The sequence below is a fragment of the Sulfurospirillum sp. genome (assembly GCF_036802865.1).
Taxonomy (GTDB): Bacteria; Campylobacterota; Campylobacteria; order Campylobacterales; family Sulfurospirillaceae; genus Sulfurospirillum.
Genome location: NZ_DAIRVK010000004.1, coordinates 113,918 through 171,588 on the forward strand (window position 1 = coordinate 113,918; position 57,671 = coordinate 171,588).

General features: G+C 37.1%; 53 protein-coding genes and 5 tRNA genes (1 of these 58 cut by a window edge). 28 read left to right on the plus strand and 30 right to left on the minus strand.

Going from position 1 to position 57,671, the window contains the following annotated elements; genetic code table 11:
• The 3 genes in view from V7Q04_RS09775 to V7Q04_RS09785 are tightly spaced (at most 47 nt apart) and all read right to left on the minus strand, a layout consistent with a single transcriptional unit that may run on beyond the window.
• On the minus strand, nucleotides 1-809 hold the 5' portion of the coding sequence (locus V7Q04_RS09775; protein WP_333804863.1) for a hypothetical protein. 709 nt of this gene lie to the left of the window's left edge; 809 of the gene's 1,518 nt are visible here — the first part of the coding sequence; the start codon lies at nucleotides 807-809; its stop codon lies beyond the left edge, outside the window.
• Nucleotides 810-856: 47 nt separating this feature from the next.
• Nucleotides 857-1,933, minus strand: coding sequence for a glycoside hydrolase family 3 protein (locus V7Q04_RS09780; protein WP_333805060.1), 1,077 nt, complete (start codon nucleotides 1,931-1,933; stop codon nucleotides 857-859).
• Nucleotides 1,934-1,979: 46 nt separating this feature from the next.
• The gene (locus V7Q04_RS09785) at nucleotides 1,980-2,648 is read right to left on the minus strand and encodes a tRNA-uridine aminocarboxypropyltransferase (RefSeq protein WP_333804864.1); all 669 of its coding nucleotides are present in this window, start codon (nucleotides 2,646-2,648) and stop codon (nucleotides 1,980-1,982) included.
• Nucleotides 2,649-2,827: 179 nt separating this feature from the next.
• Between V7Q04_RS09785 and V7Q04_RS09790 the strand changes: the two genes are divergently transcribed.
• Nucleotides 2,828-3,607 carry a DUF4197 domain-containing protein gene (locus V7Q04_RS09790; protein ID WP_333804865.1) on the plus strand — a complete coding sequence of 260 codons (780 nt, stop codon included), beginning with the start codon at nucleotides 2,828-2,830 and terminating at the stop codon, nucleotides 3,605-3,607.
• A 92-nt stretch (nucleotides 3,608-3,699) separates the two neighbouring features.
• Here V7Q04_RS09790 and V7Q04_RS09795 read toward each other — a convergent pair whose 3' ends face one another.
• The 3 genes from V7Q04_RS09795 to V7Q04_RS09805 all read right to left on the minus strand — a co-directional run bounded on the left by V7Q04_RS09795 (nucleotide 3,700) and on the right by V7Q04_RS09805 (nucleotide 7,730).
• Nucleotides 3,700-4,800 carry a GTP pyrophosphokinase gene (locus V7Q04_RS09795; RefSeq protein ID WP_333804866.1) on the minus strand — a complete coding sequence of 367 codons (1,101 nt, stop codon included), beginning with the start codon at nucleotides 4,798-4,800 and terminating at the stop codon, nucleotides 3,700-3,702.
• Between the two features lie 350 nt (nucleotides 4,801-5,150).
• Nucleotides 5,151-6,137 (minus strand): D-2-hydroxyacid dehydrogenase family protein, encoded by a 987-nt coding sequence (locus V7Q04_RS09800; RefSeq protein WP_333804867.1) that lies wholly within the window; start codon nucleotides 6,135-6,137, stop codon nucleotides 5,151-5,153.
• A gap of 117 nt (nucleotides 6,138-6,254) precedes the next feature.
• Entirely contained in the window at nucleotides 6,255-7,730 is a 1,476-nt protein-coding gene (locus V7Q04_RS09805; protein WP_333804868.1) for a DASS family sodium-coupled anion symporter, read from the minus strand.
• 234 nt (nucleotides 7,731-7,964) lie between these two features.
• On the opposite strand from V7Q04_RS09805, the gene V7Q04_RS09810 reads away from it, so the two are divergent.
• From V7Q04_RS09810 to V7Q04_RS09825, 4 genes are all read left to right on the plus strand, one after another.
• Entirely contained in the window at nucleotides 7,965-8,258 is a 294-nt protein-coding gene (locus V7Q04_RS09810) for a putative quinol monooxygenase (protein WP_333804869.1), read from the plus strand.
• A gap of 8 nt (nucleotides 8,259-8,266) precedes the next feature.
• On the plus strand, nucleotides 8,267-9,022 hold the full coding sequence (locus tag V7Q04_RS09815) for a nitroreductase family protein (protein WP_333804871.1): 756 nt from the start codon (nucleotides 8,267-8,269) through the stop codon (nucleotides 9,020-9,022).
• 405 nt (nucleotides 9,023-9,427) lie between these two features.
• Nucleotides 9,428-10,213: a hypothetical protein gene (locus V7Q04_RS09820; protein WP_333804872.1), complete on the plus strand. Its 786-nt coding sequence runs from the start codon at nucleotides 9,428-9,430 to the stop codon at nucleotides 10,211-10,213.
• A 64-nt stretch (nucleotides 10,214-10,277) separates the two neighbouring features.
• Nucleotides 10,278-12,392 carry a Tex family protein gene (locus V7Q04_RS09825; protein WP_333804873.1) on the plus strand — a complete coding sequence of 705 codons (2,115 nt, stop codon included), beginning with the start codon at nucleotides 10,278-10,280 and terminating at the stop codon, nucleotides 12,390-12,392.
• Nucleotides 12,393-12,432: 40 nt separating this feature from the next.
• Here V7Q04_RS09825 and V7Q04_RS09830 read toward each other — a convergent pair whose 3' ends face one another.
• The gene (locus V7Q04_RS09830) at nucleotides 12,433-13,284 is read right to left on the minus strand and encodes a nickel/cobalt efflux transporter (RefSeq protein ID WP_333804874.1); all 852 of its coding nucleotides are present in this window, start codon (nucleotides 13,282-13,284) and stop codon (nucleotides 12,433-12,435) included.
• Nucleotides 13,285-13,435: 151 nt separating this feature from the next.
• On the opposite strand from V7Q04_RS09830, the gene V7Q04_RS09835 reads away from it, so the two are divergent.
• On the plus strand, nucleotides 13,436-13,654 hold the full coding sequence (locus V7Q04_RS09835; protein ID WP_333804876.1) for an SHOCT domain-containing protein: 219 nt from the start codon (nucleotides 13,436-13,438) through the stop codon (nucleotides 13,652-13,654).
• Nucleotides 13,655-13,671: 17 nt separating this feature from the next.
• Here V7Q04_RS09835 and V7Q04_RS09840 read toward each other — a convergent pair whose 3' ends face one another.
• Entirely contained in the window at nucleotides 13,672-14,931 is a 1,260-nt protein-coding gene (locus V7Q04_RS09840) for a coiled-coil domain-containing protein (protein ID WP_333804878.1), read from the minus strand.
• A gap of 63 nt (nucleotides 14,932-14,994) precedes the next feature.
• A complete protein-coding gene (locus tag V7Q04_RS09845; protein WP_333804880.1) occupies nucleotides 14,995-15,915 on the minus strand; it encodes a phosphoglycerate dehydrogenase in 921 nt (306 codons plus the stop codon).
• Between the two features lie 145 nt (nucleotides 15,916-16,060).
• Here V7Q04_RS09845 and V7Q04_RS09850 point away from each other — a divergent pair, with 145 nt between their 5' ends.
• Nucleotides 16,061-16,495 carry a hypothetical protein gene (locus V7Q04_RS09850; RefSeq protein WP_333804882.1) on the plus strand — a complete coding sequence of 145 codons (435 nt, stop codon included), beginning with the start codon at nucleotides 16,061-16,063 and terminating at the stop codon, nucleotides 16,493-16,495.
• A 32-nt stretch (nucleotides 16,496-16,527) separates the two neighbouring features.
• Here the strand turns inward: V7Q04_RS09850 and V7Q04_RS09855 are convergent, their stop codons facing one another.
• From V7Q04_RS09855 to V7Q04_RS09870, 4 genes are all read right to left on the minus strand, one after another.
• Nucleotides 16,528-16,905 (minus strand): DUF779 domain-containing protein, encoded by a 378-nt coding sequence (locus V7Q04_RS09855; protein WP_333804883.1) that lies wholly within the window; start codon nucleotides 16,903-16,905, stop codon nucleotides 16,528-16,530.
• Between the two features lie 149 nt (nucleotides 16,906-17,054).
• The gene (locus tag V7Q04_RS09860) at nucleotides 17,055-18,551 is read right to left on the minus strand and encodes an aldehyde dehydrogenase family protein (RefSeq protein ID WP_333804884.1); all 1,497 of its coding nucleotides are present in this window, start codon (nucleotides 18,549-18,551) and stop codon (nucleotides 17,055-17,057) included.
• Between the two features lie 127 nt (nucleotides 18,552-18,678).
• Nucleotides 18,679-19,164: a nucleoside 2-deoxyribosyltransferase gene (locus V7Q04_RS09865; RefSeq protein WP_333804885.1), complete on the minus strand. Its 486-nt coding sequence runs from the start codon at nucleotides 19,162-19,164 to the stop codon at nucleotides 18,679-18,681.
• 67 nt (nucleotides 19,165-19,231) lie between these two features.
• The gene (locus tag V7Q04_RS09870; protein WP_333804886.1) at nucleotides 19,232-20,131 is read right to left on the minus strand and encodes a LysR family transcriptional regulator; all 900 of its coding nucleotides are present in this window, start codon (nucleotides 20,129-20,131) and stop codon (nucleotides 19,232-19,234) included.
• 182 nt (nucleotides 20,132-20,313) lie between these two features.
• Here V7Q04_RS09870 and sdhA point away from each other — a divergent pair, with 182 nt between their 5' ends.
• The 8 genes from sdhA to V7Q04_RS09910 all read left to right on the plus strand — a co-directional run bounded on the left by sdhA (nucleotide 20,314) and on the right by V7Q04_RS09910 (nucleotide 31,519).
• The gene (gene sdhA, locus V7Q04_RS09875; RefSeq protein ID WP_333804887.1) at nucleotides 20,314-22,164 is read left to right on the plus strand and encodes an 8-methylmenaquinol:fumarate reductase flavoprotein subunit; all 1,851 of its coding nucleotides are present in this window, start codon (nucleotides 20,314-20,316) and stop codon (nucleotides 22,162-22,164) included.
• Nucleotides 22,164-23,123: an 8-methylmenaquinol:fumarate reductase iron-sulfur subunit gene (gene sdhB, locus V7Q04_RS09880; protein WP_333804888.1), complete on the plus strand. Its 960-nt coding sequence runs from the start codon at nucleotides 22,164-22,166 to the stop codon at nucleotides 23,121-23,123. The genes sdhA and sdhB overlap by 1 nt, the downstream gene beginning before the upstream one ends.
• Before the next feature lie 3 nt (nucleotides 23,124-23,126).
• Complete coding sequence (gene sdhE, locus V7Q04_RS09885; protein WP_333804889.1) at nucleotides 23,127-23,981, plus strand: 8-methylmenaquinol:fumarate reductase membrane anchor subunit; 855 nt, start codon at nucleotides 23,127-23,129, stop codon at nucleotides 23,979-23,981.
• A 91-nt stretch (nucleotides 23,982-24,072) separates the two neighbouring features.
• Entirely contained in the window at nucleotides 24,073-25,440 is a 1,368-nt protein-coding gene (locus tag V7Q04_RS09890) for an OprD family outer membrane porin (RefSeq protein WP_333804890.1), read from the plus strand.
• 62 nt (nucleotides 25,441-25,502) lie between these two features.
• The gene (locus V7Q04_RS09895) at nucleotides 25,503-26,366 is read left to right on the plus strand and encodes a substrate-binding domain-containing protein (protein ID WP_333804891.1); all 864 of its coding nucleotides are present in this window, start codon (nucleotides 25,503-25,505) and stop codon (nucleotides 26,364-26,366) included.
• 141 nt (nucleotides 26,367-26,507) lie between these two features.
• Nucleotides 26,508-28,121, plus strand: a complete 1,614-nt coding sequence (locus tag V7Q04_RS09900; RefSeq protein ID WP_333804892.1) for a methyl-accepting chemotaxis protein — start codon at nucleotides 26,508-26,510, stop codon at nucleotides 28,119-28,121.
• 10 nt (nucleotides 28,122-28,131) lie between these two features.
• Nucleotides 28,132-28,857 carry a sulfite exporter TauE/SafE family protein gene (locus V7Q04_RS09905; RefSeq protein WP_333804894.1) on the plus strand — a complete coding sequence of 242 codons (726 nt, stop codon included), beginning with the start codon at nucleotides 28,132-28,134 and terminating at the stop codon, nucleotides 28,855-28,857.
• A 160-nt stretch (nucleotides 28,858-29,017) separates the two neighbouring features.
• On the plus strand, nucleotides 29,018-31,519 hold the full coding sequence (locus V7Q04_RS09910) for an efflux RND transporter permease subunit (protein ID WP_333804895.1): 2,502 nt from the start codon (nucleotides 29,018-29,020) through the stop codon (nucleotides 31,517-31,519).
• A gap of 164 nt (nucleotides 31,520-31,683) precedes the next feature.
• Here V7Q04_RS09910 and V7Q04_RS09915 read toward each other — a convergent pair.
• The 9 genes from V7Q04_RS09915 to V7Q04_RS09955 form a co-directional block, all read right to left on the minus strand.
• A tRNA-Leu gene (locus V7Q04_RS09915) sits at nucleotides 31,684-31,768 on the minus strand.
• Between the two features lie 47 nt (nucleotides 31,769-31,815).
• Nucleotides 31,816-31,892: transfer RNA gene (locus V7Q04_RS09920), tRNA-Arg, on the minus strand.
• Between the two features lie 18 nt (nucleotides 31,893-31,910).
• Nucleotides 31,911-31,987, minus strand: a tRNA-Arg gene (locus V7Q04_RS09925).
• A gap of 23 nt (nucleotides 31,988-32,010) precedes the next feature.
• Nucleotides 32,011-32,087 (minus strand) — tRNA-His (locus tag V7Q04_RS09930).
• Nucleotides 32,088-32,109: 22 nt separating this feature from the next.
• Nucleotides 32,110-32,187, minus strand: a tRNA-Pro gene (locus tag V7Q04_RS09935).
• A gap of 79 nt (nucleotides 32,188-32,266) precedes the next feature.
• Entirely contained in the window at nucleotides 32,267-33,058 is a 792-nt protein-coding gene (locus V7Q04_RS09940; RefSeq protein ID WP_333804896.1) for a thiazole synthase, read from the minus strand.
• Between the two features lies 1 nt (nucleotide 33,059).
• Complete coding sequence (purN, locus tag V7Q04_RS09945; protein WP_333804897.1) at nucleotides 33,060-33,638, minus strand: phosphoribosylglycinamide formyltransferase; 579 nt, start codon at nucleotides 33,636-33,638, stop codon at nucleotides 33,060-33,062.
• A complete protein-coding gene (locus tag V7Q04_RS09950; protein ID WP_333804899.1) occupies nucleotides 33,629-35,026 on the minus strand; it encodes an NAD(P)H-hydrate dehydratase in 1,398 nt (465 codons plus the stop codon). The genes purN and V7Q04_RS09950 overlap by 10 nt, the downstream gene beginning before the upstream one ends.
• 9 nt (nucleotides 35,027-35,035) lie before the next feature.
• Nucleotides 35,036-35,704: an ATP-binding protein gene (locus V7Q04_RS09955; protein ID WP_333804900.1), complete on the minus strand. Its 669-nt coding sequence runs from the start codon at nucleotides 35,702-35,704 to the stop codon at nucleotides 35,036-35,038.
• A 119-nt stretch (nucleotides 35,705-35,823) separates the two neighbouring features.
• On the opposite strand from V7Q04_RS09955, the gene V7Q04_RS09960 reads away from it, so the two are divergent.
• From V7Q04_RS09960 to V7Q04_RS09980, 5 genes are read left to right on the plus strand one after another with little or no spacing between them, the layout of a single operon-like run.
• Nucleotides 35,824-36,537, plus strand: coding sequence for a heteromeric transposase endonuclease subunit TnsA (locus V7Q04_RS09960; RefSeq protein WP_333804901.1), 714 nt, complete (start codon nucleotides 35,824-35,826; stop codon nucleotides 36,535-36,537).
• Nucleotides 36,530-38,419 carry a Mu transposase C-terminal domain-containing protein gene (locus tag V7Q04_RS09965; protein WP_333804902.1) on the plus strand — a complete coding sequence of 630 codons (1,890 nt, stop codon included), beginning with the start codon at nucleotides 36,530-36,532 and terminating at the stop codon, nucleotides 38,417-38,419. Before V7Q04_RS09960 ends, V7Q04_RS09965 begins: the two co-directional genes overlap by 8 nt.
• A gap of 13 nt (nucleotides 38,420-38,432) precedes the next feature.
• Nucleotides 38,433-39,353, plus strand: coding sequence for a TniB family NTP-binding protein (locus V7Q04_RS09970; protein ID WP_333804903.1), 921 nt, complete (start codon nucleotides 38,433-38,435; stop codon nucleotides 39,351-39,353).
• On the plus strand, nucleotides 39,340-40,416 hold the full coding sequence (locus tag V7Q04_RS09975; RefSeq protein ID WP_333804904.1) for a TniQ family protein: 1,077 nt from the start codon (nucleotides 39,340-39,342) through the stop codon (nucleotides 40,414-40,416). The genes V7Q04_RS09970 and V7Q04_RS09975 overlap by 14 nt, the downstream gene beginning before the upstream one ends.
• Entirely contained in the window at nucleotides 40,394-41,854 is a 1,461-nt protein-coding gene (locus V7Q04_RS09980; RefSeq protein WP_333804906.1) for a hypothetical protein, read from the plus strand. Before V7Q04_RS09975 ends, V7Q04_RS09980 begins: the two co-directional genes overlap by 23 nt.
• Nucleotides 41,855-41,927: 73 nt before the next feature.
• Here the strand turns inward: V7Q04_RS09980 and V7Q04_RS09985 are convergent, their stop codons facing one another.
• From V7Q04_RS09985 to V7Q04_RS09995, 3 genes are all read right to left on the minus strand, one after another.
• The gene (locus tag V7Q04_RS09985) at nucleotides 41,928-43,466 is read right to left on the minus strand and encodes a GNAT family N-acetyltransferase (protein WP_333804907.1); all 1,539 of its coding nucleotides are present in this window, start codon (nucleotides 43,464-43,466) and stop codon (nucleotides 41,928-41,930) included.
• Nucleotides 43,467-43,591: 125 nt separating this feature from the next.
• Nucleotides 43,592-44,206, minus strand: coding sequence for a hypothetical protein (locus V7Q04_RS09990; protein ID WP_333804908.1), 615 nt, complete (start codon nucleotides 44,204-44,206; stop codon nucleotides 43,592-43,594).
• Nucleotides 44,194-47,178, minus strand: coding sequence for an HsdM family class I SAM-dependent methyltransferase (locus tag V7Q04_RS09995; protein ID WP_333804909.1), 2,985 nt, complete (start codon nucleotides 47,176-47,178; stop codon nucleotides 44,194-44,196). Before V7Q04_RS09995 ends, V7Q04_RS09990 begins: the two co-directional genes overlap by 13 nt.
• Before the next feature lie 131 nt (nucleotides 47,179-47,309).
• On the opposite strand from V7Q04_RS09995, the gene V7Q04_RS10000 reads away from it, so the two are divergent.
• Nucleotides 47,310-47,546 carry a hypothetical protein gene (locus V7Q04_RS10000; RefSeq protein ID WP_333804910.1) on the plus strand — a complete coding sequence of 79 codons (237 nt, stop codon included), beginning with the start codon at nucleotides 47,310-47,312 and terminating at the stop codon, nucleotides 47,544-47,546.
• Between the two features lie 459 nt (nucleotides 47,547-48,005).
• On the opposite strand, the gene V7Q04_RS10005 is transcribed toward V7Q04_RS10000, so the two are convergent.
• The 5 genes from V7Q04_RS10005 to V7Q04_RS10025 all read right to left on the minus strand — a co-directional run bounded on the left by V7Q04_RS10005 (nucleotide 48,006) and on the right by V7Q04_RS10025 (nucleotide 50,724).
• Nucleotides 48,006-48,188: a DUF3606 domain-containing protein gene (locus V7Q04_RS10005; protein ID WP_333804911.1), complete on the minus strand. Its 183-nt coding sequence runs from the start codon at nucleotides 48,186-48,188 to the stop codon at nucleotides 48,006-48,008.
• A gap of 76 nt (nucleotides 48,189-48,264) precedes the next feature.
• Entirely contained in the window at nucleotides 48,265-49,197 is a 933-nt protein-coding gene (locus tag V7Q04_RS10010; protein WP_333804912.1) for a WYL domain-containing protein, read from the minus strand.
• Between the two features lie 57 nt (nucleotides 49,198-49,254).
• Nucleotides 49,255-49,518, minus strand: coding sequence for a hypothetical protein (locus V7Q04_RS10015; protein WP_333804913.1), 264 nt, complete (start codon nucleotides 49,516-49,518; stop codon nucleotides 49,255-49,257).
• Nucleotides 49,519-49,531: 13 nt separating this feature from the next.
• Nucleotides 49,532-50,281: a DNA/RNA non-specific endonuclease gene (locus V7Q04_RS10020; RefSeq protein ID WP_333804914.1), complete on the minus strand. Its 750-nt coding sequence runs from the start codon at nucleotides 50,279-50,281 to the stop codon at nucleotides 49,532-49,534.
• 152 nt (nucleotides 50,282-50,433) lie between these two features.
• Nucleotides 50,434-50,724: a hypothetical protein gene (locus V7Q04_RS10025; protein ID WP_333804915.1), complete on the minus strand. Its 291-nt coding sequence runs from the start codon at nucleotides 50,722-50,724 to the stop codon at nucleotides 50,434-50,436.
• 233 nt (nucleotides 50,725-50,957) lie between these two features.
• Here V7Q04_RS10025 and V7Q04_RS10030 point away from each other — a divergent pair, with 233 nt between their 5' ends.
• The 7 genes from V7Q04_RS10030 (at nucleotide 50,958) to V7Q04_RS10060 (ending at nucleotide 57,647) form a co-directional block, all read left to right on the plus strand.
• Nucleotides 50,958-51,305, plus strand: a complete 348-nt coding sequence (locus V7Q04_RS10030; protein ID WP_333804916.1) for a MarR family winged helix-turn-helix transcriptional regulator — start codon at nucleotides 50,958-50,960, stop codon at nucleotides 51,303-51,305.
• A gap of 187 nt (nucleotides 51,306-51,492) precedes the next feature.
• Nucleotides 51,493-51,690 carry an ACGX-repeat peptide gene (acgA, locus tag V7Q04_RS10035; protein ID WP_333804917.1) on the plus strand — a complete coding sequence of 66 codons (198 nt, stop codon included), beginning with the start codon at nucleotides 51,493-51,495 and terminating at the stop codon, nucleotides 51,688-51,690.
• A 58-nt stretch (nucleotides 51,691-51,748) separates the two neighbouring features.
• The gene (gene folP, locus V7Q04_RS10040) at nucleotides 51,749-52,582 is read left to right on the plus strand and encodes a dihydropteroate synthase (RefSeq protein WP_333804918.1); all 834 of its coding nucleotides are present in this window, start codon (nucleotides 51,749-51,751) and stop codon (nucleotides 52,580-52,582) included.
• Between the two features lie 18 nt (nucleotides 52,583-52,600).
• Nucleotides 52,601-53,629, plus strand: a complete 1,029-nt coding sequence (gene acgM / locus V7Q04_RS10045) for a radical SAM/SPASM domain protein, ACGX system (protein WP_333804919.1) — start codon at nucleotides 52,601-52,603, stop codon at nucleotides 53,627-53,629.
• A 10-nt stretch (nucleotides 53,630-53,639) separates the two neighbouring features.
• Nucleotides 53,640-54,626 (plus strand): zinc-binding dehydrogenase, encoded by a 987-nt coding sequence (locus V7Q04_RS10050; protein ID WP_333804920.1) that lies wholly within the window; start codon nucleotides 53,640-53,642, stop codon nucleotides 54,624-54,626.
• A 32-nt stretch (nucleotides 54,627-54,658) separates the two neighbouring features.
• Nucleotides 54,659-56,284, plus strand: a complete 1,626-nt coding sequence (locus V7Q04_RS10055; protein WP_333804921.1) for a carboxylesterase/lipase family protein — start codon at nucleotides 54,659-54,661, stop codon at nucleotides 56,282-56,284.
• A gap of 19 nt (nucleotides 56,285-56,303) precedes the next feature.
• The gene (locus tag V7Q04_RS10060; RefSeq protein WP_333804922.1) at nucleotides 56,304-57,647 is read left to right on the plus strand and encodes an alkyl/aryl-sulfatase; all 1,344 of its coding nucleotides are present in this window, start codon (nucleotides 56,304-56,306) and stop codon (nucleotides 57,645-57,647) included.
• Nucleotides 57,648-57,671 lie beyond the last annotated feature (24 nt).

The window sequence follows — 57,671 nt, forward strand, 5'->3', positions numbered from 1 at the left end:
GTAAAGTTTGCATCATCGATACCTTGGTGTAAGCTATTTAATGAATTTACAAACATTTGTACTTTTGTATTAAAGGCTTTGGCGTTGTTTTTGGTATAAATAAAGATGATTTCATCTAATACTTTGTTGAGGTCTTCTGATTTGGGATTGTTGCGAAGTCTGTCATTGTACGATTTGATCTGATTGGCATTGAAATACGTTGTACAGTCGACGCCCACACGAGAAAGCATTGTTTCAACGTACATAACGTTTTCATCGATAGCACGCTGTTTGATAATCTTGAGACCTTCTTGCATCTTTTCTTTGTCTCCAGAAATGGGTCCAAAGTAACCAAAGGTATTGAAGAAGTTGCTATCGGGAGGAAGTTGCTCATGGAAGTGATTGTCATAGTCTTTGTCTGACCATAGTGTGAGGAGTTTGCGGTAATTTTTATCATCCACTCTCAGCGCATCGACAGTAATGACATTGTTGTCTCCACTATTTTTAGTTTGGACGATTTTAAAAGTATTGGTGTCTATAAACCAGCCTCTTGCTTTGACCCAGTCGAGGTATGTTTCAACGTAAAGTGAGCCTGTATAGTGGTGATGCAGATCGCCACCTTTGGGCATTTGGGTGAAAAAGAGGTTGAGCATTGCCACATTTGGCTTTCCATCTTTAAACATACGCTCATAAAAAACAGATGTCACGTTCATGTCGTTGGGGGTGATAACCTGATCGTGTGATGAGGTGACCGAAGGTGTTGTTGGAGTAGTACAGCCCGAAAAAAAGCTCAGAAGAATGATAAAGGCTAAATTCCCAAAATAGCGCATGGTAGCTCCTTATAAGTGAAGATTTTATAACTAAATTTGGATGAAGGCTATCGGTTTAATTTTTCGATTCGTTCATTTGCTTGGGTAATACGCTCAAATGAAATGGTACCATTTTTTACTTGTTCAAGGATGGTTTCTACGATCTCATCGGTTTTGGTGGTTGAGAGCTGATTGCCAAAGAGTAGCATGTCAATGCCCGAATTAATCGCAAGCGTGACCGCATCTTTGAGGCTATAGTACTTTGCAATTGCTTCCATCTGCAAATCATCGCTGATTAACACACCCGTGTAGTGCATTTTTTCACGCAAGAGTTGGGTGTTAATTGCATACGAGAGTGTTGCGGGGTAGGCTTTGTCCAGTTTTGCATTGTAAACATGGGCAGACATTATCATCTTAATCGTGTTCGAGGCAATGAGCTTTTCATAAGGAGCTAACTCTTTTTCACTCCACGTATGGGTTACATCAACAAATCCTAGATGCGAATCATTCAGAGATGAGCCGTGCCCTGGAAAATGCTTTAGTACGCTGATAACGCCGTTTTGAGAGAGTGCTTCTATAAACACTTGGGCGTATTGGGTGACTGTTTCGCTTTCGTTTCCATAAGAGCGCTCCAGCCCAACGATGACTTTATTGTCAGGGTTTACTGCCAAGTCTACCACAGGTCCAAAGTCGCAGTTGATGCCATTTTCTTTGAGCATTCGTCCCATTTGGCTGTAAACGTTGTAAGCATTTTCAAGTGATGTTTTGGAAAGTGCGGTAGCAGAAGGTGTCTCTGCAAAACCGTAGCTTGGTTTAAGCCGTGCTACTTTACCACCCTCTTGGTCGATGGAGATAAGCAAAGGTTTTTTGGAGTAGCGTTTAAGTTGCTTTGTGAGTTCTTGTAGCCCCGCAGGCGAGCTGATGTTTTTGATGCGATTTCGCTCTTTGTAGAAGCGATCAAATAAAATAACACCACCGAGTTCATAAGTTTGTAGCTCTTTAACGATGGTACTTTGCGAATCAATCGTCGCATCATCAAAGCCGACAACGAGCATTCGTCCTATCATTTTTTTTAGAACAGCATCTTCGGGCATTGCCTGAAGGGGAAGCATACAGAGTAAAAGAAGCATAAAAAATTGAACCATGTTACGCACGCATACCCTTTGTGGTTTTTAGAAAATTATAGCGAAGTTAGTGTTTTTTGGGTTTAAATCTGACCGCTTGATGCAGAGGGTTCTCAATGCAGGTGAGTTGATACGCTATCATCGCATGAAACGGTGTAAGAAATGCTTCTAGTTTGGCGTGTTCTATCGTCTCTATCTGCCATTTTGTAAGCAACTCTAAAACGGTGAGCGTGGACTCGATGGTCGAGAGACAATACTCTAGTGGTTGCTCTTTGATCTTGAACTCCGAACGCTTTGTGGCGTCAAAACTGATATGAGAAAGAGTGTGCAAGTTCTTACTCTCACGCATCATTTTCAACGAACACGCCCATGTCGAGTCAATGAGAAAAATCGCCATCGGTTTTTTAACTTCTAAAACATTTTCACCCCGTGGATGGTGATGGCTGAGGTTGATGGCATGTTTTGAAGGGTAGAGAACAAAACTCTCATGTGTCGCGATAATCTCGTTGATGCGCGCACACTCACTAAAGTCAATACCCATAAAAAGCTCAGAATTAGGAAGTGAAAGATGGGTAAGATGTCCTGTACCATTTTTGGTCTTTTTAAACTCTTTGGGGTGCATCAAGACGATAAATTTGGTCTGGGTGTCTATGGGACGAATATGGCTACACATACACGAACTTTTGGGTCTATGACACTTATAACATTTCGCTCTATCACCGTAAATCGTCTGCATTGTTCACCTTAAAATAATGGGGGATTATACTAAAATATCATGCCTTGTGGTCTATTTAAGTCCAACTCTTATAAAATGAAAGCGTAATACAGCGTCAACAAAAAGGGCAGTTTGTGTAAAATTGCTTTTACATGTAAGAATGTGTTATGACCCAAAAAATTTATAAGGAAGTGGCGTAAATGATTAAAAAGAGTCTTATTTTCCTCCTACCTCTCATGCTATGTGCAAGTGTTTTGCACGACACCATCAATACTGCAACGAGCGTAACTTCAGGAATACAGCAAGTGAATGCTGAAAATGGGATACCCCCAATCAATATTTTGGCAAGAGCAAAAGAATCACTCAGTCTTGGCGTGAATCAAGCTGTTTTAGTGCTGGGAAAAGAAGAAGGGTTTTTGAACAATCGTGCTTCTCGAATTCAACTTCCCTCATCGTTAAAGACAGTTGCAACCGTGGTTGAAAATCTTGGTGGGAAATCGTATGTGGATGATTTTGTTAAAACAATGAACGCCGCTGCGACAAAAGCTATTCCAAAAACAGCTTCCATCTTAAATGACACCATCGCTTCGATGAGCATTGAAGAGGCTCAGGCTATCGCTAGTGGAAAAGAGACGACTACGGCAGATTATTTGAAAAGCAAATCTGGCACAAAACTGCTTGGGGCAATTACGCCTATCGTTAACGAAAGCATCAAGGAAAATTATGTGATGCGTTTATGTCAAAGTCTCAAATCATTTGTTGACAGAATAGTAGCTTTTATGACCGACAATGCTCTGGTGAAACAATTTCCAGCAATTGCTAAATTTTTTGGAATAGATAATGTAGCGCCGAGTAAAAATGAAAATCTGGATGAATACATAGCACAGAAAACACTGGATGGGCTCTTCAGTATCATTGCAGAAAAAGAAAAAGCTTTACGAAGTAATCCGCTAGGCATTGGAAATAAAATTACGCAATAGCCATTGTAAGAGAAACTATTTTGGTAAGAGAAGATAAGTATTTTTTATTCTCTCTTGCCAAATAGTCTTGTATTAATTCAAGTAGCTAAAACTTAGTGACGTGTAATTTCTTTGTAAATTTTCACCGCCAATGCTACCGCTTCTTCTTTTTCGTGAGCAGGAAGACTTGGGAAAAAAGCGCTTAACCCTTCTTTATGGTTGGTCTCAAAAAACTCGATCATCAAAGCGTAACCGATGATGAAACCATCTTTTTGCTCGAAATTTTCACGAAACCGTTTCAGCAATTTACCCCTAGCATGTACCCATTTGATAAGAAATTTTTTGATAAGTTCTTTATGTTTTTGAAGAGAGTTTTGAATCTCTAGTATTTCTTTAAACGTGGTAAATGTGTTGATAATGTTCAATAAAAGGCTAATATTCGCCGCTTGCATCTGCTCTGAAAAGGCAATAGATGTGAGTTCTAATTTTTCGATAATGTAGGCTTCTATCTCATCCAAATCGCTTGATTGTTCGATGAAAAGTTTGAGGCTTTCGGCGTTGATGTCGATGTTTTCAAACCCTTGTTTGGAGATGTTTTCAACGTAGTTATGAATGTCAAGTTTGAGCCTGCTAAATTCATCGTCGGCAATTTCAAGAATGCTGGCAATGCGTGAGAATTTTCTACGGAACTCCCTAGGAACGGCGATGTTGGACTTGTAGCCTATGTCGTGTTCTATCTCTGCCCATGCGTGTTGGAGAATGGTTCGCACTTGGATTTCAAATTTGAGATTTTTGTAGTTTTTATACTCTCTGAGCTGCGCTCTTTCATCGTTGATGGAGCAGATGATGTGGTAAGAGAGGTAACCAAAGCGGTCAGGGTCTAGAATTTTCTTTTTGTCGATGGAGTTTATTTCGTCTATTTTGAACTCTTTAAAGATAAGATTGACAATTTTTTCAACATCGATTTCAAAATAGCTGATAATGCGACAACCCACAATATCGGTGATCTCGTCTAAGTTTTGGTACTTGTTTTTACCGTCTATTTTTTTCGATAAACTGTTTTTTTCTTTGACTCGGTTTTCAATGGAGTGGTACGAGATTTTCTCTTGGTCAAGTAGTTCTTTGAGTAAGATGTCCATTTTGTCGCTAAAGCTTTCATACTGCTTGAGCTCTTTTTCAAACTCGGCGATGAGATGATGTTTGTTGTTTTCCATACTAAATCCTTTCCAAATGCCTTAGCGCAAGTGATACATAGAATTATTTTATAGTATGCGAGCTTAATATCGTAAGCGACGAAAGATAAAATAGTCTGATCGAAACTTTTCCCTTAGGACAAAGAACACCACCACCTTTATCTTTTCTCTCTTTAAGCTCAACTCCTATACAATTAAAGTGTATCAACCAACTTCACAAAGGAGAGAGCATGGCAAAAGGTAAAGATGTTAAAAAAGAAGTTAAAAAGAAACCTGAGAAGTCTTTAAAAGAGAAGCGTGAAGAGAAAAAAGCGAAAAAAGCTTAGTCTATCAATCTATCTTAAAGAGGGTGAGCTTGACTCACCCTTCCTCTATTTTAAAATACCCACTGAAAATTTATTGACCTCATTTTGAGGGTTTCCTTGCGCAAATGCTACGATGTTTTCAAATGCCATTTTAAAATAGTTTTCGTAGTTTGTATGTTCCACATAGCCTAGATGAGGTGTACATAAAGCGTTGGGCAACGATAAAAGAGGCTCATCTGCCAACATGGCAGGCTCTTTCTCAAAGACATCAACGGCAGCACGTTTGTTAGGGTTTTGTGCAAGCGTTCTATAAAGTGCTTCTTGTTCAATGAGTTCTGAGCGGCTGATGTTGACAAACAGTGAATGAGGTTTCATGGCATCGAGGTCTGCTTGGGTGACACAGCGCTTGGTTGCGTCGGTGAGTTTTAAATGCACGGAGAGAATGTCTGAAGTGGCAAAAAATTCTGCTTTAGTATTGGCTACTTCAAAACCGTCCTCTTTGGCTTTTAGCCTCGATGGCTCACTGCCCCAAACGAGAATGTTCATACCAAACACTTTGCCAAATTGCGCGATGCGCTGACCGATGTTGCCATAACCCCAAATCCCCAGTGTGAGACCATTCAGTGCTCGACCCAGTCCTAGTGTGCCTGAATTTTGCCATGCGTCATGACTAAGATGCGTCGCATAAGGCACAATGTTGCGTGACGCCGCCAAAATCAATGCCCAACAAAGCTCGGAAGGCGCAATGGGAGAGCCTACGCCATCACACACCAAAATGCGATGTTGGGTGCACGCATCAAGGTCGATGTGGTTGCCAGCTTTCGCTGTTTGCGCGATGATTTTTAAATGAGGGAGTTGTGCTAAAAGCTCCTTCGTGATGGGCGTTCGTTCACGAATCAGCACCAATGCTTCCGCCTCGCCAATCTTGGAAGCCAGTTCCTGCGTGTTGGCATACGAGGTGGTTAAAACACGAACATCATGTTCGTTCAAAAGCGAAAAGCACGCAAGGTTACGTACTACATCTTGATAGTCATCGAGAATCACAATTTTCACAGGAACTCCTTTACGGGGTAAGGCTTAAATACGGCATTATAACAAAGTGGGTGGTGTTTGCATGTAAAGCGTTGAAAGGAGAGACTGGCTTTGAGTCCAGTCTCGTTACGTTGAAGGTTATCCTGTGATGTATGGGTAAATAAATTTAATCCACGGAAGACCAATGAGCAAAAAGACGCCCAAATAAATAGCACCAAAAATGGCCCCGAGTCTCCAAAACTCTGGTCCTGTGACGTATCCGCTGGCAAACCAAACGGGGCTGTGACCTGTTCCATACGGGGTTAAAACACCCATGATACCCATAGGGAGCAGTAACATCAACATCGTTTGAGAAGGGTCGGTGTTGGGAATAGAAATGGCTAAAACCGTAAAAAGACCTACCATTGCCGTAACGTATGCGGTTCCTGATGCAAAGAAATAACGAAGCACACTAAACGCAACGATAAGTCCAAGTACAGCCATAAAAGGGGTTAAGCCATGCAAATAGCTTCCTGTTGCTTTGGCAATCCACTCCAAAAAGCCGACGTTTTTAAGACCTGCTGCCATCGTGACGAGGGTTGCAAACCATGTCAAAACATTCCATGCAGGTTTATTTCCTAAAAAGTCATTCCATGCGATGATTTTTGCCGCGATCATCAAAACAATGACAATCAACGCGGTAGTCGTAGCATTGATACCAAAAAAATCACTGCCTATCCACAAAACCAAAGCAAGTACAGAAATAGAAAGCATAAAAAGCTCCCCTCTGCTGATTTTACCTAGTTTTGCTAACTCCTCGCCTGCCCATTTTGAAATAATGGGTGAGCCTTTAATCTCAGGTGGATAAATCCACAATGCCAAAATCGGAGTGATGGCAAACAGCACAAGACCCACAGGTGCAAACGCAAGGAACCACCCCATCCAACTCACCGAATGCGCACCTGCTTTTGAGGCTAGTTCAAGTGCCAGAGGGTTTGGCGCTTGACCCGTTAAAAAGATGGAACTCGAAACGCAGGTGGTGGCAAGCGAAACCCAAACAAGGTACGCACCAATTTTACGAGCATCTTTTTCAGGGTAGCTCTCAAACATAGGGGGAATACTTGTCACAATCGGGTAAATAGTTCCGCCACTGCGTGCGGCGTTACTCGGTATAAAAGGCGCTAAAACAAGATCGGCTAAGGCGATAGCGTAACCAAGTCCTAGGGTCGATGTGCCAAGTTTATTGACCAATAAAAAAGCGATTCGTTTACCAAGCCCACTGTTGTGGTAGCCAATACCTATCATGAAAGCCGCAAAGATAAGCCATACAACAGAATTGGAAAAACCACTTAATCCCCAATCAACAGCAGCCGCTGACTTAATAACGGCTCCATCTTTACCAGAACCCACAGGTCCTACTTTAAATAAAACGGCTAAAACAACCGCGATTATACCAATAAGTGCAGGCGGAATAGGCTCTAAAATAAGACCTACGACAAGCCCCGCAAAAATGCTGGTATAAAGCCATGCATTAGCACTGAGCCCCTCTGGAATAGGACACATAAAAACCAAGAGCCCTATAACAACAGGTGCTAAAAGCTTTACATAATAGGTGTAATTACTGCTGGCTTCCATTTAAAACCTCCTTAAGTTAATTTATTAATTGACCAAACCGAATCAAGTGTAGCACAATAACGACGAAATATGTCAAAAAAATGTCATTGTGAGGGGATACTATTTCATGCAGTAACATATCGATAGGAAGCATAAAAAAGTACAAAGGTACTATTACATTATAAAATTACAGTAAGGGTATTTTAAGTGCATTACTTTTATACTTCATTTATAATTTAAAAATAAAGAGAGCAGATGAAAAAAATTGTTTTAATCGCCAATGTTGTTTTAAAAGATGGGAAAAATGAAGGTGTACTAGAAGCACTTAAAGCGTTGCATAAAGCAACCCACCAAGAAGACGAAGGCTGTTTGCAGTACGATCTTCACACAGACAGAGAAAAAGAAAATGTTTATACTTTCATCGAGACATGGGAAAGCGAAGCACTTTTGGCTGAACATATGGAAAAAGCCCATTTTAAGGCATTTCAAACAGCGCTTGAAGGTAAAGTTGAGAGTATGTCACTTCAAAGATTAGAGAAGATTTTATAGGAGAAATTATGGAAAATCTAACAATCAAGCAACTGCAAAACCGAAAATCCATCCGTCAATTTACGGGAGAGCCTATCAGTGAAGCAGACTTGGAGCTCATCTTTCAAACAGCACAACGTGCACCAACGTCTATCAATGGTCAACAAATAAGCCTTATCTACACACGCGATAAGGAAAAATTAAAACAGATAGCCCATATGTGCAATGAACAAGCGCACATTGCCACGGCGGAGGTTTTTGTGGGGATCGTCATCGACTTCAACCGCACCAGTGCGATTGTGGAGAGCGTGGGGCGAAACCACATCATCGAGCAGAGTGCGGAGGGTATCATGGTGGGCGCTGTGGATGCGGGCATTATGCTTATGCAACTCCAAGCGGCTGCCGAAGCGCTCGGTTATGGCACAACAGCCATCGGTGCGGTACGTGGAAAATCCGATGAGATGGTGAAGTTTTTCAACCTTGCCCCTAAGACCTTTTTAGCCGTAGGATGCACCATCGGTGTACCCACTGAAAAAGCCAAAACTGCCCCTTTAAAACCACGCATCGCGCTGGATACGTTTGTGATGCAAGACACATACGACAGTGACAAAGTACGTAAGGGAGCATTGGCGTATGAAGAGACACTTAAAACGTTTCGTGACACAACAGGAAGTGGTTCGATGCCGACGTACGCCGAGATTACATCCAATTACTATGCCGATATTTACTACCGAAAAACAGGCAAGACGTTAGTGGCACAAGGGTTCGCGTTTAAGGACGAATAAGCACTCCATTAACGTATCGATGCCAAATCTATGAAAATGAAATACTAGTCAACGCTTCTAAAACTGGACTGATGCTACATTTTAGAAGTGTTGAAGGATGTTAGAAAAAGAGTGAAGACCAAAACACTCAGCAAAAACTCTCCTACTATCTTGGCGAAAATACCTTGCTAGACCGCTTCACCCTTCTTGGCTGGGATCCCTTTATTAACATAGAATACGGAAGCTCCGCCTATCAAGAAAGCACACTCAACCAACGCTTTGAAATCTACAAAACCCAAACAGGCTTTGTGGTACGAAGAGTTCCTTTAGTGCAGGGTACAAATACAATGCAGAAATGATTTTTTAGTTTGCAAGGCTTGGGATGAAGTATAATTAGCTTTACATGTAAAAGTTGAGAGAGTATAAATGGATAAAGAGACTTTAGAAATTATAAAAGCTATACAAGAAAAGCGCAAGAAAGAGTTAGATACCGATATCTCGATTTATGAAAATTTTAATGCAATGTATTTTTTTGATAATGCAAGATTACGTAAAATTATAGAGAGTACTGATGGTGCAAAAATAAATTTTAAATTACAAGATATTGAATTTATAATTGAAAGACTAGATAAAACTATCTTTAAATTTGAAACTATTGGAACGCAATACCTCGAAATTCAAGATGAATGTCTTGTGGATGATTTTACGGAGTATTGTTATTTATATAGTTCTTATGTTTCAACAATAGTTGATATTTATAGATATCTAGAACAGAATTATCAAATCCAAAATAATAATCTCAGAGAAAAAATTTTTGGTGATGATGGTTTGGGTGAGCATAATATCATTCATCAAGTAATTCGCAATAGTTCTTTGCACGGAAAGCTTTACAAACCTTCATGGTCTATTCATTATACTTTTGAACCTCATACAAAAAAGATAACAATTATCTTATCAAAAGATTCAATATTGACTAACCGTAATTGTAATCAAAAAGGTAAGATCTATTTAGAAAGATATAGTGATGATATCGATATTATAGAAATTTTCAAATCTTACTTAGAAAAAGTTAAAATGCTTTTTGAAATATATAAAAAAATAGTTTATCAACAATATGAAAATGAATTATCTATATATCAACAATATGAAAACCAACTCAATGAATTACATCAAAAAATAAAAAATAGTTTAGAAAATAGAGCTGTGAAATAGTTTATTTTCCGCTAAAATACCTCTCCACAAATCTTTACATGTAAAACCTAGGAAAGCAGAAAATATGAACCCACTTATTCTCATTTTAGTCCAAAAAACAGGCATTGCCAAAGAAAATATCATTAACATTTTAAAGCTTTTAGAAGAGGGTTCGACCATTCCTTTTATCGCGCGGTATCGTAAAGAGATGACGGGTGGGGCGAGTGATGAACAACTTCGTGAGTTCGATACTATTTATGCTTATGCCAAAAAATTGCATGAGCGTAAAGAGGAAGTTTTACGGCTGATTGCTGAAAAAGTTGTATTGAATGATGAGGTGAAAAAAGCGGTTGAAAAGGCGCAAACACTGCAAGAGTTGGAAGACATTTACAGACCCTACAAAGAGAAGAAAAATACCCGTGCGGCATTGGCTATTGCAGCGGGATTAAGTCCGTTGGCTGATGTTTTAGAGCGTGCGGAGTTAGAGCTTGATGCATTTGAAAAAAAGGCACAGAGTTTTGTGAATGAGAAGATTGGAAGTGTGAAAGAGGCGATTGCTGGGGCGCAAGACATCATCGCAGAGCGTTACAGTGATGACGCAAAAGAGCGTGAATATTGGAGAGCGCAGTTACATGACTACGCTTCATTTGAGATCAAAGCTTCTAAAACACTCAAAGCGGATGGACTCTACGCCAAACTAGCAGGCAAAGCGGAAAAAATAGCGCACATCCCCTCTCATCGCTACTTGGCAATGATGCGTGGTGTGAGTGAAAAAGAGTTGAGCGTCAAGATTTCGTATGAGATAGAACGTGTGCAGACTGCCATTGAGCGTTACCGCATTTCGCGTAATGCCAAAAGCTCCAAAAGCTACCTTTTAGAGGCCTATTTGGATGGATTTAAACGTCTCCTCTTTCCTTCATTGGAGCGAGAGATTCACGCCATCATCAAAGAAAAAGCCGACACACAAGCGATTGCGACATTTGGAAAAAATCTTTCGCAACTTCTCAACACACCACCCGTTACCAAGCGTGTTATTTTAGGTGTTGACCCTGCGTATCGCACGGGGTGCAAGCTGGCTGTTGTGGATGAGCATGGCACCTATATGACCCATGCGGTCATCTACCCCACACCACCGCAAAGTGACTATGAAAGCTCAGCGAAAGTTATTAAAGTATTTGCACAAAAGTACCATATCACCGCCGTAGCAATAGGCAATGGTACGGGTTCGCGTGAGAGCCAAGAGTTTTTCGCGCGTCTCAACCGTGATGAGGGGCTAAATCTTTCCTACACCGTGGTTTCCGAAGCGGGAGCATCAATCTACTCAGCGTCTAAAATCGCCACTGAAGAGTACCCTAACTTAGACGTCACGATAAGAGGTGCTATCTCCATCGCACAACGTCTGCGTGACCCGATGGCAGCACTCGTAAAAATCGACCCAAAATCCTTGGGTATCGGTCAGTATCAGCACGATGTAGATCAAAAACAATTAGAGAAAAAGTTGCATGAAGTCATTGAAGATTTGGTTAACCGCATCGGCGTTGACCCCAACAGTGCTTCGGTTTCACTGCTCTCCTATGTGGCGGGTGTTGGCTCAAAGCTTGCTAAAGCCATCGTTGAGCACCGTGAGAGCCAAGGAGCGTTTAAAAGCAAGAGTGAGCTTTTAAAGGTCAAAGGGTTGGGTGCGAAAGCTTACGAGCAGTGTGCAGGTTTTTTCCGTATTCGTGAGGGTAAGAGTCTCCTCGATAACACAGGCGTTCACCCTGAGAGTTATGCTATCGCGCAAGTGCTTTTGAACCGCTCTGACTTGGCGACATTCACAAAAGAGCAAATCATAGAAGAAGCCCTAAAATTGGGCATTGGCGAAGTAACGCTTCAAGATATCATCGCCGAGCTTTTAAAGCCAGGGTTTGACCCAAGGGAGACATTGCCACCGATTGCATTTCGCTCTGATCTCACGGACATTAGTGAATTAAGCGAGGGGTCTATCGTCTCAGGTGTGGTGCGAAACATTGCCGATTTTGGGGCATTTGTGGATATTGGGCTTAAAAATGATGGACTTATTCACATCTCACAGATGAGCGACAAACGCATCGCGCATCCGTTGGAAGTGTTGAGCATTAACCAACAGTTAACACGTATTCGCGTTCTTGAAGTGGACAAAGAAAAAGGTAAAGTAAGTTTAAGTCTCAAAGAGGTGTAAATCTTTACATGTAAGGATTTTCCTTACATGTAAAAATCACTTAGAGAAGATGATGTAGCCCCTGATAGCCGATATACAAGCCAACGAGCAAAATAAGTCCACCTGAAAAATAGGGCGCCTTCTTAGCAATTTCCCCAAAGCCATTCCATTTTTTTGAGAGATGGCGCATACTCAAAGCTGCAATCACACCTGATGCCACCAAGGTCAGTGCTAACCCAACGCTAAAAGCAAACACAAGTACAACACCAAGTGTAAATTGTTTGAGTTGTAAACAGATGAGCAGTACCGTAATCGACGCAGGGCAGGGGATAAGCCCACCTGTTAGTCCAAAAAGTAAGATCTGTGTGTTGGTGACCTCTTTGTTTGAAAAACGCTTTTTAATGTCTTTGGCATGTGCGAGTTCATGCGCATCATTGCAACTTCCAAGCTCTTCAAAGATGATCTCTTCTTTGCTGTGGTGATGCTCGTGATGATGGTGGTCATCGTGATCGTGATCATGACTATGTTCATGCGAATGATGATCGTCATGAGTGCTAAAGCAGGCGCGTTCATTTTGCCGTGTTTGCCAAAGTGTCCACAGCGCGATACCGACCATAATACACCCCGAAACAACTTCAAGATAAGGCTCCACCGCTTCGGTTGCAAAGCGAGAACCAAAACTCATACCCAAAAGTGCGATAGCCCAAACCACCGCTGTATGGGAGAGTGTCGCTGCAAGTCCAAGCATAATGGACTGTTTCACTGTTCCTTTAATCGCGATGATGAACGCCGCCATCATTGTTTTGGAGTGCCCTGGTTCTAGTCCGTGCAGTGCGCCAAGAAGAATCGCACTGGGAAGAAAAAGCCACGCGTTGCCCGAACTGCTTTGAATGATTGAGGCGATGTCAGTCATGGGTAATAACCATTGGATGTTTGTGCGAAAAATGTTGAAGCATAAAAATTTCCTATCGTGCGAATAACGCTATTTTAGCGAATTTCTTTCAATTAACACATTGTTCACACAAAAGGACTACAATAGTAAAACCTGATTCAAAGGAGTCAAAATGTATGTACATGAATGGATGGGGCATGGGTTTTTTATGCCGTGGATGATTGTATTTCCGATGATGATTTTAGTGCTCTTTATGATAATGAAAGGTGGTAAATCGTCTTGCCATCATCATGAGAAAGAAGATGAAGCACTAGAAATCGCGCGCAAGCGTTTTGCACGCGGTGAGATCGACGAAGAGACTTTTGAGAAGATCAAGCAAAAGCTCTCTTAGAACGCTTAACGTAGTTTTTATCTTTGTGAGAGGGTTTTAGCCAATGCTCGCTGAATCCTCTCATACTGTGCATCAATAGGATGCCCATGTGATTCAAGCGTTGTGAGTGAATTTTGGGCTTCAATAAATTTCTTTTCCCACGTATTGATCTCTTTTTGTTTGTTTGAAAGTGCGAGTTCTAACTCTTTACTCAACTTATGCAGTTTAGCTTTTTGCTTGACAAGCGAGTCTTCTTTTCTAAAAAGTTGTGCGATCAAACTTTTACGATCAAACAGTTTTTCTTCACCATTTTCTAAAAACTTCACCTCTTTTGCTTCGGTGTACTGAAGTCTATCGATCGTTTGATGGATCTGATCTAACTTTTCGTCCGTTTCGTCAAACTCGGTGTTCTCTTTTTGAAGGTGTTTACTCACCTCTTTGTACTCATTTTTGTAGGTATCGAGTTTCTTTTTAATGGAGATAAGATCGTTGCGTTTATCGTACAGTGTTTGTTTGGACTTTTTATGTTGGATCATTGTAGAGCGAATGGTTGTCATGTTCCATGCACGGTTACTTTCATCCAAAATAGGGTTTGGTTTGTAACGATTTCCTTTAGCGTCGATGGTCTCATGGATACCAAAATGGCTGAGAAAGTCGATGGCTTTTTTCTCTTGGTTTGAGAAATGGAAGAGGATAACTTCGGCAATGTAGAGCATCATCTTTTCAAACATTTCACGTAGTAAAAAGTGACTTAGCCCTCGTATCTCTTGCAAATCTTCTAATTCACTGCTTTCAATAACAACGGTATCTGCGATGTTGACTAAGACGGGAATAAAAAGAGAGCGAAACTCTGAGGGGTTTATTTTTTTAATGCTTAGTGTACTTTCTTCCGCAAAGCTAAGAAGTTCTAACATACGCTCTTTGTATTCGTTGTTTGGGAAAAATTGTTTTTTGTATGCTTCGAGTTTCTCTTTAGGAACACCACATGCCCTGCGATCGGTACTGTTTTCAGGTGCGTTGACTTGGAAAAAAAGTTTCGCATAGATGACACCATTGGTGTATAAAAAGAGGTCATGGCTTGTAAGAGAGAGTTTTTGTGCAAGTTTTTCGTGCAATAAATCTTTGTAAGAGTGGTATTTTTTTGGTAATTTACAACCATGTAAGGTGGTAAGTAATTCTCCAATATCTTCTTCTTCAAAACGGTATAAAACATCCAGATACAAATACTCATCTGGATTAAAATTGATTAAAAAATTTTCAATAATTTTTTCAGTATGGCTAAATGATAACTCTTCCATCGGGTTCCTATCAACGCAAAATCGATGTCATTCTATCTAAAAAAAATAAGAATTTAATAACAGCTAATGTATAAAAAATGCTTTCAGATGATCAATACAACTATACCCCATGGCCAAAATACTCTCCTTAGAGTTTCCCCCAAGATGCGGTGTGCAGACTAAATTGGGTAGATCAATGAGTTCCCAGTCTTGTGGAGGCTCTACCAAAAAGGCTTCAAGCCCCGCTCCTGCAATTTCGCCTGTTTTAAGAGCCACTTTGAGGGCTTCTTCATCGATGATTCCACCGCGTGCTGTGTTGATGATAAACGCACTTTTTTTCATCACTTTAAATTCATGGGTTGAAAAGAGATTTTCACTCTCAGGCGTAAGCGGTAAGTGAATAGAGATGATGTCAGCTTCTTCGATAATACGTTCTTTGCTTGTATATGTAATGCTGTATTTTAGGGCTTCTTGTTCATCTTGTGTGCGATTGTAGACCAAAATGTTGCAGTGAAAAGGTGCCAAAAGTTCTACCACACGTTTAGCAATATTGCCAAAGCCAAAAAGACCAATGGTTTTACCCTTAAGTTCACTTCCTCCGTTGACTTTCCATATATGTTGTTTTAAAAGTGTGGTTGCAACGTGCAGATTTCGGCTAAGGGAGAGCATGAAACTTAAGGTGATTTCGGCAACCGAGTTGCTGTTCGTTCCCCCCGTCCAACCGAGTTCTACGCCTCGTTTTTTCATTGCTTCAAGGTCTAAATTATCCAGTCCAACGCCATAGCGTGAGAGGATTTTAAGCTTTGGACATGCCCTTAAAATTTCGTCATCTATCTTTTCACGCCCCACAATCGCGCCATCAACATCTTGCAAAAAAGCGATCAAATCTGCTTTGGTTTTGAGGGTATTATCGGCATTATGTTTTACCTCTGAAAATGTTGAAGTAAGCGTTTGCATAAGCTCTGTTGAGCGTGAGAAAAGTGGTGTAATGACGGCGATTTTCATAGATTTTCCTTGTGAGCTGTAACGAATTTGATGTAAAAAAGTATAGCATTCTTTCTTCAATCTTTGCTTATCACATTGACTTATTTTTATTAAAACTCTGTTTACTTAGAAAAGCTAGAATAATAATTATCAACAAAGGAATTCTATGAAAAAACTTTTACTAGCAGCTATACTTCTTTTACCCTTCGGACTGTTTGCCGACACCCTCAAAGAAGGCGTATCTATTCAAGCGCCCATCATTAAAGATCAGTTTGAAAAAAATGTGAATATCACACCTCAAACAAAGCAGATTATTATTGCTTTCACAAAATCTCAAGGTGATGTTATGAAGGCTTTTATTGAGGCTAATCCAAATTATTTGAGCGAAAATAATGCGCTCTATTTTATGGACGCTACATCGGTTCCGAGTATGGTAATGAGTATGTTCATGATGCCAAAGTTCAAAAAATACACTTACAGCATAGGGCTTTTGGAGAATGAGAAAGATGTGGCATATTTTCCTAAAAAAGAGGATCGTATGACGGTTATTACGCTCGATAATCTAAGTGTCACTGCCATCTCGTTTCAAGAAAAACTTTAGCTTTTAGACAACCAACGCTTTGAAGGCGTTGGTTATTTCTGGTCTTTTGGTAAGCTATTGTATTCTGCATCGCTAAAGATGCGTGATTTTGTTATAAACTGATATCCCAAATCGATTTCCAACGAAAATGAGTTTCCAAAAGCGGCTTTCTCTTCCTTCACATCTAAAATAATTTGAGAGTACCGAAAGTATTCAAATTGGTCTTTGTCGATGTAAAATTCACAGCCACCGACATCACCCATTTTTATGTTGCGTGAGGGTACATGAAAATCACTTTTTGCGTAACACATGGGAGCTGTTCCATCGCAACAACCACCGCTTTGGTTAAAAACAAGTTCACCATTTTCTTTTTTAAGTTTTACGATAACAGCGAGGGCTTCAGAGGTTGCTATCAGTCGTTTGACTTCCATAATGACTCCTTTCAAACGTGCATGGTAGCAAGACCATGCACGCTGTTGTAGTTAAAAGCACCAAAGGTGCGTGGGCTTTCCGTCTAGGATTACCCAGGGTTAAGGTACATTTTCAGAGCTTTGCTTTGAAAACGTACCTAAGAAATCAATTAAAAGAATCCTAATTTATTTTTATTGTAAGACGTCAAGATATTTTTGGTGTGTCTATAAGCGTTAAGCATCATCATGTGTGTCTCACGACCGATACCTGATTTTTTATAACCGCCAAAAGAGGCATGCGATGGGTAGAGATGGTAGCAGTTGACCCACACACGTCCCGCTTCAATGCCCCGTGACATGCTATGGAGTTGATGTGCGTCTCTTGACCACACACCAGATCCTAAACCATAAATGGTGTCATTGGCGATGGCAAGTGCTTCGGCTTCATCTTTAAAGGTTGTTACACAAAGGACGGGTCCAAAAATCTCTTCTTGGAAAATACGCATTTTATTGTGACCTTTGAAGATCGTTGGTTGAATGTAATTGCCTTTTGGGAAAGTTTTGTTTTTGTACTCTTCCCCACCAATGAGGCACTCTGCACCTTCTGCTTTACCAATTTTAATATAATCTAAGATTTTCTCTTTTTGATTTACCGAAGCTTGCGCTCCCATTTTAGTCGTAGGATCCAGAGGGTTTTCTTGCGTGATCGCTTTAACGCGCTCTAAAACACGTTTCATAAACGGCTCGTAGATGGACTCTTGGATGAGCGCACGAGAAGGGCATGTGCAGACTTCACCACTGTTAAAGGCAAACAACACAAGTCCTTCGATTGCTTTGTCAAAAAATTCATCGTCTTTGTCCATGATAGACTCAAAGAAAACGTTAGGCGATTTACCACCGAGTTCGAGTGTAGAAGGGATGATGTTTTCTGTGGCGTACTGCATGATGAGTTGACCCGTAGTCGTTTCACCTGTAAAGCCCACTTTTTTGATGTCAGGATGGGTTGAGAGGTGTTTACCGATTTTTCCACCTGCACCGTTAATGATGTTCACAACGCCTTTTGGTAACACATCTTGGATGGTCTCCATCAAAAGTAAGATAGACATAGGTGTTGCACTGGCTGGTTTTAAAACAACGCAGTTACCAGCAGCGATGGCTGGAGCGATTTTCCATGCCGCCATTAAAAGTGGGAAGTTCCACGGAATGATTTGTGCGACCACACCCAAAGGCTCGTGAATCTCTTGTGAAATCGTATTTTCATCAAGGTCTGCTACGGTTCCTGCTTCTGCACGAATGACGGAAGCAAAATATCTAAAATGGTCAATAACCAAAGGAACATCGGCATTTAACGTTTCGCGAACGGCTTTACCATTGTCCAGAGTTTCTGCAATCGCAAGTGCTTCTAAATTGGCTTCGATTTTATCGGCAATTTTGTTCAGGAGTGTGCTTCTTTCAATGACGGTAGAATGTTTATAGGTTTCAAATGCTTTTACAGCAGCAGCAACCGCTGCATCAACATCAGCTGTGGATGAACGAGGAATTTTGGTTAAAAGTTCACCGTCCACGGGGGAAAGATTGTCAAAATATTCACCACTTAAAGGTGGAACCCATTCACCGCCAATAAAGTTTTCATAACGAGGTTTATACGTAGGTCTTGAATATGCCATTTTTGCACCTTTCTAAATAGAGTTATTAAGATAAAAATTATCTCTTTACAACTCTATTGCAGAAAGCTTTAACAACAAAGACAATATGTGTACTAACAATTTTTTTTATAATTTTTTAAATATCGTATTAACTATTGATTTGAAGGTGTTTTAGACAGGCTTCAAAGCTCGAAGCAACTACTGTATGGGCAAACATCAGATTGTGTGTCAGTCCAAAATCTTCAATATCCATTCCCTCTGCGTCATAATTTGAATCACCCAAATTGAGAATGTCTTGTGTTTTTTCTTTGAGGGTTCGAAGATCGATTGAGTAAGCTACAACTTTTTTACCTAATCCTTGTGCATAGCCCACTTCCCAAACCGTACCGCTATCAGGCTCGGGTCCTCTAAAAGGAGAAAGATTGGCAATGACGATGTCGCAGGTGCGTATCATTGCTTGATTGGCAAAGCGAATTGTTTCTGCAATCTCTTTGAGATTGGAACCTGAAATAGTATTGTCCAGTGGAAAAAGCCCTTCATAGCCATATGTTTTACACAGATGCTTATGTGCATTGCCTATTTCATGGGCATTAGGTAAAAAGACTTCAGGACCAGCAAGATAGATTGTTTGCATAAATGATTTCCTTGAAAATAAACGATACAGTTTTCACATTGTAACATAGAACAGGTGTCAAAAATTTTTATAGATTTTTTGCGATAGATAAAAATTCTTGTGCGATTTTTGACAAACGCTTCTCTTTTTTATAGGCTAAAACTACGGTTCGAGAAAGCAGTGGTTCATCAATGCTAAAAAGCATGAGTTTGTCTGCTTTATCTTCTTTGATGAATTGTGGTAACGTAAAACATGCCCCAATGCCCGAAGCAACGATTGAATTTGCTATGTCAAATGTTTCGGTTTCACAAAAAATATTAGGCTCAAATCCTGCTTTTTTAAAGATTTGGTTGAATATTGGTCGGCTTCGTTGTGAAGCTTTTGGCAAGATGAATTTTTCATTTTTGAGCTCACTGAGTGAAAGTGTAGGGTATCCTTTAGCTCTTTTTTTCACCTTTTGTGCAAGAGGATGTGTGATCGGTAAAGCAAGTAAAGCTTGCTCTTCGGTGATAACTTTATAACTCAATTCATCCGAATGAAGCGGTAATATAAGGGTTGCTATATCGACATCTCCATCCAAAAGCATTTTTTCCAGATTGAGGGTAGAAAAGACTTGCGTGACTTTAATATCTGCATTGGGAAATTTTTTATAAAACTTCGACAAGGCATCGGGAATAAAATGATAACCCGTTTGCGAAAACCCCAGTCGTAATTTTCCATTTTCAAAGCCTGTTACATCACGCATTTGTACATTAAGATCATTATAAAGTTCGATGATAGCGTTGGCTTTTGAGAGATAAATCTCTCCCGCATGTGTGAGACTAATAGGCGTTGTACTACGATCAAACAGTGGCACACCAATGTGTTTTTCCAAAATATTAATACTCTGACTTAAAGATGGTTGCGCAATTTTAAGCTTTTGTGCAGCCTTCGTAAAGCTTTTTAATTTTGCGACCATCACAACACATTCTATTTGCTTAAAACTCATTTTAAACCCCTTCTATATGGTATTTTATAGTATTTGTAGTCATAGTAAAAAACCTATGAACTCATGTGTAAAATCGACTTTGACTTATCGGTAAAAGTGTATTAGTATTTTGCTGTCATTAAATTTAAAATGTATTTTGAAAATATAATTTTAAATTTATAAAACTATCGAGAGGAAATTTTATGACTGAACAGTTTACTCGCAGAGAATTTCTGCAATCAGCCTGTATTACGATGGGTGCGTTGGCGGTGAGTACAACGGGTGTTGAAACAGCTTTTGCTGCAACGTCTCCTTCCATGCCCAATACTTCAGGCATGCCATCGTGTGATGTTTTGATTATTGGTTCAGGTGCTGCAGGACTTCGTGCAGCGGTTGCCGCACGTAAAAAGAACCCAAATCTAAGTGTTGTTGTTGTCAGTAAAGTGATGCCAACGAGAAGTGCTACAACGATGGCAGAGGGTGGCATTAACGGTGTTATTGATTTTAGCGAAGGCGATTCATTTGAGCTTCACGCTAAAGATACCGTTAAAGGTGGTGACTTCTTAGTCGATCAAGATACCGCTATGAAATTTGCGACCTATGCAGGTGCTGCTATTCATGAGCTTGATTATATCGGTATGCCTTTTTCACGCGATAGCAAAGGCAATGTTGATAAGCGTTACGCGGGTGGTGCTACAAAAATTCGCTGTAACTTTGCAGAAGACAAAACAGGACACATTCTTACCCATACCTGTTTGGATGATGCCCTAAAACACGGTGTTAAGTTTTTGATGGATCACCATATGCTTGATCTTAGCATTGAAAATGGTCACTGCGAGGGTGTTGTGCTTCGTAACATTCGTACCGGAGACATTGCTCCCGTTCGTGCAAAATCTGTCGTTTTAGCAACGGGAGGTTACACACGTGTGTTTTGGAATAGAACATCAACCCCTTACATTGCGACAGGTGATGGTGCAGCAGCAGCCCTTCGTGCAGGTTTAACGTTCAAAGACCCAGAGATGCTTCAGTTCCACCCAACCGGTGTTTGTCACGGCGGTACGCTTATTACCGAAGCGGCGCGTGGTGAAGGCGGAATTTTGCTGAACAACCAAGGTGAGCGTTTTATGAAACGTTATGTTCCTAACAAAATGGAACTAGCACCTCGTGATATCGTTGCACGTTCGATTGAAACCGAAATTCGTGAAGGTCGTGGTTATGGGCATGATATGGAAGCGTATGTTTTACTTGATGTAACGCATTTAGGCAAAGAAAAAATTATGAAAAACTTGCCACAAATTCGCCATATCGGTCTTTTGTTTGAGAACATGGATCTCGTTGAAAAACCAATCGCAATTCGACCAACAGCACACTACTCTATGGGCGGTATTCATGTTACAAGCCTTGATACGATGGCTACTCCAGCTCCAGGTCTTTTTGCCGCGGGTGAGGCAGCATGTGTCTCCATCCATGGTGCAAACCGTTTGGGTGGTAACTCATTATGCGATGCAACCGTGACAGGAAAAATCGCAGGTATCAATGCCGCTGAGTATGCAGCCAAAGCTGACTTTGGTGCAGGAAAACGTCTTAATGATTTAACGTTCAAATGGACAAGCCACTTTAAAGAAATTACGGGTTCAGGCAAAGGCAATGTCAATGAGATGTATGCCCTTCGTGAAGAGCTTGGCGCTGCTAACTGGTATAACATGGGTATCTTTAGAACAGAGTCTAAATTACTTGCTCTTGCTGACAAACATGCAGAATTCCAAGCACGTTACGACGCGATTCGTATTCCAAACACAAATCCAGTATTTAACACAGCTTACACAGAGTACGTTGAACTTGGTAACTTACTTCTTGCATCACGTGCCGCACTAATGGGTGCAACAGCGCGTAAGGAGTCACGTGGTTCACACTTTAGAGAAGATTACCTCAAACGTGACGATGAGAACTTCTTAAAACACTCTATGGTCACCATGGATGAGAGCGGTAAAATGCATTTAGCCTGGAAAGATGTTGTTGTTGGGCAGTTTAAAATTGAAGAGAGGAAATACTAATGAAATTTATCATTGATCGCTTTGATGGCAAAAAAAATTATCAACAAACCTATACGGTAGAAAAAAAGGATATAGAAGCATTGACCTTGTTAGGGACGTTGCTTTTTATTAAACAACATCTTGATTTGTCGCTTAACTTCACAGCATCATGCCGTATGGCGATTTGTGGTGCTTGTGGTGTTCGTGTGAATGGGCACTCCTACCTTGGTTGCGATACTAAAATGACAGAACTTTTTGAAGTCTACAAAGATGCCGATACATTTCGTATCTCTCCATTGGCAAACTATACGGTTATTTCTGATCTTGCGGTGGATTGGGAGCCTGCTATTGAAAATCTCCGTAAAATTAAACCGGGTTTGGTCGCAAAAGAGACATTCTCAGAAAAAGCGGGATGTGTTCAAAATCAAGAAGAGTACGATCGCATTGTGAAGCAATGGGATTGTGTTCTGTGTGGTTGTTGTGCGTCTGAGTGTAATAAACTTTCTGCGGATAGAAGTGATTACATGGAGCCGTTTGTTTATACTCAAGCGTGGAGAGTCGCGAATGACTCACGTTCAAAAGATCCAATGATTCACGTTAAACCTGCCGTTGCCAATGGCTTATGGAACTGTGTTCACTGCCATGAGTGTAGTAATCGCTGTCCAAAACATATTAGCTCAGCGGATGACATTGCGGGACTTCGTGCTCTTGCTATGAAAAAAGGCTTGAACTCAGGTGTAGGTCCAGCACACGCAAAATCATTCTACACAGACTTGGTCGAAGACTCTGGTCGCCTCAATGAAATTCGTTTGGCACTTCGAACTGAAGGTGTGAGTACAGCACTTCGTGCGGGTACAGCCATTACCTTAATGCGAGCAGGCAAAATGAATCCACTTGAAATTTTTGGTGGTCATGAGATAGAAGGCCATAAAGATTTAGTCAAAATGATTGAAGCAGCTAAAGCTGCACACAAGGAGTAACGTATGCAAAAAGAATTCGCTTTTTTCCCCGGATGCGTGCTTACTCAAGCCGCTATCGAAGCTAAAATGTCTATTGAAGCCATTGCCCCAATTTTGGGCATTAAACTTAAAGAGATCAAGGGATGGAGTTGCTGTGGTGCTTCTCAGGCACAAGATGTTGATCCTCTTGCAACCTTAGTCGCCAATGCTAGAAATCTAGCGCTTGCAGAGCAGATGAAATTGCCAATGCTGACAACATGCAGTACTTGTTTACTCATGTTAACCCGTGCCAAAAAACAACTGGAAAATGGTCAAAAAGAGCAGATCAATACATTCCTTGCTAAAGGTAATATGAACTACAAAGGCACCAGCGAAGTCACAAGCCTTCTGTGGTTGCTTGCTCAAAATGCTGAAGAGATTAAAGCAAAAGTGAAAAAACCACTCTCTAATCTTAAAGTGGCTGTTTTTTACGGTTGCCACAGTGTAAGACCTGAAAAAGATCTTGGTTTTGAAAGCTCAGTGAATCCAACAAGCTTTGAAACGGTTGTAAAAGCTTTAGGTGCTGAGGTTGTACCTTTTACAAAGCGCCTTGATTGTTGTGGTTTCCACGCTGTTTATCCAGCGGAGAAGTCAGTTATGAAAATGACCAGTGGCATTGTCAACAGTGCGGCTGAGTCAAAAGCGGACTGTGTGGTAACGCCTTGTCCTCTTTGCCAAATGCAATTAGACATCTACCAAGATGACGCACAAGATACAACCAAATCAAAAGCACGCGTTCCTGTTCTTCACCTCTCTCAATTGGTAGGTTTAGCACTGGGTGTTCCTGCTAAACAACTTGGTCTTGATTACAACGTCATTGATGCGAGTAAATTCGCGTAAGAGCCTCTTTTTATCTACTCCTCTCTTTTCAGGGAGGAGAGCCTTTCTTTTTAAAAATTATGTCTTGGTAAACATCTTAAAGGAAACAATAATGAAATTAGCTAATCTTAGCTTAGCAGCTATCTTAGTGGCGGGTTTTACATCGAGTGCTTTTGCGGCAGAGACACTTGCGGATGCATTTGAAAATGGCAAGGTAAGCGGTGAGCTTAGAGCGTGGTATTTTGATAAAGATACAGAGAAATTTTCAACTCAAACAGTGAGTGGCTATAAGCTTCCAACGGGTGTTGTAAGTGATACTGCAAAGTCGGGTGATATCCTAAATACGGTAGCAATTTTAAATTATGTCACTGATAAATTCTATGGATTTAACCTTGGTACAACGATGGTAGCGAGTGCTGCACCGTTTTCTGGCGATACAGGTAAAACAGCGTATCAAGATGATATGTATGGTTCAGGTAGCGTACTTTCAGAAGCGTATTTGGGCTACACTCTTGGAAAAACCAATGCAAAAATTGGTCGTCAATATATCTCTACACCGGTTGTGAATGGTAGTGGCTCACGCATCGTGAAAGAGTCCTTTGAAGGTGCAACTGTTACCAATACTGATATTCCAAATACAACCGTTATGGCAGGGTTTATTGATAAATTTCAAGGAAGAACAAGCTTTGGAATGGGTTCAACCGCTGGAGATGCACCAACATTTGAAAAACGTGCTATTTTCTTAGGTATGAGTGCAAGTACTACTTATGAATTTGACAATGCTTATACCGCGGCTATCATCAATAAATCGATTCCAAACCTCATGTTAACAGGTCAATATGCATCCGCAAATGATGTCAACTCTGGAACAAATATCAAAGATGTTGATATGTACTACACAGAGGCAAATTATATTCTTCCTCTGAATGGCTTTAAATTGGGCTTTGATTTGAATTATCGTGGTTCAAACACTGATTTGAAAATGACTAAAGACAAAGTTACCACATCATTTGATGGTACACAAACTGCTGGACGTATCTCTATCAGTGAGTTGGCAGGATTTGGCTTAGCCTTTACTGCAGCAACAACCAGTAAAGATGATGCTGTTATTTCAGGTATCGGTAATGGAACATCAAGCTACACCGCAACACTCGTAAAAGCAAGTAGCCCATCTTTACGTGCCAATACTGATTCTTACCGTGTTGATTTTACCTATGATTTTTCAAAATTGGGTGTTACAGGGATTAAAAGTATTTTACAATATGCTGAAGCCAATCAAAACAGAGTGGGAGCAAATCCAACAAGTGAGGATTATACTTCATACGCTGCAGGTATTAGTTATGATGTTCCAATGCTTAAAGGCTTAAGTTTGGAACTCCAATACGAAAAACAAGAGATAGAAACAACACGTTACTCAAACAATACCAAATTTACAGCAGATTTGGATGAGTTACGATTTAAAGCAAATTACAAGTTCTAGTCTAGGATTTATAAGGATTGATGTTATAGAAAATCATCTATAAAACGCTCAAAGGCTTGCGTATGAAAGAAAGATGCGTTAACGCTCTTTCTTTTTCAAGCCTTTCTAACCTTGGGAGTAAAACCATGTTAAAGTTCTTTTCTAAAGTTACATCGGTTACATTTATATCCCTTTTATTGGTATTAGGGGTAAATGCCGCAACCATTGAAGTGATTAGTTCGGGTGCTTTTTATGCCACTATGAATGACTTAAAGCCTGTATTTGAAGAAAAAACAGGACATAAAGTTCATCTCTCTTCGGGTTCCTCTATGGGGGCTTCTGCGACTTCTATTCCAAATCGTCTTAAAAACGGTGAAACGTTCGATCTTATCATCCTTGCAAGCAATCAACTGGATAAAATGATTGCCGATGATTTTGCGATTCAGGGCAGTAGGGTAGACCTTGTTCATTCATCCATTGGTATGATGGTTAGAAAGGGGCAACCCAAACCAGATATTAGTACACAAGCTGGATTTGACAAAGTTTTATTGGACGCAAAATCAATTGGTTATTCTGCTAGTGCTAGTGGAACTCACCTGAGTGAAAACGTATTTCCGCATTTTGGCGAAGACGTTAAAGCTAAATCAAAACTGATTGTGGGTGATCGTGTTGCCACATGGGTTGGACGTGGTGATCTGGAAATTGGCTTTCAACAAGTGAGTGAGATAGTCCCTTTTACAGGTGAAAATGGTAGTGTTGATTTGGTAGGACCCATCCCTGCTCCGTACCAAAAAGTCACTATTTTCTCTGTCGGTGTCGCAAAAGGAAGCAAAGAGCCAGCCGCCGCACAAGAGCTGGTCACCTTTCTGACATCGAAAGAAAATTATGCTCGTTTGATAGCACAAGGTCTTGTTCCAGCGGCAACCGCACTGAATAGTACCAAATAAGATGAGTAGACAAACTCAAATCGTGACAGGTAAGGAAACAAATATACTCTTTACCTGTCACCAATACGCATCAAAAAGATCTAATTTAGAGTAAAATAAAAGGGCATATCTGGCAAGAAACACCCTTATAAAGGATTTTTTATGACACTTTCTAAGCAACTGTTGATTATGTTATTTTCAGCCGTCATTGGGGCATCTGTTATTTATGGGATTAGTCTTATAAAGATGGATCAAATCTATGCTACAACGACAACGTGTCAAAAAAATACTTTGCCAAGTCTTTTAGTACTTGACGATATGCAACGAGGATTTTACAGAATCAGACTTTTGCTGTGGGAACACATCGGAACAGAGGTTCGAAATCAAGAAGAAATCAAAATCTTGGACGATAGGTACCGCACGTATCGTGGTCAATTTGAAGCTAATTTAAAACATTATGCTGTTTTTGTTGCGGATGCTAAAGAAAAAGAAATTTATGAAAAAGAGCAACACTTGTATGCCATTTATATTGCAATGGCAGATACTGTGCTGCAAATGTCTCGCGAAGACAAAAAAGCAGAAGCAAAAGAGTTCATGCTCAAAAATCGCAAGATGTCACGAAATCTAACCGATACCGTGGATGAACATCTCAACTACAATAAAAAACTCTCAGAAAATAATGCCCTTATAGCACAAGATACCAAGCAAACAGCGAGTATTGAGATGACCATTATTATTCTTTTGGTTATTTTCTTAACTGTTATACTGAGCTATCTTATTAAAAACAACATTATGCAAGGCGTACACCTCGTACGAGATAGTATAGGGAATTTTGTGAAAAACAAAGAACTAAATTTCCGTATCAACTACGAAAAATCCAATGAAATCAAAGAGATGGTAGATAGCTTTAATGAACTTATTGTGACACTAGAACATACCATCGGTGATGCAAAAAACTCATCCAATGAGAATGCTTCGGTTTCCCATGAGCTCAGTACCACCAGTATGCAAATAGGACGTAATGCAGAACAAAGCTCAACCATCGTTGCTAATACCATTCAAGAGATAGAAACCATTAAAACCTTTGTCCAAGAAACAGCAACACTCTCAGAAAGTATGAAACAAAGTATTGCAACAGCAGGTAGCAGACTGGATAATGCTAAAAATGAAGTTATAGCCCTTCGTGGTGAAATGGATGAAGCAAGCCAATCAGAAACTGCCCTTGCTCAAAAACTGGAACAAATGAGTCATGATGCAGAACAAGTGAAACATGTTCTCACGGTTATCTCTGAAATTGCAGATCAAACCAACCTTCTTGCTCTTAATGCCGCTATTGAAGCAGCACGTGCAGGTGAACATGGTCGTGGTTTTGCTGTTGTTGCTGATGAAGTACGACAACTGGCTGAACGAACACAAAAAAGTCTTACAGAGATTAATGCAACGATTAATGTCATTGTTCAAGCAATCGTTGATTCTTCTGAACAGATGGGAAGAAATGCAAAAAACATTCAAAGACTCTCTACCGTTTCCAGTGGTGTTGAAACAACCATCCTCGGAACAACACAAGTCATGCAAGAGAGTGTTTCAGCTGTTACAACCAGTGTTGAAAACTCAAAGAAAATTTCAAACGATACTGATAAAATTGTTGATATGGTAGGTAATATCAATACCCTAACTTCTCAAAATGCTAGAAGTGTTGAAGAAATCGCTGCGGCGGCTGATCATCTCTCTCGTTTGGCTGAAAACCTTAACAACAAGCTTAATCAGTTTAGATAGATAAAAAAACATGGATGCACTCATTTTAGGCTGTATTAGTTTTTGCACATCAACGATTGCGGGCATCTTTGGCGTAGGTGGAGGATTATTGTTAATAGCCATTCTTCCATCTTTTTTGCCTATTAATGCACTCATCCCGATACATGGGCTCAATCAAGTAACCAGTAATTTATCACGAGCGTATTTTGGGTACAAAGACATACAATACAGTGTCATACCAAAGTTTTTCGTTGGTTCATTACTTGGTGCTGGGCTCTTTATGTATCTCTTAAAAATTATCTCAATCCAATATATTCCTCTGTGTGTGGGTATCTATATTTTGTTGTCCTTATGGTCACAAACTTTCAATGACAAAATAAAAAAATATGAAAATTACTATCTAATCGGTTTTTTGCAGACAGGTGTTTCCACCATTGTTGGGACAACTGGTCCTTTGACGATGACTAAATTGCTTAAAGAATTTAAAGATAAAGACAAAGTTATCGCAACATCTGCCCTTCTTATGAGTATGACTCATATTTTTAAAATCATTGTTTTTAGCTATTTTGGATTTGTTTTTTATGATTATTTTGATGTGATCGTCATTATGATTTTAGGCTCCATTTTTGGCTCTTATGTTGGTAAAAAACTAAGAAATAAAATTGATGGTCAAAAATTAATTTATATATTGAAAATTTTACTTTCTACTTTAGCGCTCAAAAGCATTGTCAGTACTGGGCGATTATTTATATCATAGTAGAATGGCTTAGCGTATAACTCTCCTACTTCACTCAGTACAATTGCTCGTAAGCTAAATTAAGCTATTATGTTCCTTAAAAATGCCCTTCTGCGTGTACTTTTAGAGTTTATAATCAGCTCAAATACAAACAAATTCAGAGGCAAATAGGAAAACTTTAGTGGAAAAATATGTTCAAATGTATTCAGATTTTATAACCAAAAACTACAGAGCCGTTTTATCGTATTTATTTGTATTGACTGTAGTGTTTGGCTACTTTGCTGTGCATCTCAATGTCGATGCCTCCGCAGAAACATTATTGCTTGAAAATGACAAAGATTTAAAGTTAACCAGAGAGATTCATAAGCGATACACAAGCTCAGACTACCTCGTCATAGCGTTTTCTCCTAATGACGCGATGCTCTCCGATAAGACACTTAATGCACTCAAAAGCCTCAAAGAAGCTCTTTTAAAAATTGAGGGCGTGGAGAGTGTTGTCAGTATTCTTGATGTTCCACTGCTTGAAAGTCCACCACGATCTATCAAAGAGATTATAGGCGATACACGAACACTCGAAAGTAAAGATATAGATAAAGAGATGGTGCAACAAGAGTTAACGACAAGCCCACTTTACAAAGACAATCTTGTGAGCTCTGACTTTAAAACAACGTCAATTTTGATCAATCTTAAAGAGGATGTGGAGTACAAGGAGTTTCTCAAAGCACGTAATGCACTTCTTGATAAAAAACAAGCAGGTCAACTGACAAAAGAGGAAGAGCTTCAACTTGAAAAAATAAAAAAAGAGTTTAAAGCTTATCGCGCTACTTCAAAAGATGAGTCACATATTTTGATTAATGAGATCAGAAAAACCATTGATGCACACCAAGAAGCAGGTCAGCTGTTTTTAGGCGGTGTGTTGATGGTTGCAGATGATATGATTAGCTTTGTTAAAAGTGACATCAAGACATATGGTACATCGGTAATACTCATTATGACCTTTGTTCTTTGGCTGATTTTTAGGCAGATACGTTATGTCATGATTCCCATAACTGTTGCATTTTCTGCGGTGATGATTACAGCGGGCATATACGCACTTTTTGGTTTTGAAGTGACGGTCATTTCATCAAACTTTGTCTCCATGCAACTCATTATGGCTATATCTCTATCAATACATCTGGTGTCAAACTACAGAGAAAATTACATCAATAATCCTGATTTAACCCAAAATGAGCTCATAAGCCTGACGATGAAAAAAATGGTTTTGCCTATGTCCTTTGTTGTGTTAAGCTCGGTGGCTGCTTATATGTCATTGATTAGCAGTGGCATACTTCCTGTCATAAACTTTGGATGGATGATGGCGGTAGCATCGTGTATATCGTTTCTTTTCGCTATTACATTCTCGCCTGCAATTTTGATGGCATTAAAGAAAAAAAATCCCGTACAGACCTATGATAAATTTACAAAAATAACGTTAACATTTGCAAACATCACAAAAGAGTACCCAAAAACAATCTATCTTGTTTCACTGGGCGTTGTTATATTCAGCATTATCGGTACAACACAGTTGGTGGTTGAAAACAGTGTCATTAATTACTTCAAAGAGAAAACAGAAATTTACCAAGGTATGAAAAAAATAGATGAGAAGCTTGGGGGAACAACTCCGCTTGAAGTGGTCGTGAGATTTCCAAAGCAAGAGAGTACGGAAGAAAGCTCAACCTCTAACGCATTGGATAGTTTTGAAAAAGAGTTTAATGAAGCAAAAAATGAGTCACAATACTGGTTTACAGACCAAAAGATGGATAAAATCCTTGAAATTCAAAAATACTTAGAAAGCATTCATGGTGCTGGCAATGTCTCATCGCTTGCAACGCTTTTAAGGGTTGGAGAGATCGTTAAAAAAGGGCAGAGATTTGACAACTTTGAGTTAGGTGTTCTTTATAACCAACTGCCTGAAAAATACAAAAATATGCTTTTAAACTCGTTTATCAATATGGAAAATAACGAAGCACGATTTGTTATAAGAATCAAAGACTCTTCAAAAGATCTCAGACGCGAAGGTTTGATTAACACCATAAGAACAGGATTGGAAAAAGAGGTTGGGCTGAAAGAGGGCGAGTTTGATATTGTCGGTATGATGGTTTTATACAACAATATGCTCCAATCACTCTATAAAACGCAAATTTTAACCGTTGGTGAAACGGTAGCCATCGTTGGTTTGATGTTCTTATTTTTATTTAGATCCCTAAAAGTAGGGCTTATCGCTATTGTTGTCAATATCATTCCTATAGGCATTGTCTTTGGTATTATGGGTGTTTTCAAAATACCGCTAGACATTATGAATATTACCATTGCCGCCATTGCTTTTGATATGGCACTAAACAATACGGTCTATTATTACTTGCGATTTAGGCATGAAATTAAGAAAGATGGCGACTATGTTGCCACTATGTATAGAACGCATGGAAGTGTCGGTAATCCGATGTACTACTGTTCAGGAGTGTCCGTCATAGGCTTTATTGTTTTGGTCACCTCAAATTTCATCCCAACACTTGTCTTTGGACTCTTGACCGTTGTGACGATCTTCGTAGCTATTATCGCAGATCTTTTGCTTTCACCATTGTTACTCATAACATTTAAAGCTTTTGGCAAACCGGTTATTCACAAGAACACTGAGGAAAAATAAAAAAATTAATTCTAAAATAGTGATAGGCTAGTTTGATAATAGACAATTTATTTAAGAGTGCCTATCTCTTTTATCTTCCACATTTTAAATTTTTTAATATAGTAGAAATGTAATATTTACAATCGTTTGGAAAGAAAGTACGATGAAGGAAGTTTTAAAAAAAGTGGTGCGGATAAAGAGACTCGAACTCCCATGCCTCTCGGCACCAGATCCTAAGTCTGGCGTGTCTACCAATTTCACCATATCCGCACACAACAGTAGTAAATTTTGCGAAGCTGAGGCTCCGTCTTAAAAGGTGGTACGCCCTACACGATTCGAACGTGTGACCTACGCCTTAGAAGGGCGTTGCTCTATCCAGCTGAGCTAAGAGCGCATCTTCTCGGTTTTAAGGTGGTGCGCTCGAAAGGAGTCGAACCTACAACCTACGGATCCGAAGTCCGTTGCTCTATCCAATTGAGCTACGAGCGCATAAAACTTGCTCTTTGGTCTAATGGGGTGAGTGATGGGGATCGAACCCACGACCCTCAGAACCACAACCTGATGCTCTAACCGACTGAGCTACACCCACCATCATTTTAAAAATTATAACATGGTCGGGGCGAAAGGATTCGAACCTTCGACCCCCTGGTCCCAAACCAGGTGCGCTGACCAGACTGCGCTACGCCCCGACATTTAAAAAAACCTAAGTTGGTCTTTTTAAGGCTGAAATTCTATCTAAAATACAGCCTTTTGTCAAGGAAAAGTTTTTTAGGCTTTTGGATTGAACTCTATAAGCCCTTCTGTTGGAGAACTAGCTGTTGCAAAAGGCTTTTTAGCAATGCGTCCAGCTAGGAAGCTCGAACGTCCTGCTAGGACAGCGTGTTTCATTGCTTCTGCCATTAAAATCGGGTTTTTAGCTTGTGCAATGGCAGTGTTTGTTAAAACACCATCTGCACCAATTTCCATAGCAATTGCTGCATCGCTTGCACAGCCAATGCCTGCATCAACAATCACTGGGATGCTAACGGCTTCTTTGATGAAGAGAACATTGTAACGGTTTTGGATGCCAAGCCCACTGCCGATAGGTGATGCTAAAGGCATAACAGCAGCACTCCCCGCATTTTCGAGTCGTTTTGCCATGATAGGATCGTCATTGGTATAGGTCATGATCGTAAAGCCATCACGGGCTAGAACTTCACATGCTTTGAGTGTTTCCATTACGTCTGGGTAGAGTGTTTTTGCTGTATCTCCAATGACTTCAAGTTTGATGAGATCAAGTCCTGTTGCTTCTCTGACCATTCTAAAAAGAGTGATGGCATCTTCTGCCGTGGTACATCCAGCAGAGTTTGGAAGTAGTTTAATGTCAGTACCTTTGAAGTAGTCCATGAGATTTTCTTCGTTGGGATTGGTGATGTTGACACGACGAACAGCCACCGTAATTAGTTTTGAACCACTAGCAATTGTTGCATCTTTCGTGGTCTGAAAGTCAGGGTATTTGCCACTTCCTACGATTAAACGGCTTGCAAATTCAATATTGCCGACTTTGAGAATGTCGTTCATTTTAATTCCTATTGAGTAAATTTTTAACGGTTTCGGGAAGGAGTTCATGCTCTAGTGCGTGGATTTTTTCTTCAAAATCTTCTAAACGCATCCCTTCATTTTTTTCAAAATAGCGTTGTGCGATGATTTCACCGCCATCGAGCTCTTCACTAACGTAATGCACGCTGATGCCAGCAACTTTCATGGGTGAATCAAAACTCTCCTTTATAGCATTGCCGCCCTTAAAAAGGGGTAGGAGTGAAGGATGTAAATTGATCGCTTTAACCTGCTTTGTGAAATAAGGCGTGAGAAAACGCATAAATCCTGCGAGTACAGTAAGCTCAGCACCACTCTTTTGAATTGCCTCTACAAGGGCTTTATCAAAGGCTTCACGGCTTGTGTAGAGCGTATGATCGATAATGATAGGCTCTATGCCATAATTTCGGGATCTTTCGATTCCTGCCGCATTGGGACGGTTGCAAATAGTGGTTGCAACTTCAATTTTACAGTGTTCAAAGACTTGGTTGTGAAGTGTTGCAAGAAGTTTTTCAAGATTGCTTCCTTCACCACTGAATAAAATAGCAATTTTTTTTATAACCATTTAAGACCTTTACAAATATCAATCGGGGTGAATGCAAAATTATTATATTTAAATTTCTTTGCAACTAAAGTGTGGGCTAATGAAGCGCTAATCGCAGCATCTTTGAGGGTATACCCTTGGGCAATCAGTGCTCCTATCATGCCAGCCAATACATCGCCACTGCCACCTTTTGCCAAAGCTTGCGTTCCATAGGTGTTAATGAAAAGCTCTCCATTGTATGCGATAATGGAGTTGGCTCCTTTGAGAACGAGTACAACGTGAGGGAATGCGAGACTAAAGCGTTTGGCGTACTGAAAGCGGTTTTCTTGAATCTTTTCAATGCTGATTTTTTCGTGGCATGTAAGCTCTAAAATGGAGCTAAACTCTTTGGGGTGCGGTGTTAAAACCAGAGGTTTCTGAGACGCAATAAGTTCTATGATGAGTGGATGATGTGATAAGGATGCATCAATGACCAATGGTAGGGCATTAGAGAGCAGAAGTGTACGAATCATCGCTTCATCAAAGGGTACTTCCAAGCCCATACCTGCGACAATAACGTTGGCATTTTTAGGAAGAGTGAGGCTGTTCATAAGATAAACAGGTAATTTTTTAGATTTTTCACCCACTAGTGTGACGAGTCCTGCTCCAAAATGAAAAGCTCCCATGCCAGCAAGTTGTGCGGCACCTTCTTTGCAACCTTGAACAATGGCAACATGCCCAAAAGAGCCTTTATTTGCATTTTTCTTTTCTCTTAGGGGAAGCTTGAGATCGCTCTTGCGCAGGAGAAAGACGGAAGTCATAGTTTCATAGTGTTTGCGCGCAATACCAAGGTTTCCTACTTTGATTTTTCCTACAGCGTCTTTAACGTTATCATTCAAAAGGCACAGTTTTAAAGCGCCCATTGCAATGGTTTCATCTGCTTGAAAAATCGATGAACTCAGACGAAGATCATTGAGAATTCCACTGGGAATATCGCAAGCGATTTTAAAGCCTTTTTTAGCGTTAAGTGCTTCAATTAGCGCACAGTTTTGCTCATCCAAAGGACGGTTCAGTCCTGCCCCAAATAGAGCATCTACGTAAATGTCAGCATTTATAAGCGCATCAACGATAGGAACACCAATTTTTTTGGCACGCTCAAGCTGAAGTTTAGCAAGATTTGATTTGAGCTCAAACGGGAAATAGATGCTCACATTAAATGTCCCATGAAGCAATCTTGCCGCTACAACACCATCCGCACCATTGTTCCCTGTACCGCAGACGAAGAGCGCACTCTTTGTAGGTGTAAGCTTTTTTTTAACGGCACGAGCGAGTGCAATTCCCGCATGTTCCATTAAAATTTCAGGGGTAAGTCCAAAAGTAGTATAACAACGCTCATCCAAACTGTTTGTCTCTTCATAGACATAATGCATCGGTTTCTCCTAACGCTTGCGGAAGCTAAGGGCTTCTAAAAGGTACTCTTGGGTGATTATATCACTTTGTGCCAGATCGGCAATTGTGCGCGCGATACGGAGTATTTTATGAATGCTTCGTTGGCTGAGTCCAAAGCGGCTTTGTGCCATTTCTAAGCTCTCCTTCGCCTGTGAATCAAGCGTGCAAAAATGCATCGTATTGTGCTCATCCAGTTTGCCATTGAGTTCGTTTTGCCCACGTTTCTTTTGCATAATAAATGCGTGTAAGACGTGATCAAACATCGCTTTGGAGTCTAAACCTTGCTCTTTAGAGCTCTCTTCACTCATTTGCACGTAAAGATCGATACGGTCCATGATAGGCTCAGAAATACGGTTTTTATAACGGCTTATCTCTACTTCGGAACAGCGACACTCATGGGTTTGACTGAAAAGATTGCCACAAGGACAAGGATTTTGTGCGGCAGCAAAAAGAAATTTGGTCGCATAACTGACTTTTGTATTGACACGTGAAATGAGGACACGATGGTCTTCCAAAGGTTCTCTAAGACTTTCTAAAACAGCTTTAGAAAAGTTGGGAAATTCATCAAAAAATAGGATACCATTATGTGCCAATGCAATTTCACCTGCACGACTTTGGTTACTACCCCTGTCAATTCCAGTTAAAGATGCTACAGACAAGAGAATCCTAGGTGGTTTAAGCATGATTTTTCTAACAATAAATAATACATATTGCAATAAAACATGCTACAACCTTTCAATTTTACAGTAAACTATTATACAATATTCAAGGTGATAGAATGAAGATATCAATGAAAAATAGGAAAATTGGTTACACTTATGGCAGTGTTTCTGGTAATTTTTCATTTAGACAAGAGAAGAGTATTGCGTTTGAATCCCTACTTGAAAAAGATTTACTCACGTTATTAGAGTACAATCAAAAAGTTCTTGATGTCGTTGAACAGCCAGTGACTTTAGAATATACCAATAATAATGGTAGAGAAGCCTCATATACTCCTGATTTCCTTGTCTATTTTAAGACAAAAATTGGAGGCAGTATATTTTCGCCTTATGATAAACCTCTACTTATTGAGGTAAAACCACATGATATCCTCCGTAAAAAATTTAATGAACTACGACCAAAATTTAAAATCGCAATGAAGTATGCTATAGAAAATGGATTTATCTTTAAAATATACGATGAGAGAAGAATTCGTGGTGTATATTTTCAAAATATTTCTTTTATTGAAAGATATAAAACACTTCAGTATGATCCCGATGAAGAAAAGCGAATTTTAAGCCATTTAGAAAAATTAGGTCAAACCACAATTGATCATGTGCTTGCATATTTATATGTGTCCCAAACACAAAGAGGTATAGCGATTGGTCAGATTTGGAACATACTTGCAAATCATAAAATTGCGTGTGATATGCATATCCCTTTAACTCAGAATTCAACTATTTGGATCAATGGTGATGATAGATTTGATGAAGAAGGAGATTCCCTTGAGTGAAAAAAATGACAATGCTCATCAGCTTGATAGGCGATCCGTTCAATACAATATTAATGATTATGTTGAGTATGAAGATGAAGCGTATCGAATAACACAGCCATTAGATTTTTACGAGGTAGTTGGAGTTAATGTTCATACAAAGATTGCTCGAAGACTTCTTATTAAAAATTTAAAGCCTATATCAGTGCAAAATACTACTGATAATAGCTATATCAAGCGAGATTTAGAAGAAATCACAGATAAAGATTGGCTGGAAGCTCAAAAACGCTTTCAAGCGATTATTCCATTACTTCAAGGTACCTCACGTGCTGAAATTGAAAAACATGCAGAAGAATTAGGTATTCACTATACAACGCTTTATCGCTGGCATCGATGTTATCTTTCAACAGGTACGATTACAGGAATACTTTCACATAAAAAAGGTCGCAAGGCTGGAGAAATTAAAATCCCAAGTCGAGTTGAAGCTATTATCCAAGAGATGATTGATAAATATTATCTTACAAAGCAAAGGCTCTCTATTCCTTTTGTCATCCAAAAAGTCTTTTTCCAGTGTCAGCAAGAAAATTTAGTGTTTCCAAGTGCAAATACAATCCGTAATCGTATTGCTAGCGTGTCTGAGTATTATCGTTTGAAACGACAAGGTGAAGCTTCTTTAGCAAAAGATAAATATGATCCAAAACCCAATCATTTTAATGCAGATTATCCACTACAGATTGTCCAAATGGATCATACAAAAATGGATATTACAGTAGTTGATGAAGAAACTAGAAAGTCTATTGGTAGACCTTGGGTGACATTAGCAATTGATATTTACAGTCGTATGATCGTGGGTTATTATTTGAGTTTGGATGCTCCAAGTGCAACATCTTTAGCTATTTGTATGACAAATGTTGCTATGCCAAAAGATGACTTACTTCTTAGATTGGATATTAATGCAGAATGGCCTGTCTGGGGTAAAATGCAAACTTTACATGCAGATAACGGTCCTGATTTTAAATCAGATGCATTAAGAAAAGGCTGTTTAGCTCATGGAATACACACTAATTTTAGACCAATTCCGAAAAAGGAGTATGGTGGTCATATTGAGCGTTTGATGGGAACTGTTATGAAAGAGGTACACTCTCTTCCAGGCACAACTTTTTCGAATATTAAAGAACGGCAGTCTTATGATTCTGATGGTAATGCAACAATGACATTTTTAGAGCTTGAAAAATGGCTTGTTACATTTATTACAAAAGTTTACAATAGGCGAAGGCATTCTACTTTAGGGATATCTCCAGAGTTAAAATGGCAAGAAGGAATTTTTGGAAATGCAACTAAACAAGGAACAGGTTATCCTCCAAAGCCTTCCGATCCACAAAGCTTTTTAATTGATTTTTTACCTAGCTATAGCAGAACGATTCAACGAAATGGAGTCAATATTGATGGTTTAAACTATTACGATCATGCCTTGCGCCCCTTTATTAATGCCATAGATCCTGATACAAAAAAGAAAAAGCAATTCACTTTTAAGCGAGATATTAGAGATATGGGGCAAGTGTGGTTTTATGACGATATGACACAAACATATTATAAAATTAAACTCGCTAATGGTGAGATACCACCAATGAGTGCTTCTGAATACAAAGAAGTGCGTAAAGTGATTGGTAAAAAGAATGCTGCATCTATCTCAGATCATGAGATTATTGAAGCCAGAGAGGAATTACATAGGCAAGCCTTAGCTGCTTCTAGTAAAAGTAAAAAAGTAAGGCGAGAGCTAGAAAAAGCCAAAATTCATAAGGCTCGCCCAGAACTTGCTTCATCAAAAGAAATCAAAATTGATTCAAAGAAAATAGAGATTGACGACTCTTTGTGGGATGATGATATCCCTGTCTTTAATTAAACGAGGTAATCCCATGAATACTATACTATATCCTCACTTGCATCCAGACTTTAGACAGTATATGGAAGTTAATGATGAGGCACGAATTGCTAGTTTAGATGAAAATATTTGGATAAATTACCCTAAAAGTGATGAAATTATTCAATTACTTATACAGGCACTCAATCGCGCACATAAAAAGCCTAGAGTTCAAGGGCTCCTTATTATTGGTGAATCTAATATAGGGAAAACATCTATTATTCATCAGTTTCGTTCAATGTATGAAGATGGAGTATTTGTGGATTCGCAAGAAATGACTAAAGCATCAAAGCCGGTCATTTATGCTTTAATGAAGAGCTCTGAAGAAAAAGATCTCTATATTGCCATTCTTGAGAAATTTTTCACTTCGTTTAGGCCAACAGACCCATTAGCAAAATTGAGGCATCAAGCAATTGCGCTTATGCGAGAATGTCATGTGAAGATGTTGATATTAGATGAAATTCATAATTTGCTTAGAGGTACTGCAACAAAACAAAGAATTATGATGGATGCTATTAAAAACCTTAGCAATGAGCTTATGATACCGATTGTTGGCGTTGGAACAAAAGATGCTGCGCTTATTTTAGCATCAGAACCTCAAAATATAAGTCGCTTTGATCTTGTGAGAGTAGATAAATGGGATTTGGATAAGAACTTTAGAGGTATGCTTATGGCATTTGAAAAAAGGTTACCACTTAAAAAGCCTTCTGCTCTTGATAAAAAAGAGAAAGCAACACGCCTATATAATATTTCTAGGGGTAATCTAGGTGATTTGCATCGATTACTGATTGAATGCACACGCTATGCAATTCAACATGGCATTGAAGAGATTACAGAAGAGATTATTGAAAAGCATAAGTGGGTTAAGCCAACGGATACTAGATCAGCAAGGGAGATACTTTTTGCTTCCGATTAATGTTAAACCTTTAGAGGATGAATTATTAAGCTCATGGTTAATTAGAACAGCTATTGCTAATAAAACCGATCCTCTAGGATTTAGCGGAGGAATATGGGAGGATATGTATCGCTTTTGGACAAGAGATTGTGATAGATTCTTCCCGCAAGAAAAAGCAGCTCCTCTTTCCAAATATACAGGATTATCGTATCTTGAACTTCAAAAACTTACACTTGAGCCCATTATCAAAGCAATCACACATCAACAAAAACTCAATCCAAAAATTGCTTGGACATGGATAATCCCAACAGGACAACGTAATAGAACCCGTATCAATGGGTTGCATTTTTGTTCGCATTGTTTGGATGACCCTCCTATATATTTCAAAAAGCAGTGGCGTTTATCTTGGAACGTTGCTTGCCCTAAGCATGGAATACTTCTACAACTGCATTGCCCCAAGTGTTATACTGTTTTTTCACCACACCTTATTACTTATACCAATACTGATTTTACCAAATGTCAAAAATGTGGATTTGATTTAAGACGAGCCCCAATTGTAAAAGCTACTAATGATGTAATCCTATTTCAAGAAAAACTTAATAATGTTGTTTTCAAAGACCATGTGGATACAATGATTCTAAAACCTCCTGATATCACGATTTCAGATATTTTTGCAACGATTCATATTTTAATATTTTTATTTCATCGAGTAGATCGTTGTGAAGCCGTGCAAAAACTTGTTGAAAAGCTAACATCACATTATCCTCGCCACTATGATTTCTCTTCAAGACAAACACTAGAATCCATTGATGTTAAGCAACGTTACCTTCTTATTTCTTTTATTGAGAACCTATTCCAATATGATGCCAAAGGTATTTTTGCACTTATTATGGATTATAGGATAACACGTCAAATGCTCTTGGAGGCTGGATATACATTATCGCCATTTATAGAATACCTTATATCTCAACTAAAAGATAATGGAAGAATAAGTGTTGAAAGGAAAAAACATAGTAAAGCTCTTGAACCAAGAAGCCCAGAGGAAGTAGAAAGGCTGATGGATGAAATACGCAAATATCTCTAATAAGCCGTGTGATAGCTGCCATAAGCTACTTGTAGATTGGGACTATAAATATCAAGGAAAGCATTATTGCAAGGAATGTTTCAATCTTCTTTTTACATTCCAAATATGCTCTCTTTGTGGAAAAAGAAAAAAGATATCCAATGATTTACAAGTGCCAATATGCAAGGTGTGCCAGGTAAAAGACAAACCTTGCATTCGCTGTAATAGGAATGAGTATAAGTTTGGTTTGATTACAAAAGATGGCCCTGTTTGCAAAACATGTGCTGTATATTTTAGAGAGTTTAAAACGTGTTCAGCCTGTCATAATGCATATTATAGTGTATCAAATAGGAAGCTTTTAAATGGCGAGTCACAACTATTATGTCATCGATGTTATAACAAAACACTCCCCATATGCAGCTTTTGCCAGAAGCAACGCAAAACATATACATACGATGAAAACCATAGAGCAATTTGTGCGCTATGTGCAACAAAACAGGATAAACAATGTACTCAATGTGGAGAGATAATTAGTGCGGGAAGAGGGAATTTATGTAAAGAATGTACTTATGTGAATACATTAACAAAAAGGATCAAATTTGGTGTGACCCTTTTGTCTTCAAAGTATATGGGAGAGTATTTTGAGCAATTTGGATGGTGGCTAAAAGATCGTAGAGGTTTTGTGTTTGCAGCAACGCACATCATGAAGTATATAGATTATTTTTTTCAAATCGATTCATTATGTGAAAATCTTGGAAGAATACCAAACTATCAAGAAGTTGTTCAGAGCTTTTCAGTAGCGATAAGTAGGAAGAATTTACTCGTGACAACTTTTCTAAATGAAATTGGATTGCTAATAATTGATAAAGTATGCCAAGAGGAACAAGCCAATAAAGATATGATTGATCGGTATCTTAAAAAGTTCAAACAAGGATTATGGGAATCGAAAATTTTAAAGGCTTATTATGAACATTTACAAAGTAAAACGCAACATAAAGGTTCTATTAGATCGATTCGATTGGCTTTAGGTAGTGCGGCAAAATTATTGGAATATAAAGGATATTTTGATAGTGAGTATTTAACAAACAATATATTAGATGGCTATTTATGGAAATATCCTGGACAAAACAATTCGTTGATGGGCTTCCTAACTTTTCTCAAACAGAGAGGTACAATTTTAGAAACTAGTGACAAAAAACAATTGAAATTTCACATTAAGAGTACCTTGATGCTAAAACAAGAACTAATTATTTATTTGATATATCCTAGCCAAGAATTGAAGTTTTTTCAAAAAGCCATTAGAGTAACGGTAGGTTATTTACATAATATTGATATTCCATCAAATGTCATCATTCTAAAAAAAGATCTTAAAGGAGATTTACGTGGCATGTATTTAGCTGTTGCAAAAAAAAAGTTTTATCTGCCTAAAGAAGTAGAACTATTGTGCTCAATCAAATGATCAATTAAAATCATTTTATATGGCAGTCTCTAAAAAACATGATATCACAAGGATGTAAAATCAAGGAGAGAAGCTAATCTTTTTGACATAAAACTAAAATTTCTTTTGCATTTTTATCAGTAGGACTTAAACATGTGTCCCATTTCCCAGCCTGCACATATCTAGAAAAAATAATTTTGAAACCAACCCTTTGACACATTGTTTCAATCTCATCTTTTGTATAACGTTTATCTCTTACAATAAATTCTCTTGGTAAATTAGTTCCAGCTGTAAACTGTTCTCTTCTATAAATAACTCGTGTACTTTCATCGATAATATAATATTTAGGATTAAAGATATTACCAGTTTTTTCCATAATTTCACTTGGAGGAATCTTGAAAATATGATCTGGTTCTTTTTCAAATGTAAAAATATGTTTTGCTATATGTTTTGTTAATTCATAATTCATAACAGAGATAATAGCATAGCCATCTTTTTTTGTGTGCTGATATATATTTTGCAATATCTGCATATTATCTTTTTCATGAATAAATGACCCTATGACGTCATATAGACATAAAACAGCATTGTACTCTTGGTTTAAGTTAATAGTTCTACAGTCTCCAACTTGAAAAATAACAGAATCGAAACTATTTGCTTCTTGGGCTTTTTGTACTAACTCTTGAGTATAATCTATTCCCATTACATGAAAAATTTTTTCTCCCAAAGCAATACTATGTCTTCCGATGCCACAACCAAAATCTAACACTTCGCTATCTTTAGATAGATCACATTTATCTATAATAAAAGACACTTCCTTATTTGTATGTTTTGACCATTTGTGATTATTATCTATCAACATTCTTGAATAAGCATCTTGAGCCATTGCATCAAAAGAATCTAATAGCTCAGTAATTTCCTCTTTTGATGGATTTTTGATATCCTGTTCATTGAAAGTAAAGGCAAACCATTCCCACCCTTCTTCAATATCTCCCATAATCCATTCTTTTTCGCTTTTCTGTTCAACGCTCTTCAACTTTGTAAGAATATTTGATATATCTGAAGGAAACATAGTGTTAGCTTTTGAAACATGATCATTTATAATAAATTCTGTATTTTGAGTAATATAATGAATATTGTTTTTGCCAAAAGATATAATTTTCTTTTTTTTCTTATTAATAATCGCAGGATGAGAAACTCTTTTAGTAGCACTCTCTAATGCTTTCACTGCATATGGATTTGAACTTAAAATTCCCCATGCATAATAATTAGAAAGCCCCCAGAAAGACAGTAAAAGATTTTTTGCAATACCTTGTTCTCTATATTTTTCATGGACAACCAATTGTGTAACCCATGAAATGATTTTAGATTTATTATCAGGTTCTTTTTTGTTAGTAGAAGCGACTGTGGCTATGGCATATCCTATTAGTTGATCTTCACATCTAGCAGTCGCAATGTAAGTATTGTTTTTTGATGTCCATAATGAGAGCCGTTCTTTACTAAGTTTAATTCTTGTAAATGGATTTCTAGCAGTTTCCCCCCATAATCCATAATTTTCTGAATATAAGATTGACATTTCATGAAGTAAATTAGGATTTTCCAGAGGTGTTTCTATTAAATATTTTGGTTTCATTTCTCAATCTTTTATAATATCTTTTTGCTTATTTTGATAAATATATTGTATCAAAAAGGTTTGAAAATGTTCTTACAATTATAGATAGATTTTATTTAAAAAAGATATTCGATAGTATTTTTTACTTATTGTGAAAAGTCCATCATCATATGCAATAATTCAACATTACAATGATTAGAGCCATATAAAACATCTTTTTTTATTAAATAAAATTTTTTATCAATAGCTTTCATGTTTTCATCGATATTAATACTTTGAACAACAAAGCCAATCATTCCATTAATACCATAATATGATGGATAATAATATTCTGCAGTAGAAGACTTATATTGTGTAGTAAATCTCTTGATACCATCCTCTACATATGCAGCATTTAAGGTTTTTTTACCATCAAGTCTTTTACACTCAATGGTAAAATACGCATCAAACTCTTCAAAGTCATACTTTTGTGGTAAAATTTTTATATCTACTCTACCATTTGCCACATCAACTTCTTTATCAAAATTAAAACCATAAATTCCACATTCCACATTTCTTATATTTCTTTTAGTTATATAATCTAAAAGCAATATATCTCTAATAGCATTTTCATTATTTTTTGGAACTTTTACGCCATCTTTGATCAATAAAAGATAACATGAATATATTTTGCACATGAGATTGAGAAATTCTGTCTTATAGTTAATTTCTGAACTTTCTAAAGGAGTAGCATCAAGTTCTTCAAATATTACTTCGCCCATTGGGACTTTCCTGCTTTTAATATGGCATCTCTAAACTCATAGAAATCTAAATAGCCAATGGCTTTATGCCAATTTTTGTACTCATTTGGTTTTATTACATAAAAACCATTTTTTTCAAAGCCTTTAATATCCTTTTGGATGAATAAATTATCTAAAGTTTTATTTCCTAAAAAAACATGAAAATTTTTAATATTGTCTTCTTTTTCCCAAATTATCGATTGTAAAGGCTTTTCTTTTAGTATTTGAAATTTTATCCCTATAATATGATTACTATAGATTATTTTAGCCTGAAAATACATTTGATTCTGTTCATATATTGTAGAATAGTGTTTTATAAATACATTTGCATATTCTTCAAGCTTTTGTTCTCTATACGTAAGCTTCCTAAAAGTCGTAGCATAGTTTTTACAAATTACCCATGGAATAATGATTTCTGTTGCATAGTCATATAAAGCTTTTTCTTCATCATTTATTTTTAAATTAGTTAAGATGGTACTATCTAATTTAGACATAAGTGCACTTAATTGACTGTGATAGCGAAATATATTAGTAGTTTTAGTATCCGAGTATTCATTTTTAAGTACTTCTATGTCTTGAGCTATTTGAATAATATCTTGACTTTCAATATAAGGACATTTTAACTTCTCTTCATCATGTAATTGTTCTCTTTCAATACCTAAAGAGCTAGCTGTATGTAAATTAAAATACGCAAAAAAACTTGAATTAATTAACCCTGAAAAATTTCTTGCAATATCTATATTTGGGACATTGACTCCTGTCAAAGTATGTTTAAAAACAGCTTCTCTATCTAATATTGCTGCTTTTGCCTTTAATGTTTCAACATCCACACCTCTAGTAATTAGTACAGAGTAAGGTTTAAATAAATTAGAATTTCCTTTTCTATGAACATCTTTGATTGTCCACTTTGGTAAATCTTTAGCTATATAAAAATTTGTTAAGTATTTATCCGATTCTTTTCCTCTTGGAATATCGATAAAATCTTTGCCTATATATTCAGGAATACTGGATTTCCCTTTTGTAGCTTGTATTCCCATTCCTATTGGATAATTATTTTTTAAAGAAAAATCATAAATTGAACAATACGAATTCTTTAATGCTTTTATAAATTTATAGTCTAAATAGCTACCATAAATTAAAGTTTTCCATAAACTATCATCTTGAATAATCTTCTTTTGTTGTATTTTTTTAAAATCATTTTTTGCCAGCATTAAAATTTTAAATTTTTTAAAATAAGGGCTCGGCTTCATAGAAATATATGTAAAAACATTTTTTAATCGCTTTTCTAATGTTCCTTTTCTATAAAATATTATAGAAACAGGAACATCCGCTCCTTCAAAAATTTCTTTTCTTACAGAAGAAAGCTCTAATATTTGTTCTATCAAAAAGTTATTAAAGAAGTTGTGTATTCTAAAGTCTTTTGTTTGTAAATTATATAAAACTTTACTCGCTACTATAAAACCTATTTTTGTATTACTATTAGCGAAATCTCTAACTCTCATCATAAAAGGCTGTACAATATCTCTATTTCCTACTAAAAGATTATTGGCTTTTACATAAGTATCAGCATGAGAACCTTCTTTTATAGTGCTTCTACCATATGGTGGATTCCCAATTATAAATTGAATCCGTTTATCTTTAATAATTGCATTAAATGATGCTTTTGTATCAAAAAAATCATTGTTAAAGAAGTTAGGTTTATTAGGATTTTTTTCACTTTCCATCAAATAAGGAAATAAAAAACTTTCAATCTCTTTTGGATTAAGGTAATCTAACATTGTGAGGTATAAAGAAAATACACTGACTAAAACTGCATTTTTATCTTTATCGATAGCATATATATTGTTAATAACTAACTCAATAATTTCATTTGGTTTAATTGGACGAGAATGTACAATTTCAAACTGCTTAATAAGTTTACGTAAAACTTCCACTAGAAATATTCCACTTCCACATGCAGGATCCAATACACTACAATTATATACATTTGGATTTTCTTCAAAAAACTTATCAACAGTGTGCTTTAATATATAATCTACTAGAAATTTAGGAGTATAGTATGCCCCACTTTTTGAACGTTCCTCTTCTCCAATAAAACTTTCATATACATTAGATATAAATTCTATTGGGATAATAGAAAAGTCATAAATATCAAATAAAGAAGCTTGTTTTGTCTTGATCTCAGTACCTGATATCAAATTTTTTAAGATATTTAAATGAGGAAACTCTTCTACAATTGCTATTTCATAAATATTGTTTTCTTTATCTTCTACAATCGGGAACCAATCACCATTAAACCCATCTTTAGACTTTAAATAGCTAAATAATTCATATGTTTTTTCTTTACTAGATAAAATTATTTTTAAGTCATCATTTGTTAATGGTTTAATCTTGTGATCAAAATTTAAAACTATTTTTCGATCGATTAGATATCTGATAAAAATAATTCTACCGATTAATGCGTTAGCTATTTCTTTAACTAATCCTTTATCAATTAACTCTTCTCTAGCGTAGTCTATATTTTCAAGAAGTTTAGTATCTACCTGCTTTATATCTTTGTTGAAATCTTGAATTTTTTCTAAATAGCTTCCATCTATGAGTGATAAATAATTTAAATTTTCTTGATCTTTTATAGAAGAAAGTAAAAAATTTCCATTGTTTAAAACAAAATCATATCCATTGTATATTTCAAAATTAAATTCATCTTCAATAATAATAATTGGAGATTCAGTAAAATTCCAACATTGCTTAAAAACAGTTTCTTTATAAAGTGTTTTTTGAAAAAATAGAACTAATGGCTTACCATTAAAGATAAAAATTGAGTGTGGACTAATTTTCATAGCATGTAAAGATTTGTTTACTCTTAAAGGTAGCTCTTGAATATCTATGTTTTTTGTATACAAATGTAGATTAGAAACATTTACCATTTCTAATTGTTCATATATATGTTTCATACTACCTCTTTCATAAGCCTATAAAGCAAGATATATTCCCTTACTTCATATTTAAGTATATTATACCAAAAAAGTATAAATTTAAGTTCTTTGTTGTAATATAAGTATAAAATTTATACTTTAAGATTAATATGAATAGAAAAGAGTTTAAAGAGGCACTGAAAAAATTACAGATAACCCAAGAACAGTTTGCAAATGAAGTTGGCTATTCGTATGCTGCTGTTAAAGGGTGGGATATTATTCCGAAGTGGGTACCTATGGTCTTAAATTACAAGATGTTATTAAAGTCTTTTCACAATACAGAATCAATTTCGACAACTATTAATATCTTGAAACAATTGCAGGAAAAAGTACAGAATTTAGACTAATTAATATTTGGAATAACTTTCAACTCTTTATTCACCACTCTGGAACCATCTCTAATATTTATACCAGTATTAAAGTATATCTATATAAAAATGGAAAATTAACGGAAAAACGATTTGCTGAGATTACTGATTATCAATAGGATAGTGGGTATAGATACTTATCGAAAAAATAATTGTATTGATCTTAGGCCAAAAGAATACTGGCATATATACTAGCTCCAATAGCGTGAATAGTTTCTAAAATTGATGCTTTGAAGTGATGTGGCTCTTTGTTGTTTCTCATTTTTGATCCTCCCTTTTTTTTGATTTTATTTTGAATAAGCAACGAAATTTTTTTGCTTAGAACTAAAAAAATAATCATGAGAGCCAGTAATATGTAATCAGTCCAATTGTACCCCATTTCTGTTGGCCTAAAATCAATTTAGCTATCTACTTGTTTATAGATAGCTAAACAGTCAATTATTTATTTTTTTGTAAATACGTCTGAACTGCTATAACAGATACTCCAACAGCTTTCACAGCAGCTTTTAAGTCTGCATCTGAGCATTTGAATTTTTGAGTCCAATATTTTAGCTCCCATGGTTCATTTACGTTGATTTTTGAAGCGTCTTTCGGCCCTTTTTTAGTTAAATCATCTGACATTTATATCCTCCATTTTTTAATTTGTTGTTAGAATTATACAATGGATTTATGCGTATCTAAGGCAATTATTTTTGCCTTAGCTTTCTTTTAAATAAGAAGTTATGTTTTTCACAATTTCATCTTGAAGTTCTTGAGGTTCAATAACTTTGATATGGGGGAAAAATTGTTGTATGGTTGGTATAATTTCATACAAGTTAGTTACTGTAATTTCAAGATACCAATAATCAGAAGCAGAAGGATAAACCTTTTGTGTTGGAGATAATGTCTTTCTTTTGAAAAATTCAATATATTTTGAATGCATTTCTAGTTTAATTTCGATATCATTATTTGTTGGTTTAAAAAAAGCATTAATAGCAGTTTCTAGTTTCCTGTTTAGGGCTTTTGTAACTGGTTCTCCTTGTTCTGCCGTACTTTCAATATCTTCTATTTTTGTTAAGATGTAATTTCTGTATTCTTGACTCTTGTTTTCATTAATCTTAAAAACTCCAACGTACCAAAAACCATCTAGGCTAATTATTTTTAAAGGTTGAATTTTTCTAATATTGCCCTCATAGGTACAATTAACAACCGTATTATTTAAAATTGCTTCTTCGATTTTTTTATATTTTATTAACCCCTTTTTGTTAAGCCTTTCATGGGGTTGTTTTTTATATATTATATCCGTTGACATATCTTTATATTTATCAAATATATCTTTAATTTCTGGGAATATAGCATGATATTTTTTACTTAATATTTCTAATTTTTGAATATAAACTAATTCCTTTGATGTAATAAAAGTTGCATTAATATGATGGTCTTTTATTAATTTCCAATTGTTGTCTTTTCTTGTAAATTTTAATTCATTACCAAAAATAGGTTTTACAATTTTGAAAAAATTATCCCTTAATGTGCGTTCGCTAATATTGTATTTTTTTGCTTCAGTAGTAATATTTACAGATTTTTCTTGAAGTAATTTATCAATAATTTTTGGAAGAAAAGCAATTGCAGTGATATCTTGAGGTTTCACAAGCTACCTTTATATACTAGTAATTGCATCAAGCAATCTATTGTAGCATATATCATGTTACTCAAACGGATTATTTACCTCTTTAGCTACATTCTCAACACTGATTTTTTCAGGCAAGGCTTGCTTCTTTAAATACTCTACAATGGTATCTATTTGACGTTTAAGTGCAAAAGCATACTCTAAGCCTTGTTGATCTTTGGTGATATCCACAGAGCCGTGTATAGAGATTCTATCAAGTCTATTTTCGATATCAAGTTCTCCAATATGGATAACATCTTCTTCATTGGCATAGGGATCAATACAAAGTAGTTTTTCTTTCATTCTAAATTCCTTATTACTTATACGCTTTTGGTTCTGGTAAACTCAGTAGTTGTGCTTTTTTCTCTTCACTCATTTTGGGAAAGAAGTTAATACCACTAAGAATCTCTAACTCTTTAACAGAGATAATGTGATACGCTTTTCCTGGTTCATTATTGGTAAAGTAGACGGCTGCTTTTTGTTGTTTAGGAGAATAGATAATTTTATAGATGTAGGTTGGTACTAATACTCCATTACCAATGGATTTGAGTGTGCCTTTATAGATAGGTCCTGTAATAATATACAGTGATCCTTCTTTCTTAGCTAAATACCTTGTTGCTGATTCAATACTAGACCAGATACCCGTATTGTTATTATGATCTTGAGGAACCATATTAGCTAAACTAAAACTATCTGCTTGAGCTGATTCGGTTGGCATATCAGCAGAAGGAGACATATGCCCTCTGTCATAACCACTTTTAGCATAGTCTTTGAGCTCAGAACGTTCACTTACCGGTAATTGGGTTTCTTCATGGAATTTATCTTTACGTTTAACATCGGCATCAATGGCAGATGAAGTTAAATACTCTGCACTCCATAATGGTGTTTTAGAAATACCACTATGCATGACACCAAATGCTTCAAAACATAACTCTTTGGCTTTAGCTGCTAATTTTTCATTCACGATTTCTGGTGCTTCTGCATCCAGATAAAACTGCGGACAAGCTGTTGGTGCTGCATAGAGCATAATTGAAAATAATGAAGTGAGAAATAATGCTTTTTTCATCAATGAAGTCCTAACTAAAGAAGATACTTTTTAAAGCTGGATATTAGCATATCAACGTGAGATATGTGGGTGATGTGAATCAAGGACGTGCAAATAAATAAAATTTATTTAAAATGGTTTTTATTTATAAAATTGTAAATAGAATTTATTTATTAGAGTTTGATCTTAAATCCTTCATCTTCATCAATAATAGTTTCACCACCTTTACATGTACAGCTTGGACTATAACTGCCATCACAGCAGGTTACGCGACCACTTTGGCAACCACAAACCCCACCATGATGTGAACAGCAACCTCTTTGGGCAAGTAAATCTTTATTGCCATCTTTTATAATCGATTCACAATTTTTCGAGCCTGTCTGAATGACGAAGTTGTTTTGAACATCAGAGGCAAATAATTGTAGGGTTAGCAAGAGCAGAAGGCTTATGAGGATACTTTTCATAAAAACTCTTTATTAGGAAAATATATAGAATTATAACCATAATCTAAAAATTTTTATACTTATTTTAAATATTGCTCAAAACATAAAATTTTTGCTCAGACTAATATTAGCTTGACATTAATTAGATATCTAATTATAATTTCGCTATGAAAACTCAAAGACTTATTACACTTTCCAGTAGATTGGCTGAAAAAGCTAATAAATTTATTATTGTTGAACTAAAGAAATGTAAATTGTCAGATATCGCTCCTAGTCACGGTGACATATTAAGTTTGTTATTTGATGGTAAATCTTATGACATGAGCGAAATTGCAAAAAAAATTCATAGAACAAACCCAACTGTTACAGTTTTGATAGAAAAACTTGAAAAAAATGGTTATGTTCAACGTGTTAAATCAGACAGTGATGCTAGATTTACAAAGGTATCGCTCACGCCTAAAGGGTTTGAGTTAAAACCTGTATTTGAACTAATCTCTCAAAAGTTAAATCAATGTGCATATCAAGGGCTAACAGATTCTGAATCAATATTATTAGAACTTTTACTTGAAAAATCAATTGAAAATTTTGAGAGAATTGAATAAAAATTTCTATAAATATTTAGATATCAAATTATTTTATATTGACTATCATAAAAAGGGAGGACATCACAATAAAATTTACACTTAATCAGATAGGTATTTTCATACTATAGGCTAAGATCCCTAATTATGACAATTAGGTGTCTTTTAACATAAATAATTTCAAGTAATATAAATTTAGGAGATTCAAATGAGCAAATTAAAATCATTAAATGCATGGGAAAATAGACAACATTATGTATCAAGAAGAACAGCACAAGGTTATTTCAATACAGATTCAATAAACAGCAGTTCTTGTGGATCGTCATGCGGCGCTAGTGATGATACAAAAAAACCTGAGCCTAAACCAAGTGCGTGTGGTTCATCATGTGGTGCTAGTGATAAGTAGCTCTTTATCACCCTCGTATTTGGCGAGGGTTTTATACTAAAAATCTGGAAGAAATAACTTGATATTAGCAACACCTAAAAAAACATATGATTTAACAAAAAAAACTTTAGTAATGGGTATTCTCAATATTACTCGTGACTCTTTCAGCGATGGAGGTAAATATTTTGATATCGACAATGCACTTAAAAGAGCACATGAAATCGAAGATGAAGGTGCACATATTATTGATCTTGGTGCAGAATCTACACGCCCAGGATTTATATCAATTGATGAAAAAGAAGAATTTCAAAGATTATTACCACTCATAGAACGATTACGTACAGAATTAACTATTCCAATCTCTATTGATACCTATAAAGCAAATGTTGCAAAAAAATGTATTGAAGCTGGTGCCCACATTATTAATGACATTACTGGTTTTAAAGGGGATATTAATATGGCAGCAGTTGCAGCAGCACTCAATGTCCCTTCTATTCTCATGCATATGAGAGGTAGCCCTGATAATATTCATATTCCAACTACTTATGAAAACGTTTTGAATAATGTTAAGGATGAGCTACAAGAAAGCATTTCAATAGCAATGCATGCCGGTGTTAAAAAAGAAAATATTATTTTAGATCCTGGTATTGGATTTAATAAAACATCAAATGAAAACTTGTATCTAATCCATCACTTATCACAACTCAAAAATTTAGGATTTCCTATTTTAATGGCAGCCTCACGTAAACGTTTTATTGGCGAGATTTTAGAGACGGAGGTAAAAGACAGATTAGAAGGAAGCTTAGCTGTAGCTGTTATCTCAGCTAGAGAAGGAGCTCATATTATCAGAGTTCATGATGTTAAAGAGACTGTATATGCTTTAAAAATTGTCGATGCACTGAAAGCTTTATAAAATACATTTAGGAAACATATGAATAATTTTTTTACTTTTCAATGGCATATTACTGATGAATGTGATCAGCGATGTAAACATTGTTATATTTTTGCAGAAGATAATGCAATTGCTCTTAAAGAAACATCGATAAGAGATATTTACTCTATTTTGGATAATTGTTTAGAAATGTGCAACACATTAAATCGCATTCCCTATTTTTTTATCACGGGCGGTGATCCTCTTTTACATAAAGATTTTTGGAAAATAGTTGAGATACTTAAAAAGAATAATATTGCATTTGGAATTTTAGGGAACCCATTTCATCTGAACCAAGAAGTATGTGAAAAACTTAAATTTTATGGTTGTGATAAATATCAAATGTCTTTAGATGGGCTTGAGCAAACTCATGATTTTATTCGCAAAAAAGGCTCATTTCTAACAACACTTGAAAAAATAAAGTATCTCAAAAAAGCAGGTATTAAAAGTGCCATTATGACAACGGTTTCAAAACTCAATCTATCTGAAATACCAAAGCTCATTGATACGGTTGTTTACTACGAGGTCGATATTTTTGCTTTTGCACGGTATTGCCCTACTAGTTTAGAAAAAAACTTACATATTTCACCTCAAGAATATAAACATTTTTTAGAAATTTGTTGGAAGAAATTTGAGGATTATAAAGATTCAAAAACCGCATTTAATCTAAAAGATCATCTGTGGACACTTTTTTTATATGAAAAAGGTGAATTTATCATTCCATCCAACCTACAGGATGATATCATTTACGATGGATGTAATTGTGCAAATTCACATTTAACTATCCTTCCTAATGGCGATGTCTTGGCGTGCAGACGTATGGATAGTACCGTTGGGAATGTCTATAAAGAACGTTTAGACACGATATTTTTAAGCGAAAAGATGGATGATTATCGCAATTATGAGGCATTTGAGAAATGTAGTAAGTGCGAATTATTGCGCTTTTGTAGAGGATGCCCTGCTGTGGCATATGGCTATACGCATAATATGTATTCGCCCGATCCACAATGCTGGAAAATTGTATCGTAAAAGGACAAAAATGCAGAAAAATGAGATGAATGCAGTTATTTTACATCATACTTGTAAAGCGGAAGAACTTATGCCTACAACTGTTCCTATACCAAACATTAAACCAGATTGGGTACTTGTAAAGATTAGAGGATTTGGTATTAATCGTTCTGAAATTATGTTTCGAAGTTATGAAGCAGACGCACCCTCCATTAACCTTCCTAGAATTCCAGGTATTGAATGTGTTGGAGAAATTGCTGATCCTTCTAATAGCCATTTTAAAAAAGGCGATCGCGTTGTTGCTCTTATGGGTGGCATGGGACGTAGTTTTGATGGTAGTTATGCAACATTCGCTTTACTTCCTACAAAAAATGTTTTTTCAGTAATATCAGATCTAGAATGGGCAGAGCTTGCAGCTATTCCTGAGAGCTATTTTACAGCCTTTGGATCATTATTTGAATGCCTAAACTTAGAAGCTCGTGATACCTTGCTGATAAGAGGGGGAACAAGTGCGACAGGAATTGCTGCTATTCAGCTTGCAAAAAGCATTGGATGTCGTGTAATAGCAACAACTCGTCAAGAAAGGAAAAAGGTATTTTTGAAAGAGATGGGAGTAGATGACGTCATAATTGATGATGGTAAGATATCATGCACACTAAAAAAACTTCTTCCTGCAGGAATCAATAAAATTCTTGAACTCGTAGGAACTAATACACTTGAAGATTCTCTTTCCGCATTAGCCCCTAAAGGCATCCTCTGTTTGACAGGTATTTTAGGAAGTAAAAGTGCTATTGCTTCCTTTGATATAATCAAAGCAATTCCAAATGGAGCTTATATAACCTCATTTTTTAGCAACTATCCAACACAAGAGACTATCAATAAACTTTTTGAACATATAAAAACATATGCAATCAAACCTAAAATTGCATATATATTTCAATTTGAAGAGATTTCTAAGGCCCATTTACTCATGGAGAGCAATGGAGCCAATGGAAAAATTGTTATTTTAACAAATTAAACCGAGTGAAACTCGTTACAAGGATTTACAAAATGTATCTAAAATTCTTAAATATTCTTTTGATATTTGGTCTCATGAGTTCTGTAATAGCAGAAGATAAATTTATGGCATGGGTTTCTGAAGTCATTGCTCCTATTCAAGCATCTTCATGGAGTGATGAAACACCTATTATGCAACAAACACCTCATGGAATACTCAAAGGAATGAAACATCAAGATATACGTATTTTTCGAGGAATTTCTTATGCAAAAGCACCTATCAATGAACTACGATTTGCACCACCAGTAAAAGTGGAATCATGGAAAGGTGTTAAAGATGCAACGCATTTTGGTCCAATGTGTTATCAAGAAGGAGATGGAAATTTTTCGGAAGATTGTCTCTCTTTAAATCTTTGGGTGCCTGAGCGCACTCAAAAAGAGAAATTGCCCGTTTATGTCTTTATTCACGGAGGTGGATATACCCTTGGTTCTGGTTCTCAGCCTCTTTATGAAGGGACGGAGCTTGCAAAAGCAGGGATTATAGTAATTACCATCAATTATAGACTCAACACATTAGGATTTTTACCATCACAAACAGCTTACGAAACATATGGAACAACAGGAAACTGGGCACTTCTTGATATGATTATGGCTTTAGAATGGGTGAGAGACAACGTTGCGTCTTTTGGTGGTGATCCAAAACGTGTGACCATTGGAGGAGAATCTGCTGGTTCATACAGCGTCAGTGCATTAATCAGCTCTCCAAAAGCAAAAGGGCTTTTTCAACAAGCCATCATGGAAAGTGGCGCCTTAACGATGCTTAAAGCAGTTGCCCCAAAAACGGCAGTATCTTATGAACAAGCTACAGCATTAAGTGCAGGATTTTTTCATCACTTTGGACTTGAAGATACCCAAAATGGGCTCAGCCAACTGCGTCAAATACCCGTAAAAGAACTATTGGCAACTTCTCTTCCGATCGAAAAAGAGATTACTCCACCTCAAGTGAAAACCTTTTGGCCCATTCCTGATGGATCTGTACTTCCAAAAAATCCTCTCGAAGAGCTTCAAAAAGGCAATCTAAATCGTGTCAAACTTTTGTTTGGATTTAATAGTGATGAAGCGTCTATTTTTGTAAATCCACAAAGCACACCCGAAGACTACATCAAACTCGTCTCTTCCATGTTTGGGACAAATGCGCAGGCAATCTTAGTAAAGTATCCTATAACGGCTAAACATACTGTCGCTCAACGCATCAATGAGCTGGCAACACTCTCCATTTTACGTAGTGGTATGTACCTTTATGCAGATGCCCTCTCCAAACAAGGTGAAGACGTTTTTGCTTATCACTTTGATTTTGTAGATCCTGATTTAAAAGGAACAAAGTTTGGCGTTGCACATGCTTCGGAATTAAAGTACATTTTTCACAATTATATGCACTCTATCACTAAAGATCAACATGCACAATTAGTTGCAGACCAAATGTATACCGCATGGACAAATTTTATTAAAACAGGAAACCCTAATGGAGGAAGAATGCTACCAAATCATGTTAAATGGGAAAAATACAGTGATCAAAATCGTGTTGAATTGCGCATCTCTGAAAAAAGCAACATGCAACCTATCTCTCACGCAGAAGATGTTGACTTTATCAATACAATGATGCATAGCACTCAAAAATAAATTTCTAAAAGGAAAAAATATGAAATATACTCTCTTATGTACGTTAGTCATTATGGCGACTAGTCTGTTTGCGGCATCCGAATCGATCAAAGCTGCCGATGAACAACAACTAAAAGCGTTTTCATCGACAGCTTATCCAAAGCAAGTAACAGAGGTTATCCCCAATAAAGTCTATCATGTGATGGGATATGCACACAGTAATGCAAGTTTTATTATTGGTGATACATCGGTTATTGTTATTGATACACTGGATTCAACAACACGTGCCGAGCAACTCAAAAAAATCATTGCAACCTATACCAATAAGCCAATTAAAACAATTATATATACCCATGGGCATCCTGATCATCGTGGAGGAGCAGGTGCGTTTATGAATACTAAGCCTGAGATTATCGCAGCAGCTCCCATTAAACCACTATTAGGAAAAACAAATATCTTAAAAGATGTGTTTGATCTACGCAGTATTCGTCAGCATGGATATCAGTTAACCGATGAAGAGGCTGTTTCTCAAGGTATTGGCATCAGAGAGGGAATTACTCAAAAAAATGGTGATATACAACGTTTTGTTCCTCCAACAACACTTCTTAAAGAACGTCAAACAACACGTGTTATTGATGGAATTACGTTTGAATTTAATAGTGCCTCAGGAGAAACTGATGATCATCTATTAATTTGGTTACCAGAATCTAAAGTTCTTTTGAGTGGTGATAACTATTATGGATGTTGGCCAAATATTGCACCTATTCGTGGTGGTCAATACCGTGATGTCAATGCATGGATTGAGACATTAGAAAAAATGCTCTCATTCAATGCAACCTATGTTCTCCCAGGTCATACAAAACCACTGATGGGCAATAAAGAGGTCACAGAAGTATTGACAAATTACCATGATGCTCTTGAATATGTTTTACAAGAAACACTAAAATACATCAATCAAGATATGAGTGTTGATGGTATTGTTGAAAAAGTCAAATTACCTGAGCATTTTGCAAAATTGCCTTATCTTGGAGAATATTATGGAACAGTTGAATGGACGGTAAGAGGTATCTTTAGTGGTTATGTGGGCTGGTTTGATGGAAACCCAACAAACATACATCCACTCCCACCAAAAGATCATGCGCAAAAAACTATAGCCTTGATGGGTGGATCTGAAACTGTCCAAAAAGCAATGATTGATGCCTTAAGCCGCCAAGATTCGCAATGGGCCATTGAACTTGCTGATCTTTTATTAGCTATTGACACTACCAATCAAACCATAAAAAGGTATAAAGCACAAGGGTTGATTTCCTTAGCTCAAAAAGAGACCAGCGCCAATAGTCGTCACTATTATTTTGCGTATGCTAAAGAACTTTTATCAGAATAAAGCAGTCTTATGGAGATGATCTTA

Excerpts from the sequence above, each read along its gene's own strand:
- V7Q04_RS10055 (WP_333804921.1), top strand. The coding sequence starts at position 54,659 with ATGTATCTAAAATTCTTAAATATTCTTTTGATATTTGGTCTCATGAGT.
- purN (WP_333804897.1), bottom strand. The coding sequence starts at position 33,638 with ATGGTTATAAAAAAAATTGCTATTTTATTCAGTGGTGAAGGAAGCAAT.
- acgM (WP_333804919.1), top strand. The coding sequence starts at position 52,601 with ATGAATAATTTTTTTACTTTTCAATGGCATATTACTGATGAATGTGAT.
- sdhE (WP_333804889.1), top strand. The coding sequence starts at position 23,127 with ATGCAAAAAGAATTCGCTTTTTTCCCCGGATGCGTGCTTACTCAAGCC.
- V7Q04_RS09830 (WP_333804874.1), bottom strand. The coding sequence starts at position 13,284 with ATGACTGACATCGCCTCAATCATTCAAAGCAGTTCGGGCAACGCGTGG.
- V7Q04_RS09980 (WP_333804906.1), top strand. The coding sequence starts at position 40,394 with ATGAAATACGCAAATATCTCTAATAAGCCGTGTGATAGCTGCCATAAG.
- V7Q04_RS09900 (WP_333804892.1), top strand. The coding sequence starts at position 26,508 with ATGACACTTTCTAAGCAACTGTTGATTATGTTATTTTCAGCCGTCATT.
- V7Q04_RS09960 (WP_333804901.1), top strand. The coding sequence starts at position 35,824 with ATGAAGATATCAATGAAAAATAGGAAAATTGGTTACACTTATGGCAGT.
- V7Q04_RS10000 (WP_333804910.1), top strand. The coding sequence starts at position 47,310 with ATGAATAGAAAAGAGTTTAAAGAGGCACTGAAAAAATTACAGATAACC.
- V7Q04_RS09790 (WP_333804865.1), top strand. The coding sequence starts at position 2,828 with ATGATTAAAAAGAGTCTTATTTTCCTCCTACCTCTCATGCTATGTGCA.
- V7Q04_RS10015 (WP_333804913.1), bottom strand. The coding sequence starts at position 49,518 with ATGAAAGAAAAACTACTTTGTATTGATCCCTATGCCAATGAAGAAGAT.
- V7Q04_RS10025 (WP_333804915.1), bottom strand. The coding sequence starts at position 50,724 with ATGAAAAGTATCCTCATAAGCCTTCTGCTCTTGCTAACCCTACAATTA.
- V7Q04_RS09950 (WP_333804899.1), bottom strand. The coding sequence starts at position 35,026 with ATGCATTATGTCTATGAAGAGACAAACAGTTTGGATGAGCGTTGTTAT.
- V7Q04_RS09850 (WP_333804882.1), top strand. The coding sequence starts at position 16,061 with ATGAAAAAACTTTTACTAGCAGCTATACTTCTTTTACCCTTCGGACTG.
- V7Q04_RS09890 (WP_333804890.1), top strand. The coding sequence starts at position 24,073 with ATGAAATTAGCTAATCTTAGCTTAGCAGCTATCTTAGTGGCGGGTTTT.
- V7Q04_RS09905 (WP_333804894.1), top strand. The coding sequence starts at position 28,132 with ATGGATGCACTCATTTTAGGCTGTATTAGTTTTTGCACATCAACGATT.
- V7Q04_RS09860 (WP_333804884.1), bottom strand. The coding sequence starts at position 18,551 with ATGGCATATTCAAGACCTACGTATAAACCTCGTTATGAAAACTTTATT.
- V7Q04_RS09825 (WP_333804873.1), top strand. The coding sequence starts at position 10,278 with ATGAACCCACTTATTCTCATTTTAGTCCAAAAAACAGGCATTGCCAAA.
- V7Q04_RS09855 (WP_333804883.1), bottom strand. The coding sequence starts at position 16,905 with ATGGAAGTCAAACGACTGATAGCAACCTCTGAAGCCCTCGCTGTTATC.
- V7Q04_RS09940 (WP_333804896.1), bottom strand. The coding sequence starts at position 33,058 with ATGAACGACATTCTCAAAGTCGGCAATATTGAATTTGCAAGCCGTTTA.
- V7Q04_RS09785 (WP_333804864.1), bottom strand. The coding sequence starts at position 2,648 with ATGCAGACGATTTACGGTGATAGAGCGAAATGTTATAAGTGTCATAGA.
- V7Q04_RS10005 (WP_333804911.1), bottom strand. The coding sequence starts at position 48,188 with ATGTCAGATGATTTAACTAAAAAAGGGCCGAAAGACGCTTCAAAAATC.
- V7Q04_RS09780 (WP_333805060.1), bottom strand. The coding sequence starts at position 1,933 with ATGGTTCAATTTTTTATGCTTCTTTTACTCTGTATGCTTCCCCTTCAG.
- V7Q04_RS09990 (WP_333804908.1), bottom strand. The coding sequence starts at position 44,206 with ATGGGCGAAGTAATATTTGAAGAACTTGATGCTACTCCTTTAGAAAGT.
- V7Q04_RS09970 (WP_333804903.1), top strand. The coding sequence starts at position 38,433 with ATGAATACTATACTATATCCTCACTTGCATCCAGACTTTAGACAGTAT.
- V7Q04_RS10050 (WP_333804920.1), top strand. The coding sequence starts at position 53,640 with ATGCAGAAAAATGAGATGAATGCAGTTATTTTACATCATACTTGTAAA.
- V7Q04_RS09865 (WP_333804885.1), bottom strand. The coding sequence starts at position 19,164 with ATGCAAACAATCTATCTTGCTGGTCCTGAAGTCTTTTTACCTAATGCC.
- acgA (WP_333804917.1), top strand. The coding sequence starts at position 51,493 with ATGAGCAAATTAAAATCATTAAATGCATGGGAAAATAGACAACATTAT.
- V7Q04_RS09815 (WP_333804871.1), top strand. The coding sequence starts at position 8,267 with ATGGAAAATCTAACAATCAAGCAACTGCAAAACCGAAAATCCATCCGT.
- V7Q04_RS10020 (WP_333804914.1), bottom strand. The coding sequence starts at position 50,281 with ATGAAAAAAGCATTATTTCTCACTTCATTATTTTCAATTATGCTCTAT.
- sdhA (WP_333804887.1), top strand. The coding sequence starts at position 20,314 with ATGACTGAACAGTTTACTCGCAGAGAATTTCTGCAATCAGCCTGTATT.
- V7Q04_RS09995 (WP_333804909.1), bottom strand. The coding sequence starts at position 47,178 with ATGAAACATATATATGAACAATTAGAAATGGTAAATGTTTCTAATCTA.
- sdhB (WP_333804888.1), top strand. The coding sequence starts at position 22,164 with ATGAAATTTATCATTGATCGCTTTGATGGCAAAAAAAATTATCAACAA.
- V7Q04_RS09840 (WP_333804878.1), bottom strand. The coding sequence starts at position 14,931 with ATGGAAGAGTTATCATTTAGCCATACTGAAAAAATTATTGAAAATTTT.
- V7Q04_RS09810 (WP_333804869.1), top strand. The coding sequence starts at position 7,965 with ATGAAAAAAATTGTTTTAATCGCCAATGTTGTTTTAAAAGATGGGAAA.
- V7Q04_RS09805 (WP_333804868.1), bottom strand. The coding sequence starts at position 7,730 with ATGGAAGCCAGCAGTAATTACACCTATTATGTAAAGCTTTTAGCACCT.
- V7Q04_RS09985 (WP_333804907.1), bottom strand. The coding sequence starts at position 43,466 with ATGAAACCAAAATATTTAATAGAAACACCTCTGGAAAATCCTAATTTA.
- V7Q04_RS09835 (WP_333804876.1), top strand. The coding sequence starts at position 13,436 with ATGTATGTACATGAATGGATGGGGCATGGGTTTTTTATGCCGTGGATG.
- V7Q04_RS10060 (WP_333804922.1), top strand. The coding sequence starts at position 56,304 with ATGAAATATACTCTCTTATGTACGTTAGTCATTATGGCGACTAGTCTG.
- V7Q04_RS09895 (WP_333804891.1), top strand. The coding sequence starts at position 25,503 with ATGAAAGAAAGATGCGTTAACGCTCTTTCTTTTTCAAGCCTTTCTAAC.
- V7Q04_RS09870 (WP_333804886.1), bottom strand. The coding sequence starts at position 20,131 with ATGAGTTTTAAGCAAATAGAATGTGTTGTGATGGTCGCAAAATTAAAA.
- V7Q04_RS09845 (WP_333804880.1), bottom strand. The coding sequence starts at position 15,915 with ATGAAAATCGCCGTCATTACACCACTTTTCTCACGCTCAACAGAGCTT.
- V7Q04_RS09795 (WP_333804866.1), bottom strand. The coding sequence starts at position 4,800 with ATGGAAAACAACAAACATCATCTCATCGCCGAGTTTGAAAAAGAGCTC.
- V7Q04_RS09820 (WP_333804872.1), top strand. The coding sequence starts at position 9,428 with ATGGATAAAGAGACTTTAGAAATTATAAAAGCTATACAAGAAAAGCGC.